General features: G+C 71.5%; 49 protein-coding genes and 2 pseudogenes (1 of these 51 cut by a window edge). 24 read left to right on the forward strand and 27 right to left on the reverse strand.

The genetic code is table 11. From position 1 onward, the window contains the following. Window positions 1–455: 455 nt before the first annotated feature. The 7 genes from AC1DE0_RS10610 to AC1DE0_RS10640 all read right to left on the reverse strand — a co-directional run bounded on the left by AC1DE0_RS10610 (window position 456) and on the right by AC1DE0_RS10640 (window position 8686). A complete protein-coding gene (locus AC1DE0_RS10610) occupies window positions 456–1745 on the reverse strand; it encodes a thymidine phosphorylase (RefSeq protein WP_478100147.1) in 1290 nt (429 codons plus the stop codon). Window positions 1746–1795: 50 nt separating this feature from the next. Further along, entirely contained in the window at window positions 1796–2173 is a 378-nt protein-coding gene (locus AC1DE0_RS10615) for a cytidine deaminase (RefSeq protein ID WP_478100777.1), read from the reverse strand. A gap of 150 nt (window positions 2174–2323) precedes the next feature. Continuing rightward, window positions 2324–3901, reverse strand: coding sequence for an ABC transporter ATP-binding protein (locus AC1DE0_RS10620; RefSeq protein WP_478100149.1), 1578 nt, complete (start codon window positions 3899–3901; stop codon window positions 2324–2326). Then, window positions 3898–4887 (reverse strand): ABC transporter permease, encoded by a 990-nt coding sequence (locus AC1DE0_RS10625; protein WP_478100151.1) that lies wholly within the window; start codon window positions 4885–4887, stop codon window positions 3898–3900. Before AC1DE0_RS10625 ends, AC1DE0_RS10620 begins: the two co-directional genes overlap by 4 nt. A gap of 1 nt (window position 4888) precedes the next feature. Beyond that, window positions 4889–6079 carry an ABC transporter permease gene (locus AC1DE0_RS10630; RefSeq protein ID WP_478100153.1) on the reverse strand — a complete coding sequence of 397 codons (1191 nt, stop codon included), beginning with the start codon at window positions 6077–6079 and terminating at the stop codon, window positions 4889–4891. A 159-nt stretch (window positions 6080–6238) separates the two neighbouring features. After that, the gene (locus tag AC1DE0_RS10635) at window positions 6239–7150 is read right to left on the reverse strand and encodes a BMP family lipoprotein (protein WP_478100155.1); all 912 of its coding nucleotides are present in this window, start codon (window positions 7148–7150) and stop codon (window positions 6239–6241) included. A gap of 276 nt (window positions 7151–7426) precedes the next feature. Then, window positions 7427–8686, reverse strand: coding sequence for an amidohydrolase (locus AC1DE0_RS10640; RefSeq protein WP_478100157.1), 1260 nt, complete (start codon window positions 8684–8686; stop codon window positions 7427–7429). Between the two features lie 66 nt (window positions 8687–8752). On the opposite strand from AC1DE0_RS10640, the gene AC1DE0_RS10645 reads away from it, so the two are divergent. The 6 genes and pseudogenes from AC1DE0_RS10645 (at window position 8753) to AC1DE0_RS10670 (ending at window position 15092) form a co-directional block, all read left to right on the forward strand. After that, entirely contained in the window at window positions 8753–9469 is a 717-nt protein-coding gene (locus AC1DE0_RS10645; protein WP_478100159.1) for a (2Fe-2S)-binding protein, read from the forward strand. Between the two features lie 27 nt (window positions 9470–9496). After that, a complete protein-coding gene (locus AC1DE0_RS10650; RefSeq protein WP_478100161.1) occupies window positions 9497–10459 on the forward strand; it encodes a pseudouridine-5'-phosphate glycosidase in 963 nt (320 codons plus the stop codon). Then, window positions 10456–11358 (forward strand): carbohydrate kinase family protein, encoded by a 903-nt coding sequence (locus AC1DE0_RS10655; RefSeq protein WP_478100163.1) that lies wholly within the window; start codon window positions 10456–10458, stop codon window positions 11356–11358. The genes AC1DE0_RS10650 and AC1DE0_RS10655 overlap by 4 nt, the downstream gene beginning before the upstream one ends. Before the next feature lie 46 nt (window positions 11359–11404). After that, window positions 11405–12320: pseudogene (locus AC1DE0_RS10660) on the forward strand (IS5 family transposase). Between the two features lie 196 nt (window positions 12321–12516). Then, window positions 12517–14457 (forward strand): thiamine pyrophosphate-binding protein, encoded by a 1941-nt coding sequence (locus AC1DE0_RS10665; protein ID WP_478100165.1) that lies wholly within the window; start codon window positions 12517–12519, stop codon window positions 14455–14457. Then, window positions 14454–15092: a hypothetical protein gene (locus tag AC1DE0_RS10670; protein ID WP_478100167.1), complete on the forward strand. Its 639-nt coding sequence runs from the start codon at window positions 14454–14456 to the stop codon at window positions 15090–15092. The genes AC1DE0_RS10665 and AC1DE0_RS10670 overlap by 4 nt, the downstream gene beginning before the upstream one ends. 44 nt (window positions 15093–15136) lie before the next feature. Here AC1DE0_RS10670 and AC1DE0_RS10675 read toward each other — a convergent pair whose 3' ends face one another. Together AC1DE0_RS10675 and AC1DE0_RS10680 are read right to left on the reverse strand one after the other, a co-directional pair. Beyond that, window positions 15137–16729, reverse strand: coding sequence for an acyl-CoA mutase large subunit family protein (locus tag AC1DE0_RS10675; RefSeq protein WP_478100169.1), 1593 nt, complete (start codon window positions 16727–16729; stop codon window positions 15137–15139). Window positions 16730–16993: 264 nt separating this feature from the next. Further along, window positions 16994–17509: a GbsR/MarR family transcriptional regulator gene (locus AC1DE0_RS10680; RefSeq protein WP_478100173.1), complete on the reverse strand. Its 516-nt coding sequence runs from the start codon at window positions 17507–17509 to the stop codon at window positions 16994–16996. 118 nt (window positions 17510–17627) lie between these two features. On the opposite strand from AC1DE0_RS10680, the gene AC1DE0_RS10685 reads away from it, so the two are divergent. From AC1DE0_RS10685 to AC1DE0_RS10700, 4 genes are all read left to right on the forward strand, one after another. Next, window positions 17628–18596, forward strand: coding sequence for an ABC transporter ATP-binding protein (locus AC1DE0_RS10685; protein WP_478100175.1), 969 nt, complete (start codon window positions 17628–17630; stop codon window positions 18594–18596). After that, window positions 18593–20194 carry an ABC transporter permease gene (locus tag AC1DE0_RS10690; RefSeq protein ID WP_478100177.1) on the forward strand — a complete coding sequence of 534 codons (1602 nt, stop codon included), beginning with the start codon at window positions 18593–18595 and terminating at the stop codon, window positions 20192–20194. Before AC1DE0_RS10685 ends, AC1DE0_RS10690 begins: the two co-directional genes overlap by 4 nt. Window positions 20195–20296: 102 nt before the next feature. Then, window positions 20297–21385, forward strand: a complete 1089-nt coding sequence (locus tag AC1DE0_RS10695; protein WP_478100179.1) for a mannose-1-phosphate guanylyltransferase — start codon at window positions 20297–20299, stop codon at window positions 21383–21385. Window positions 21386–21456: 71 nt separating this feature from the next. Continuing rightward, window positions 21457–22260: a GNAT family N-acetyltransferase gene (locus tag AC1DE0_RS10700; protein WP_478100181.1), complete on the forward strand. Its 804-nt coding sequence runs from the start codon at window positions 21457–21459 to the stop codon at window positions 22258–22260. A gap of 49 nt (window positions 22261–22309) precedes the next feature. Here the strand turns inward: AC1DE0_RS10700 and AC1DE0_RS10705 are convergent, their stop codons facing one another. After that, window positions 22310–23278 (reverse strand): SDR family NAD(P)-dependent oxidoreductase, encoded by a 969-nt coding sequence (locus AC1DE0_RS10705; RefSeq protein ID WP_478100183.1) that lies wholly within the window; start codon window positions 23276–23278, stop codon window positions 22310–22312. Between the two features lie 106 nt (window positions 23279–23384). On the opposite strand from AC1DE0_RS10705, the gene AC1DE0_RS10710 reads away from it, so the two are divergent. The 8 genes from AC1DE0_RS10710 to AC1DE0_RS10745 all read left to right on the forward strand — a co-directional run bounded on the left by AC1DE0_RS10710 (window position 23385) and on the right by AC1DE0_RS10745 (window position 33565). After that, complete coding sequence (locus tag AC1DE0_RS10710; RefSeq protein WP_478100185.1) at window positions 23385–24581, forward strand: glycosyltransferase family 4 protein; 1197 nt, start codon at window positions 23385–23387, stop codon at window positions 24579–24581. Window positions 24582–24669: 88 nt separating this feature from the next. Then, window positions 24670–25515, forward strand: coding sequence for a hypothetical protein (locus AC1DE0_RS10715; RefSeq protein ID WP_478100187.1), 846 nt, complete (start codon window positions 24670–24672; stop codon window positions 25513–25515). Then, window positions 25515–27446: a fumarate reductase/succinate dehydrogenase flavoprotein subunit gene (locus tag AC1DE0_RS10720; protein ID WP_478100189.1), complete on the forward strand. Its 1932-nt coding sequence runs from the start codon at window positions 25515–25517 to the stop codon at window positions 27444–27446. Before AC1DE0_RS10715 ends, AC1DE0_RS10720 begins: the two co-directional genes overlap by 1 nt. After that, on the forward strand, window positions 27443–28198 hold the full coding sequence (locus AC1DE0_RS10725; RefSeq protein ID WP_478100191.1) for a succinate dehydrogenase/fumarate reductase iron-sulfur subunit: 756 nt from the start codon (window positions 27443–27445) through the stop codon (window positions 28196–28198). Before AC1DE0_RS10720 ends, AC1DE0_RS10725 begins: the two co-directional genes overlap by 4 nt. Window positions 28199–28523: 325 nt before the next feature. Next, window positions 28524–29177 carry a succinate dehydrogenase cytochrome b subunit gene (locus AC1DE0_RS10730; RefSeq protein WP_478100193.1) on the forward strand — a complete coding sequence of 218 codons (654 nt, stop codon included), beginning with the start codon at window positions 28524–28526 and terminating at the stop codon, window positions 29175–29177. Window positions 29178–29180: 3 nt separating this feature from the next. Then, entirely contained in the window at window positions 29181–31202 is a 2022-nt protein-coding gene (locus tag AC1DE0_RS10735; RefSeq protein WP_478100195.1) for a fumarate reductase/succinate dehydrogenase flavoprotein subunit, read from the forward strand. An 11-nt stretch (window positions 31203–31213) separates the two neighbouring features. Beyond that, window positions 31214–31960: a succinate dehydrogenase/fumarate reductase iron-sulfur subunit gene (locus AC1DE0_RS10740; RefSeq protein WP_478100779.1), complete on the forward strand. Its 747-nt coding sequence runs from the start codon at window positions 31214–31216 to the stop codon at window positions 31958–31960. Window positions 31961–32041: 81 nt separating this feature from the next. Beyond that, window positions 32042–33565, forward strand: coding sequence for a D-alanyl-D-alanine carboxypeptidase family protein (locus AC1DE0_RS10745; RefSeq protein ID WP_478100197.1), 1524 nt, complete (start codon window positions 32042–32044; stop codon window positions 33563–33565). Window positions 33566–33586: 21 nt separating this feature from the next. On the opposite strand, the gene AC1DE0_RS10750 is transcribed toward AC1DE0_RS10745, so the two are convergent. Genes AC1DE0_RS10750 through AC1DE0_RS10760 form a run of 3 tightly spaced genes read right to left on the reverse strand, consistent with a single transcriptional unit; the run spans window position 33587 to window position 36095 of the window. After that, the gene (locus AC1DE0_RS10750; protein WP_478100199.1) at window positions 33587–34429 is read right to left on the reverse strand and encodes a class I SAM-dependent methyltransferase; all 843 of its coding nucleotides are present in this window, start codon (window positions 34427–34429) and stop codon (window positions 33587–33589) included. 46 nt (window positions 34430–34475) lie between these two features. Next, window positions 34476–35561 carry a YihY/virulence factor BrkB family protein gene (locus AC1DE0_RS10755; protein WP_478100201.1) on the reverse strand — a complete coding sequence of 362 codons (1086 nt, stop codon included), beginning with the start codon at window positions 35559–35561 and terminating at the stop codon, window positions 34476–34478. 3 nt (window positions 35562–35564) lie between these two features. Beyond that, window positions 35565–36095, reverse strand: coding sequence for a 2'-5' RNA ligase family protein (locus AC1DE0_RS10760; protein ID WP_478100203.1), 531 nt, complete (start codon window positions 36093–36095; stop codon window positions 35565–35567). 130 nt (window positions 36096–36225) lie between these two features. Here AC1DE0_RS10760 and AC1DE0_RS10765 point away from each other — a divergent pair, with 130 nt between their 5' ends. Then, complete coding sequence (locus tag AC1DE0_RS10765; protein WP_478100205.1) at window positions 36226–37425, forward strand: glycosyltransferase family 4 protein; 1200 nt, start codon at window positions 36226–36228, stop codon at window positions 37423–37425. Between the two features lie 35 nt (window positions 37426–37460). Continuing rightward, window positions 37461–38624: a glycosyltransferase family 4 protein gene (locus AC1DE0_RS10770; RefSeq protein WP_478100207.1), complete on the forward strand. Its 1164-nt coding sequence runs from the start codon at window positions 37461–37463 to the stop codon at window positions 38622–38624. 24 nt (window positions 38625–38648) lie between these two features. Here AC1DE0_RS10770 and trpS read toward each other — a convergent pair whose 3' ends face one another. From trpS to AC1DE0_RS10785, 3 genes and pseudogenes are all read right to left on the reverse strand, one after another. Further along, window positions 38649–39698 carry a tryptophan--tRNA ligase gene (gene trpS, locus AC1DE0_RS10775; RefSeq protein WP_478100209.1) on the reverse strand — a complete coding sequence of 350 codons (1050 nt, stop codon included), beginning with the start codon at window positions 39696–39698 and terminating at the stop codon, window positions 38649–38651. A gap of 34 nt (window positions 39699–39732) precedes the next feature. Beyond that, window positions 39733–40394: pseudogene (locus AC1DE0_RS10780) on the reverse strand (exodeoxyribonuclease III). 115 nt (window positions 40395–40509) lie between these two features. Then, the gene (locus tag AC1DE0_RS10785; RefSeq protein ID WP_478100211.1) at window positions 40510–41016 is read right to left on the reverse strand and encodes a hypothetical protein; all 507 of its coding nucleotides are present in this window, start codon (window positions 41014–41016) and stop codon (window positions 40510–40512) included. Window positions 41017–41268: 252 nt separating this feature from the next. Between AC1DE0_RS10785 and AC1DE0_RS10790 the strand changes: the two genes are divergently transcribed. Beyond that, window positions 41269–42297, forward strand: a complete 1029-nt coding sequence (locus AC1DE0_RS10790) for a MauE/DoxX family redox-associated membrane protein (RefSeq protein ID WP_478100213.1) — start codon at window positions 41269–41271, stop codon at window positions 42295–42297. Here AC1DE0_RS10790 and AC1DE0_RS10795 read toward each other — a convergent pair. Genes AC1DE0_RS10795 through AC1DE0_RS10825 form a run of 7 tightly spaced genes read right to left on the reverse strand, consistent with a single transcriptional unit; the run spans window position 42268 to window position 50040 of the window. Further along, complete coding sequence (locus AC1DE0_RS10795; RefSeq protein WP_478100215.1) at window positions 42268–42546, reverse strand: hypothetical protein; 279 nt, start codon at window positions 42544–42546, stop codon at window positions 42268–42270. The two genes, AC1DE0_RS10790 and AC1DE0_RS10795, sit on opposite strands and share 30 nt — an antisense overlap. Then, window positions 42543–43298 (reverse strand): hypothetical protein, encoded by a 756-nt coding sequence (locus AC1DE0_RS10800; protein WP_478100217.1) that lies wholly within the window; start codon window positions 43296–43298, stop codon window positions 42543–42545. The genes AC1DE0_RS10795 and AC1DE0_RS10800 overlap by 4 nt, the downstream gene beginning before the upstream one ends. Further along, window positions 43295–44452 carry a glycosyltransferase gene (locus AC1DE0_RS10805; RefSeq protein WP_478100219.1) on the reverse strand — a complete coding sequence of 386 codons (1158 nt, stop codon included), beginning with the start codon at window positions 44450–44452 and terminating at the stop codon, window positions 43295–43297. Before AC1DE0_RS10805 ends, AC1DE0_RS10800 begins: the two co-directional genes overlap by 4 nt. Window position 44453: 1 nt before the next feature. Further along, window positions 44454–45473, reverse strand: a complete 1020-nt coding sequence (locus AC1DE0_RS10810) for a glycosyltransferase family 4 protein (protein WP_478100221.1) — start codon at window positions 45471–45473, stop codon at window positions 44454–44456. Next, window positions 45470–46624 (reverse strand): glycosyltransferase family 4 protein, encoded by a 1155-nt coding sequence (locus AC1DE0_RS10815; protein ID WP_478100223.1) that lies wholly within the window; start codon window positions 46622–46624, stop codon window positions 45470–45472. Before AC1DE0_RS10815 ends, AC1DE0_RS10810 begins: the two co-directional genes overlap by 4 nt. Further along, complete coding sequence (locus AC1DE0_RS10820) at window positions 46621–47976, reverse strand: O-antigen ligase family protein (protein WP_478100225.1); 1356 nt, start codon at window positions 47974–47976, stop codon at window positions 46621–46623. Before AC1DE0_RS10820 ends, AC1DE0_RS10815 begins: the two co-directional genes overlap by 4 nt. A gap of 30 nt (window positions 47977–48006) precedes the next feature. Beyond that, window positions 48007–50040 (reverse strand): glycosyltransferase, encoded by a 2034-nt coding sequence (locus AC1DE0_RS10825; RefSeq protein WP_478100228.1) that lies wholly within the window; start codon window positions 50038–50040, stop codon window positions 48007–48009. A gap of 110 nt (window positions 50041–50150) precedes the next feature. On the opposite strand from AC1DE0_RS10825, the gene AC1DE0_RS10830 reads away from it, so the two are divergent. Beyond that, window positions 50151–51563 (forward strand): tyrosine-protein kinase domain-containing protein, encoded by a 1413-nt coding sequence (locus AC1DE0_RS10830; protein ID WP_478100230.1) that lies wholly within the window; start codon window positions 50151–50153, stop codon window positions 51561–51563. A gap of 39 nt (window positions 51564–51602) precedes the next feature. Here the strand turns inward: AC1DE0_RS10830 and AC1DE0_RS10835 are convergent, their stop codons facing one another. Further along, window positions 51603–51911, reverse strand: coding sequence for a PqqD family peptide modification chaperone (locus tag AC1DE0_RS10835; RefSeq protein ID WP_478100232.1), 309 nt, complete (start codon window positions 51909–51911; stop codon window positions 51603–51605). Beyond that, window positions 51908–52798 (reverse strand): nucleotidyltransferase family protein, encoded by an 891-nt coding sequence (locus AC1DE0_RS10840; protein ID WP_478100236.1) that lies wholly within the window; start codon window positions 52796–52798, stop codon window positions 51908–51910. The genes AC1DE0_RS10835 and AC1DE0_RS10840 overlap by 4 nt, the downstream gene beginning before the upstream one ends. A gap of 66 nt (window positions 52799–52864) precedes the next feature. Between AC1DE0_RS10840 and AC1DE0_RS10845 the strand changes: the two genes are divergently transcribed. After that, a complete protein-coding gene (locus AC1DE0_RS10845) occupies window positions 52865–53509 on the forward strand; it encodes a phosphatase PAP2 family protein (RefSeq protein WP_478100240.1) in 645 nt (214 codons plus the stop codon). 2 nt (window positions 53510–53511) lie between these two features. Here the strand turns inward: AC1DE0_RS10845 and AC1DE0_RS10850 are convergent, their stop codons facing one another. Continuing rightward, window positions 53512–54573: a glycosyltransferase family 4 protein gene (locus tag AC1DE0_RS10850; RefSeq protein WP_478100243.1), complete on the reverse strand. Its 1062-nt coding sequence runs from the start codon at window positions 54571–54573 to the stop codon at window positions 53512–53514. Window positions 54574–54677: 104 nt separating this feature from the next. Here AC1DE0_RS10850 and AC1DE0_RS10855 point away from each other — a divergent pair, with 104 nt between their 5' ends. Next, window positions 54678–55871, forward strand: coding sequence for a glycosyltransferase family 4 protein (locus tag AC1DE0_RS10855; RefSeq protein WP_478100245.1), 1194 nt, complete (start codon window positions 54678–54680; stop codon window positions 55869–55871). Here the strand turns inward: AC1DE0_RS10855 and AC1DE0_RS10860 are convergent. Then, a protein-coding gene (locus tag AC1DE0_RS10860) for a lipopolysaccharide biosynthesis protein (protein ID WP_478100247.1) crosses the window boundary here: on the reverse strand, window positions 55837–57232 show its 3' portion. It continues 176 nt past the right edge of the window; the window shows 1396 of its 1572 coding nt (coding positions 177–1572); its start codon lies beyond the right edge, outside the window — the gene reads right to left on this strand; the stop codon is at window positions 55837–55839. The genes AC1DE0_RS10855 and AC1DE0_RS10860 overlap by 35 nt on opposite strands.

Raw genomic sequence — 57232 nt, forward strand, 5'->3', positions numbered from 1 at the left:
AGAGCCTCCGGGGCAACCCTTCAAACTTACCCGCCTCACACTTGGGAGTCAAACCCGCGAACCAGCCTTCAGACCGTCCAGATTCAACCCGCTTGGTGCCAGCGGCTCCTACCCTCCAAAGCCTACCGGATCAACCAGTGTGCTTCGGACCGCTCCGCGCCGGTCCCGATGGCTCGGGGGCGGCTCGGAGCACCCGGTTCGGAGAGCCGATCACTCGGTCTCGCTCCGGGGCCGTCCGAAACCTTACCGGATCAACCGGAGTGCCTCAGACCATGCTCTCCAGCCCCGGGACCGGCCAACTTCGCTAGGTGATCTCTCACCGCCGCGGTGGCGTCCGTTCCTCCCTGTCGGGCTGACGAAGAGAACATTACATGGGCCTCCCGGGATCTCATAATCGGCCCGGTGGAGGCCCTCCCCGAGTGGCTGCGTAAGACTCTGACCTGCGAGAACGTCGCTCAGGACACGCGATCGATGACGATCGGCGGCAGGTCGGGCCGTGAGCCCTCCGGGGCGATGGTGAACCCAACCTCGAGCGCTTCCAGCGCACGGGCGAAGCGCTCCGGCTCGTCGGTGTGCAGCGTCATGAGCGGCTCGCCGCCACGGACCGTCGCTCCGGGCTTGTGGTGCAGCTCGACACCGGCACCGGCCTGGACCGGGTCCTCCTTGCGGGCCCGTCCCGCACCGAGGCGCCAGGCCGCGACACCCACGGCCAACGCGTCGAGCTTCACCAGCACGCCGTCGGCCGGGGCCAGGACGTGGTGCGTCTCCTTGGCGGTCGGCAGCTCGGCGTCGGGGTCTCCCCCCTGCGCCCGGATCATCCGGCGCCAGGCGTCCATGGCCCGACCGTCGGCCAGGACGTCGGCAGGGTCGACGTCGTCCTTGCCGGCGCCGGCCACCATCTCGCGAGCGAGGGCGATGGTCAGCTCCACGACGTCGCCGGGTCCGCCGCCGGCCAGCACCTCGACCGACTCGCGCACCTCGAGGGCGTTGCCGGCCGTGAGCCCGAGCGGGGTCTCCATGTTCGTGAGCAGCGCGATGGTGTGCACGCCGGCATCCTTGCCGAGACGCACCATCGTCTCGGCCAGCTCACGGGCTTGGCCGAGCTCCTTCATGAACGCCCCGGAGCCGACCTTGACGTCGAGCACGAGCGAGCCGGTGCCCTCGGCGATCTTCTTGCTCATGATCGAGGTGGCGATGAGCGGCACGCAGGACACGGTGCCCGTGACGTCGCGCAACGCGTACAGCTTCTTGTCGGCGGGGGCGAGACCGGACCCGGCGGCACAGATGACGGCCCCGACGTCCTCGAGCTGGTGCATCATCTGCTCGTTCGTCAGGTCGGCACGCCAGCCCGGGATCGCCTCGAGCTTGTCGAGCGTGCCGCCGGTGTGGCCGAGCCCGCGCCCTGAGAGCTGCGGGACGGCGACACCGCACGCCGCCACGATGGGCGCCAACGGGAGGGTGATCTTGTCGCCCACTCCCCCGGTCGAGTGCTTGTCGCTGGTCGGGCGCGAGAGGCCCGAGAAGTCGAGCCGTTCGCCCGAGCGGATCATGGCGTCGGCCCACCGCGCGATCTCGCGGGGGGTCATGCCATTGAGGTAGATCGCCATCGCGAGGGCCGACATCTGCTCCTCGGCGACGACGCCTCGGGTGTAGGCGTCGATGACCCAGTCGATCTGGCCATCGGACAGCTCGGCCCGGTCACGCTTGGCGGAAATGACGTCTACGGCATCGAAGGCTTCGCTCACCGGACCATCATGTCCCAGGGCAGGCGTCGCCGGGCCACCGACGGGAGCGTTCAGCCCTGGGCGTGGCGCAGGTTCTCGGGACCGAACGCCTGGGGCAGCACCGCCGACATCGGGAGCACTCCCTCGGGGGTCATGAGCAGGCAGCCGGGGCCGCCGTTCTCCCACAGCAGCTGCCGGCACCGGCCGCACGGCATGAGCGCCTGGCCGTCGCCGCCCACGCAGTAGACGGCCGTGAGCAGCCCGCCGCCGGTGGCGTGCAGCTCGGAGACCATGCCGCACTCGGCGCAGAGCGTCACTCCGTAGGCGGCGTTCTCGACGTTGCAGCCGGCGACGACGCGACCGTCGTCGACGAGGCCCGCCACCCCGACCCGGAAACGCGAGTACGGGGCGTACGCGCGCTCCATGAGCTCGACCGCGCGCAGGCGCAGGGCCTCCCAGTCGACGTTCGCGCCGGAGTCGTCTGCGGGCCCGACCGAAGCGGCCCCGGCCGTATGCCGCCCAGCGGGCTCGGCGGCATACGGCTCGGTGGCGTGTGCTTCGGTGGCGCCCGGGACGGCTCCCTCGGACACGGGTGACACCTAGTGGTCACCCGCCATGAGCCGGCCGATCTCGGTGCGGTCGGCGTGGCCGCCGGGCATCTCGGCGACGACCTTGCCGCCGTGGATGACGGCGATGCGGTCGGCGAGCGAGAGCACCTCGTCGAGCTCGGCCGAGACGAGCAGCACCGCGGCGCCCTCGTCGCGGGCCGCGACGATGCGGCGGTGGATGAACTCGATGGAGCCGACGTCGACACCACGCGTGGGCTGGGCGGCCATGAGCAGCTTGGGCCCGAAGCTCATCTCGCGCGCGACGACGACCTTCTGCTTGTTGCCGCCGGAGAGCGACCCCGCAGGGGCACTCACGCCGGCGGCACGGATGTCGAACTCCTGGAAGAGTCCCTCGGCGTTCTTGCGCACCTCGTCGAAGTCGCGCACGAAGCCGTTGGCGAACGGCTTCTCGGAGAACCGGTTGAGCACGAGGTTGTCGGCGAGCGAGTAGGAGGCGACGAGGCCGTGCCGCTCGCGGTCCTCGGGGATGTGGCCGACGCCGGCGACGTGGGTGTCGCGCGGGTTGGCCTTGGTGATGTCCTTGCCGAGCAGGTTGATGCTGCCGGACTGCGGCGGCCGCATGCCGGCGATGGCCTCGACGAGCTCGCGCTGGCCGTTGCCCTCGACACCGGCCACACCGACGATCTCGCCGGCCCGGACGTCGAGGGTGAAGCCGTCGACGGCCCGCAGGTTCCGGTCGTCGAGCACGACGAGATCCTTGATCGACAGGACGTCGGCGCCGGGGGTCGCCTCGTCCTTGTCGACGCGCAGCACGACGTCGCGGCCGACCATCATCGTGGCGAGACCGCGGGCGTCGGTGTCGGCCGTGGCGACCTCACCGACGACGGCGCCCTGGCGCAGCACGTAGACCCGGTCGGCCGCGGCGAGCACCTCGCGCAGCTTGTGCGTGATGAAGACGATGGACGTGCCGCTGGCGGCGAGGTCCTTCATGACGGACAGGAGCTCGTCGGTCTCCTGGGGCGTGAGGACGGCCGTCGGCTCGTCGAGGATGAGCAGGTCGACGCGCCGTGAGAGCGCCTTGAGGATCTCGACGCGCTGCTGGGTGCCGACGGGGAGGTCCTCGATCTCGACGTCGGGGTCGACCTTGAGACCGTGCTTGGCCGACAGCTCGCGCACGAGCTTGCGGGCTCCGTCGATGTCGAGGACGCCGCGGCTCGTCGTCTCGTGGCCGAGGATCATGTTCTCGGCCACCGTCATGACGGGCACCAGCTGGAAGTGCTGGTGGACCATGCCGATGCCGCGACGGATGGCGTCGCGGGGGTCCTTGACCGGGGAGGCGTCACCCTTGATCGTGATCGTGCCCTCGTCGGGCTTGACCAGGCCGAAGATCTGCTTGACCAGCGTCGACTTGCCGGCGCCGTTCTCGCCGAGGAGGGCGACGATCTCGCCGCGCCGGACGTGCAGGCTGATGTCGCGGTTGGCGCGCACCGTGCCGTAGGACTTCGACAGCCCGGCGATGTCGAGCAGTCGCTCGGCCTCCCTGTCGGCGGACGGCTGCGTGGACGACTGGGCCGATGGCTGGACCGTTGCGGTCGGCTGCTCGCTCACGAACCCTCTCCCTTCACGAACGGCTGCCCGACGGCTCCCGGCGCCCGGACGCGGCCGGCGGCGACCGCCAGCACGACCAGGGTCAGCAGGTAGGGCAGCAGGGTGATGAACTGCTGCGGGATGTTGATGACGCCCTGCAGCTGCGACGCGAGCGCGTTGGTGAAGCCGAAGAACAGCGCGGCCGCGAAGACGCGCAGCGGTCGCCAGCCACCGAAGATGAGGATGGCGAGGGCGAGGAAGCCTCGGCCGGCGGTCATGCCGCGCTCGAAGCCGGCCGTCGCCTCCATCGAGAGGAACGCGCCGGCGGCACCGGCGAAGATGCCACCGATCGTGACGTTGACCAGACGCATGCGGATGACGTCGATGCCTGCGGTGTCGGCGGCCGAGGGGTACTCGCCGATGGACCGGGTGCGCAGGCCCCAGCGGGTGCGGAACAGCGCGAAGTGCACCACCGGCACGGCGAGGAGCGCGAACATCGCGATCGGGCCGGTCTGGAAGAACACGTCACCGATGAGCGGGATCTGCGACAGCACCGGGATGTCCCACTGCGGCATGTTCGACGAGAGCACCTTGCCGGGGCGGTAGAAGAAGGACGTCAGGCCGGTCGCGACGATGTTGATGACGACACCGGCGATGATCTGGTCCATCAGACCCTTGACCGTGGTCAGCGCCAGGAACGCACCCATCGCGATGCCCGCGACCATGCCGACGAGCACACCCACGATGAGCGAGCCGCTGGCGGCCGCGGAGAAGAACGCCGCGAAGGCGGCGACGAGCATCTGGCCCTCGATGCCGATGTTGACCACGCCCGACCGCTCGCCGACGACACCCGTGAGGGCGCCGAGCACGAGGGGCACCGCGAAGAACCACGCCCCCTTGAACATGGAGGTCGCGACGTTGTCGTTGATCGCGTAGAAGACGTAGGCGGCGACCAGCAGCACGACGGTCGAGCCGACCGCGACCTGGTTGCGCTTGACCCATTCCATGTCAGGACCCCCAGCTGCTCGCGAGAGCGGAGGACTTGGCGGTGTACCTGCGGAAGATCAGCTTGGCGATGATCGGCAGCGACACGAGCAGCAGCGTGATCGCCAGCAGCATGTCGACGATCTCGGGCTGGATGCCCGTGTTGAACATGAGGTTGGACGAGCCCGCGCGCAGCGCGCCGACGAGCAGCGCCGCCGGGATGGTGCCGAGCGGGTTGGACCGGGCCAGCAACGCGATCGTGATGCCGTCGAAGCCGAGGGAGCCCGCGATGCCGTCCTGGTAGCGGTAGGGGTCGATCTCGAGGTACTCGACCGAGCCCGCGAGACCGGCGAGGCCACCGGCGATCGCCATCGCGAGGACGATCATGCCGCTCAGCTTGATGCCGGCGTACGAGGCGGCGTGGCGGTTGCGGCCGATGGTCTCGAACTGGAACCCGAGGGTCGTCCGGCGCAGCATCCACGCGACGGCGAGGGCCAGCACCAGCGCGATCGGCAGGCCGATCGGCACGACACCCAACGGCACGAAGCGCGAGCCCTCGGGCGCGGGGAAGGAGGCCGGGTAGGCCGAGGAAGGGTCTTTCATCGGGCCGTTGACGAGGTAGTCGATGAGGCCCGCGGCGATCGAGTTCAGCATGATCGTCGAGATCACCTCGTGGACACCGCGCGTGGCCTTGAGGGCGCCGGCGATCGAGGCCCACATCGCACCGGCGAGGATGCCGCACACCATCGCGATGATCGCGACGACGACGCCGGGCGCGTCGCGCACGATGTGCGCGGAGGCCGCGGCCGCGATGGCGCCGGCCATGAGCTGGCCCTGCGCGCCGATGTTGAACAGACCGACGCGAAGCGGGATGACGACGGCGAGGCCACAGAGGATCAGCGGCACCATCTTCTCGAAGGTGCCCTGGAGGCCGTCGGCCGTCAGGAAGGAGTAGGTGAAGAGCGTCTGGTACGCGTAGAGGGGGCTGACGCCCTGGGCTCGGATCAGCACGGCACCGATAACCAGGGCCGCGACCACGGCCACGAGCGGCACGATGATCGACTGCTCGCGCACGAGCACCCCGAGCACTCCTGTGGGTGGCGGGGGCGCCCCGCGCTCGGGCACGACCGGGGGCGGCGTCGCCTCGGCGGTCGGCTGGGTGGTCACGGCGCCGGCGTTGTCGGCGCCTGACGGCTCATCTCTCGAATCGGCCATCTCGGACCTCTCGACTCCTTGTGTGGACCAGTTTTCGGTACTGCGCGCCGCTCTCCGGCGCAGAACGACGTCGAGCGGGTGCCCCTGTGGAGCACCCGCTCGACGTTCGTCATGACGGGACTCTAGTGCCGACCCCGTCGGGGGTCATGCGCCTTCGGTTCAGCCTGCCTTGTAGCCGGTTGCCTGCGAGCCGTCCTCGAGCTTCTTCACGACGTCGGCGACCTTGGTCTTCACGTCGGCCGGGACCTTGCTGTCGAAGTCGTGGAACGGTGCGATGCCGGCGGTGCCGAAGAAGTTGCCCGGCTTGATCGTGTTGCCCTTGATCGCCTTGAGCAGCTCGCCGATGCCGTCCTTCTCGTGCTTCTCGGCCGAGGTGATGAGGCACGGGTGCGCGGCCGGCAGGGTGTCCCACTGGTCGAGGTCGACACCGATGCAGAAGACCTTGTCGCCCGCACCGTTGGTCTTCGCGGCCTCCTGGAGAGCACCGTTGCCGGTGCCGCCACCGGCGCCGAAGATGAAGTCGGCGCCCTGCGCCAGCATCTTCTTGGCCTCGCCGGCGCCCCACACGGGGTCGTTGAAGGCGGTCTGGCCGGCCGGGTGGTAGACCTTCGAGACCGCGACGGACGGGTTGGCGGCCTTGGCGCCGTTCTCGTAGCCGGCGGCGTACGCCTGGGTCGGCGGGATCTCCTGGCCGAGGACGACGCCGATCTTGTTCGACTTCGTCATGAGACCGGCGAGGTAACCGGCGGCGTAGCCGGCCTGGTCCTCGTGGAAGATCAGGCCCGTGACGTTCGGGACGACCGGGTCGGCCTGGAACTGGTCGAAGCCGATGAACTTCGTGTTGGGGTACTGCTTGCCGGCGGCGCGCGTCGCGTCACCCATGAGGAAGCCGACCGTGACGATGACGTCGTACTTCGCGTCGGTGAACTGCTTGATGTTCTTCGCGTAGTCCTTGGGGTCGGTCGTCTCGACGAACTTCGTCTGCGCACCCAGCTCGCCCTTGACCTGCTCGACACCCTCCCAGGCAGCCTGGTTGAAGCCCTTGTCGTCGACCTTGCCGACGTCGGTCACGAGGCCAACGCAGAACACCGAAGCGCTCGAGCAGTCGCCCGAGGCGGCGGTGTTGGTGCCCCCGCCGCCGGAGCCGGTGGACGGGCCCGTGGACCCACCACAGCCAGCGAGTGCGGCGACCAGTCCGGTCGCGACAACCGCACTCAACTTCACATGTGAACGCAAGGCGCTCTCCTTCAGTCCGTCGGGCCGACGACGACATCGGCCCAGATAGCACGGAACTGTAGACCCCGTCACGACAAGATCTGAGCGCCTCGGAGCAAGTCGCAGGAAGTGTTATCGATCCGCGACCGCACTCAGCGGAGTAACGCCGCCGAGGGCGGGCGTGCCCGCCAGCTGGGCCGCCGCGGAGAAGACGACGCCGGCCAGCGTGCGGGCTCCGACGACGATCGCTCCCTCGTCGATGACGAGGTCGCCCCGGTGCAGGTCGTAGGTCGGGCCGCCCGGCGTGCGGGTGCCCAGGCGGGCCATCGCGCCGGGCACGTGGGTGAGGTACCAGGCGAAGTCCTCGCCGCCGAGGGACTGGGGCGTCGGCGCCACGAACGCGCCGGTGCCGGTCACCGCCGCGGTGAGCGCGTCGATGCAGCCGGCGTCGTTGACGACGGGCGGCACGCCCTTGGTGATCGTCACGTCGGCCTGGACGGCGTACGGCTTGACGACCTCGTGCACGACGGCCTCGAGCAGCCGCTCGACGCCCTCCCAGATGCCGGCGTCGAGCATGCGCAGCGTGCCGCCCACCTTCCCCGAGGAGGGGATGACGTTGTGCGCGCCGCCCGAGTGGATCGAGCCCCAGACGAGAGCAGCCCCAGCGCGGGGGTCGAGACGGCGCGACAGCACGGCCGGCACGTCGGTGACGACCTTGGCGAGGGCGTAGGTGAGGTCCTGCGTCAGGTGCGGCCGCGACGTGTGGCCGCCGCGCCCCGAGAGGGTCACCTCGACCTGGTCGGCGGCCGCGGTGATGGCGCCCACCCGCAGGCCGACCTGTCCGGCGTCGAGGTTGGGGTCGCAGTGCAGCGCGAAGATGCGGTCGACACCGACGAGGCCGTCCTGGGCGACGACGTCCTCGGCGCCACCGGGCATGAGCTCCTCGGCGGGCTGGAAGATGAGGCGCGCGCCGATGCCGGCGTCGACGAGGCGGTCCTCGGTGGCCTTGAGCGCGAGAGCCGCGCCGAGCAGGGCGCTCGTGTGCACGTCGTGGCCGCAGGAGTGGCTGACGCCGTCGGTCTGCGAGGCGAACTCCAGGCCGGTCTGCTCGCGGATCGGCAGGGCGTCGAGGTCGGCCCGCAGCGCGATGCGGCGCACCGGCTCCGGCGCGCCGAGGTCGGCGACGAGCCCGGTGCCACGCAGCCGGCGCACGCTGATGCCGACGCGCTCGAGGCGCTCGGCGACGACGGCCGTGGTGCGCACCTCGCCGCGTCCGAGCTCGGGGTGGGTGTGCAGGTCGCGACGGATCGTGACGAGCTCCTGGGCATGCTGCTGGACGGTTCGGGCGACGGCCTCGAAGGGCAGCGAGAGGGAGCGGTCGGTCACGAGCACGGGATTCTAGCGAGAGGATGGGCGAGGTCCCCGCCGAGAGGGGTCGACACGAGGCGGGAGGGGCGCGTGGAGGCTGGTGCGGAGGCGGGTGCGGACCGTGGTCCCGCGCGCGAAGACGTCGACCGCCCGCTCGGGGCCGACGCGGTGCGACACGTCGTCGCCCAGGTCGACAGCGCGCTGCCCTTCATGACCGCCACCTGCGCCGGCTCCCCCGCCACGGTGTGGTTCGCCGACGTGATCGCCCACGTGCGCGCGGGATCGGATCCGCTGCTGCCGTGGCGTGACGCGTTGGGTGCCCAGATGTCGCAGCGGCACGCCGTGGCCGTGCGTCCGCACGTGCCCGCGGCCTTCGTGCTGCAGTGGTGGTGCGAGGTCGCGGCGACCCCGATCGCGTATGCCGCCGCGCTGGGGCCGTGGGTCCTCGCACCGTCGCCCGCCGGGCTGGGTCTCGAGCTCGCGGCGGGGCTCAACCCCCACCGGATCGTCGTGGACCCGGGGCGGGCCTCGCTCGTCGCAGAGCCCGACCCAGCGCGGCGTCTGGAACGCGGCCACACGGCATACCTGGGCCTCGTCTCAGAGGTCGTGGCGGCGTACGCCCCCGAGGTGCGGATGGGCTCGCGACAGCGGTGGGGGGTCGTGTCGGACATGTGGGACACGGCGGTGCGGCTGGCCCACGGCGCGGCCGGAGAGGACGTCGGACCGGCGTCGACGAGGGTGTCGTGCTGCTTCATCTACGCGCTGCCCGGGATGCGCGAGTGCGCCTCCTGCCCCCGCAGCGCGTGACGCGCCCGCAGAACTAGGGTGGCCGCCATGTCTGCGCGCCTCCCCTCGTCAGAGCTCGTCGTCGTGCACGAGGACGTGCGCGACGCCCTGGACACCGGCGTCGGGGTCGTCGCCCTCGAGTCGACGATCCTCGCCCACGGGCTCCCCCACCCCGACAACATCGAGATCGCCGGGCAGATCGAGGACGCGGTGCGCGCCGGCGGCTCGGTGCCCGCGACGATCGCCGTGCTCGACGGCGTGGTGCACGTCGGCCTCGGTGCCCCCCAGGTCGAGCGCGTCTGCACCGACCCCGACATCGCGAAGCTGTCGGTACGCGACGTGGGCGTCGCTGCGGCACTGGGGCGTTCGGGCGCGACGACCGTGGCGTCGACCTCCGCGCTGGCGCACCTCGCCGGCATCCGCGTCTTCGCGACCGGCGGCCTGGGCGGCGTGCACCGCGGCGCCGCCGAGACGTTCGACGTCTCGGCCGACCTCGGCGTCATCGCCTCGACACCGGTGCTGGTCGTGTGTGCGGGGGTGAAGTCGATCCTCGACGTGGCCGCCACCCTCGAGACCCTCGAGACGCTGTCGGTGCCGGTGCTCGGCTACCGCACCGACGCCTTCCCGGGCTTCTACCTCTCGGACTCGGGGCAGCCGGTGCCGTGGCGGGTGGAGTCCGCGGAGGAGGCGGCACGCGTCGTCGTCGCTCGCGACCGGCTGAGCACCGACGCTGCAGGGGTCGTGCTCGCCAACCCGCTGCCGGCGGACCGACAGGTCGACCGGGAGCTGCACGACCGCCTCGTCACCGAGGGTCTCGCGCTGCTCGAGCGCGAGGGCGTGCACGGCAAGGACGTGACGCCGCGCCTGCTCGAGTTCTTCCACGACAACTCGGGTGGCGAGTCGCTGCGGGCCAACGTCGAGCTCGTGCTGGCCAACGCGCGGCTCGCCGGCGAGGTCGCCGCTGAGGTCGCGCGGCTGTCGCACGACGGTGAAATGGCTTGGCAGGCATGAGCGCTCGTCCCGTTGTCGTTGTCGGGGACGTGGGGCTCGACGTCATCACCCGACCCTCCGGCGACATCCAGTGGCACTCGGACACACCGTCGTCTGTTGCGCTCGTGCCCGGGGGCGCTGGCGGCAACTCGGCCTCGTGGCTCGCCGGGCTCGGGGCGTCGGTGACGCTGGTCGCGCGAATCGGCTCGGACGCGGCGGGATCCACGTGCCGGCACGAGCTGGAGGCGGCCGGGGTGACGTGCGCCTTCGCCGTCGACCCGGCCCTGCCGACGTGCATGGTCGTGATCCTGCTCGACGCCCACGGCGACCGCACGATGTTCCCCGACCGCGGGGCCAACAAGGCGTTCTCGGTCGACGACGTCGACCTTGCCGGGCTCGGGCTCGGGCCCGGGCTCGGGACTGGTCTCACGGCCGCGACGCGGCCGCACCTGCACCTGAGCGGCTACGTGCTCTTCGACGCCGGGTCGCGGGCCGCCGGGCTCGAGTCGCTGCGGCAGGCCCGCGCCCTCGGCTGGTCGACGTCGGTCGACCCGCAGTCGCCGGCGCTCATCGAGCGCGAAAGCGCCGAGAGGTTCCTGTCGTGGGTGGCGGGCGTCGACCTGCTGCTGCCCAACGAGAACGAGGTCGCGGCGCTCGGTGGCATGCGCACCATCCTCGAGCACACGGACGAGGTGGTCGCCACCTACGGGGCGGCCGGGGCCAGGTGGGTCGGGCGCGGCGTCGACGAGAGCGCCGAGGCGCCGCTCGTCGAGAACGTCGACGCCACCGGATGCGGTGATGCCTTCAACGCCGGGCTGCTCTCCGCGTGGCTGCGCGGCGACGACCGTGCCTCCGCGTTGCGGGCAGGGGTTGCGGCCGGCAGTGCCGCGGCAGCGCGCGTCGGCGCCCGACCCAGCTAGGGCGTGTCTCCTGAATGTGGGCACGTTCGGCTGACATGGTTGATGCATGTCGCGTTCTGCCGTGCTGACCGATGCTCAGTGGGAGCTGATCGAACCGTTGATGCCGTCCTCGGATGGCAAGCGCGGCAACCGATTTCGTGACCACCGCACGATCGTGGAGGCCGTGGTGTACCGGTTCCGGACCGGGATCGCGTGGCGTGACCTGCCGGAGCGGTTCGGGCCCTGGCAGACGGTCTGGAAACGCCACCGCCGGTTCTCGGGGGACGGCACATGGGACCGGATCCACACCGCGCTGCTCGCGCACGCCGACGCGGTTGGGGAGATCGACTGGAACGTGAGCGTGGACTCCACGATCAACCGGGCCCACCAGCACGGCACGAACCTGACCCGCGTGACCCCGGCCATCGGGAGCACAGGGGGCTCTGTCGAATCACATGAATCTGCTGCTCGAGCCGGCTGACCACGCGGTCGGCCGCTCCCGTGGCGGACTGAGCACGAAGATCCACCACCTCTGCGACGGCAAAGGCCGCCCGCTCGTGCTGCTCCTGGGCCCCGGTCAAGCGAACGACTCGCCCATGTTTCCGAACCTGCTCAATGCGATTCGGGTGCCGCGCCTCGGCCCGGGACGGCCGCGGACCCGGCCCGACGCGGTGCTGGGCGACAAGGCGTACTCCTCGCGTGGCAACCGGGCTCTGCTTCGCTCGCGCGGCATCACGGCGGTCATCGCCGAACCGTCCGACCAGGTCGGGAACCGCAAACGCAAAGGATCCAAGGGCGGCCGGCCTCCGGGCTTCGACGCCGAGGCGTACAAGGGCCGCAACGTCATCGAGCGCTCCTTCAACGTCCTCAAGCAGTGGCGCGGCCTGGCCACCAGGTACGACAAGCTCGCCCTGACCTACCGCGGCGGAGTCGTCCTCGGCGCGATTGTCACCTGGCTACGCGAACTGGGAGACACGCCCTAGACGGCATACGCCCTCGGGCTGTTCGACGGACCGCTACGAACAACGCCTGTCGCGGCGGCGTCACGCTCGGACGAGGAGCTCGTGGCGGTCCGTCGACCGGGCGCACGGCATATGCCTGCAGCGCCGACGTGCGGTCCCTACGATCGGGAGAGGTGGTGGCGCCCGCGGCCCCGACGGCGGGCCGCGAGGAGGCCTCATGTCAGGCGAGTGGCACCGGATCGACGACGGCGACCTGCCCGGCGAGGGCCGGGTCCGAAGCGTGGTGGTCGACGGTCGCAGCGTCGCGCTGAGCCGGTGCGGCGACCGGCTCGGCGCGCTCGAGAACCGGTGCCCACACCAGGGCGGCCCGCTCGGCGAGGGCTCGATCGAGAAGGGCTGGCTGCGCTGCCCCTGGCACGGCTACGACTACGACCCGATCACCGGCACCCCGCCCGAGGGCTTCGCGGACGCCCCCCGCGCCCACCCGGTCGAGGTCCGGGAGGACGGCACGTGGGTGCAGCTGCCCGAGATCGAGCCGCACCGTCGCACCGTCTCGGACGTGCTCGTCGAGACCCTGGTCAACTTCGGGGTGAGGCACGTCTTCGGCATGGTCGGGCACTCGAACCTCGGGTTCGCCGACGCCATGAGGCGGGCCGAGGAGCGCGGCGAGCTGACCTACATCGGGATCCGGCACGAGGGCGCAGCTGCGTTCGCGGCCAGCGCGTACGGCAAGCTGACCGGTCGGCCGGCTGCCTGCTTCGCGATCGCCGGACCCGGGTCGACGAACCTGCTCACCGGGCTCTACGACGCGCGGCTCGACGGGTCACCGGTGGTCGCCGTCTCGGGCCAGGTGCCGAGCTCGGTCCTCGGGCGGGGCGCCTTCCAGGACGTCGACCTCTCGGCCGTGTTCGCCGACGTGACCCTGTCGACCACGACCCTGCACGCCGGAAGCAACCACGCCGAGCTCGCCGCGGTCGCGGTCAAACGCGCCGTCGACGGCCGGGGCGTCGCCCACCTGGTCCTGCCCGACGAGGTGCAGGTGCTGCCGTCCGATGCTGCCGCCGCGGTTCCGGACGGACGCGTCGCACCGAGGCTGTCCCGCGGGGACGAGGGTGCGCTGGCCCGAGCGGCGGCCCGCATCGCGCAGGCCGTCCGCCCGGTCGTGGTCGTCGGGCACGGCGCACGGGGCGCCCGGGCGGAGGTGGTCGAGCTGGCCGAGCGGCTGGGCGCCCCCGTGCTGACCACCTTCAAGGCCAAGGGGCTGGTCCCCGACACGCATCCGCTCGGCGCCGGCGTGCTGGGACGCAGCGGTACGCCGGTCGCGAGCTGGCTGATGAACGAGGCCGACCTGCTCGTCGTCGTCGGGGCGTCCTTCTCGAACCACACCGGCATCGCCGCCTACAAGGACATCGTGCAGATCGACGACGAGCCCTCGGCGATCGGTCGCTTCGACCCGGTGCACGACCACGTGCTCGCCGACGCGGCGCTCGGCCTGCGTGGCCTCCTCGGGCTGCTGGAGGAGGCGCGCGACGGCGTGCGCGCGGCGGACCAACGCGGCGACGTGGCTGCCCGTTGGGAGATCTGGCGCGCCGAGAAGGCCCGACGAGCGGCCGACGACCGCGGCCACGGCGTCTCGGCCGCCGCCGTCTTCGACGCCCTGTCGCGACACGGGCCGGAGGACGCCGTCGTGGCCGTCGACGTCGGCAACCACGCGTACTCCCTCGGGCGCTATCTCGAGTCGAAGGGACAGCCGGTGCTCATGTCGGGCTACCTGGGCTCGATCGGCTTCGGCTACCCGGCTGCACTTGGGGCGTGGGCGGCCGATCCGAGCCGCCCGGTGGTCGCCGTCACCGGCGACGGCGGGTTCGGGCAGTACGCCATGGAGCTGACGACCGCGGTCAAGTACGGCATCCCGGTCAAGCACGTCCTTCTCGACAACCACGTGCTCGGGAAGATCGGCAAGGAGCAGGTCGCCGAGCGCTTCCCGGTCTGGCACACCTCCCTGCACAACCCCGACTGGGCCGGCTTCGCGGCCCTGTGCGGCGCGGTCGGGCTCGCCGTCGACCGCGCCGACCAGCTCGACGCCGCGATGCGTGAGCTCTTCGACACCTCTGGACCGGCCATGCTGGCCGTCGAGCAGGACGTGGAGCTGCTGTGACGGCCGGGGGCGCCAGCCTGGCGACGACCGTCCGGGCGCTGCACGTCGTGGCCGAGCTCGTGCTGGCCGGGCCCCAGTTCCGGACGAGCGGGTCGATCGAGCTCGGCGTGCGGCCGGGCGGCTTCGGGACGACGGCGACCCCTGACCTGTGGGTCGAGGGGGCCGAGCTCGTGTCGGACTCCGGGCGCTGGCCGATACGGGCGACGACCGCTGCCGCACTCGCGGCCGCCGCCGAAGTCGAGGTGGGCGAACCCGCCGGGCTCTACGGCGACGGTTCGCACGGGTCGGCGGACGAGACGCTGGACGCCGACCCGACCGACGCGCAGTGGGTGGCGGAGTGCTACGCCCGGGGTGACGCGGCGTTGCGGGCTTTCGCGCCGCAGGTGCGCCCGGTGCTGTGGCCCGAGCACTTCGACATCGGGATCACGGTCGGCGACGTCGCCTACGGGGTCTCCCCCGGCGACGGTCACGTGACCGAGCCGTACGCGTACGTCAGCGTCCGCCCCGTCCCCGTCGGGCCGTTCTGGAACGTTTCCTTCGGGTCGGCACGGCCCATGGGTACCCTTCACGACGCGGCCGCGGTCCGCGCGTACTTCGCGGAGGGGACGCGTCTGCTTGCAGGCGACGTGAGCTGACGCGCACCGCGCCGGTGGCGGGCTGGTGGCCGAGCTGCCTTCTGTCAGAAGGTCTCTCGTGGCTGGTAGGTGCCCCAGACCTCGCGCAGGGCATGGGCGACCTCGCCGCCGGTGGCGCGGGCGGCGAGGGCATCCTTCATCGGGTAGAGGACGTTGTCGGTGCCGCGGGCGGCGTCCTTGAGCCTGGCGAGGGCGGCGTCGACAGCTGCCTGGTCGCGGTCGGCGCGCAGGGCCTCGAGCCGGGCGCGCTGGTCGGCCTCGATGGTGGGGTCGACACGCAACGGCTCGTACTTGTCCTCGACGTCGACGGTGTACTTGTTGACGCCGACGACGGTGCGTTCGCCGCCGTCGATCTCGAGCTGGACGCGGTAGGCGGAGCGCTCGATCTCGGACTTCTGGAAGCCCTGCTCGATCGCCGCGACCGCGCCGCCCTTGTCCTCGACGGCCTGGATCAGGGCGACGGCGGCCGCCTCGATCTCGTCGGTCATGGACTCGACGACGTACGAACCGGCAAACGGGTCAACGGTTTTGGTCACATCGGTCTCGTAGGCGATGACCTGCTGGGTGCGCAGCGCGAGCCGGGCGGCCTTCTCCGTGGGCAGCGCGATCGCCTCGTCGAAGGAGTTGGTGTGCAGCGACTGGGTGCCACCGAGGACCGCGCCGAGCCCCTGCAGGGCGACGCGGACGAGGTTGACCTCGGGCTGCTGCGCCGTCAGCTGCACGCCGGCGGTCTGGGTGTGGAAGCGCAGCATCATCGACTTCGGGTTCTGCGCGCCGAAGTCCTCCTTCATGATGCGGGCCCAGATGCGCCGGGCCGCACGGAACTTCGCGACCTCCTCGAGCAGCGTCGTGCGGGCCACGAAGAAGAACGACAGGCGTGGGGCGAAGTCGTCGACGGCCAGACCCGCGGCCTGCGCGGCGCGGACGTACTCCATCGCGTTGGCGAGGGTGAACGCGATCTCCTGCACGGGCGTCGCCCCGGCCTCGGCCATGTGGTAGCCGCTGATGGAGATGGTGTTCCAGCGGGGCATCTCCTTGTGGCAGTAGGCGAACACGTCGGCGATGAGGCGCAGCGACTCACGCGGCGGGTAGATGTAGGTGCCGCGGGCGATGTACTCCTTGAGCACGTCGTTCTGGATCGTGCCGGTCAGCTTGTCGCTGGCGACGCCCTGGCCCTCGGCGACGAGCTGGTAGAGCAGCAGCAGCGTCGAGCCGGGGGCGTTGATCGTCATCGAGGTCGAGATCTTGTCGAGCGGCAGCCCGTCGAAGAGGGTGCGCATGTCGTCGAGGCTGTCGATCGCGACGCCGACCTTGCCGACCTCGCCGTGCGCGATCGGCTCGTCGGAGTCGTATCCCATCTGGGTCGGCAGGTCGAAGGCGACCGAGAGGCCACCCGTGCCGGCCTTGACCAGCTGGTGGTAGCGCTCATTGCTCTCCTTCGCCGTGCCGAAACCGGCGTACTGGCGCATCGTCCACGGCCGCCCGGTGTACATCGACGGGTAGACGCCGCGGGTGAACGGGTAGCTGCCGGGGGCGCCCAGCTTGGCCTCGGGGTCGAAGCCGGCGAGCGCCGAGGCGTCGTAGACGGGCTCGATGGGCAGGTCGGACTCGGAGCGCGCGCCAGTGCTGTCAGCCATGGTGCCGAGCGTATCGGCGCCCGGGCGGCGGTCCGGCGCTCCCGTGACGAACGTCGCCGATCTCACGCCCACGAGGGCGTATGCCGTCGCGCAGGCACCCGGGGCCTCCCTCGCCGGCCGGCGAGGCGGCGGCATACGTTGGCCTCTCGACGTGCGGGAGGGGGCGAACTTTGGCCACTCGACGTGCGGGAGGCGGCGAAACTTGGCCTCTCGACGGTTGAGAGGCGGCGAAACTTGGCCTCTCGACGGTTGAGGTGGTGCAGGTCAGGCGTCGTCGTCGGGCCAGCCGCGGGTGATCGTCGCCTTGTGCTCGTCCCACTCGCCCTCGAGCGCGCCGAGCCGGTCACCGAGGAACTCGAGGAAGGCGACCGAGAGCTGGAGCCGACGCCCGGCCGGTGTCGCGAGGCCACCGACGGCGGGCACGCCGGCCCGCAGGCTCGTCTCGATCTGGGCGAGCACGCGGTCGCGCGAGAGCATGGCGCCGTGCCAGGCGTCGGCCTGCACCACGTAGACGTCGCGGCGTGAGCCCCGCTCGCGCTCCTTGCCGATCATGTAGGTCTGGGTCAGGTAGCGGACCGCCCCGGAGATCGCGGCAGGGCTGACGTCGAGGGCATCGGTGAGCTCGGCGGCGGTCATCCGGCCGTCCTCGTCGGCGAGGAGCTGGGCGAAGACCCGGGCCGCGAGACGGGGCATGCCGGCGTCGGTCAGCGTGTCGCCCAAGCGCTCGACGTACGTCGACACGGCTCGGTCGTCGCGGGTCGCCTGTCGCGCCTTCGTCATCAGCCCCTTCACCACCTCTCCCCGTCGCTGCACACTGGGTCCCAGTCACTCCCTGTGGAGACCATACCCATCCGTCACAACATTCAGTAAATCGTGAATGTTGTGTATTGTCGATGGCATGAGCTCAGCGATCCAGGTCCACGACCTGCGCAAGACCTTCGGCCACACGGTCGCCCTCGACGGGCTCGACCTCGAGGTGTCCACCGGCGAGATCCACGGCTTCCTCGGCCCGAACGGCGCCGGCAAGTCCACGACGATCCGCATCCTGCTCGGCCTGCTCCGCTCAGACGGTGGCACCGCGACGCTGCTCGGCGGCGACCCGTGGCGCGAGGTCGAGACCCTGCACCGGCGGCTCGCCTACGTGCCGGGCGACGTCGCCCTCTGGCCCAACCTCACCGGCGGCGAGGTGATCGACCTGCTCGGCAAGCTGCGCGGCGGCCTCAACGAGCAGCGACGCGCCGAGCTGCTCGAGCGCTTCTCGCTCGACCCGACGAAGAAGGGACGTTCGTACTCCAAGGGCAACCGCCAGAAGGTCGCACTGGTCGCCGCGCTCTCGTCGGACGTCGAGCTGCTCATCCTCGACGAGCCCACCTCCGGCCTCGACCCGCTCATGGAGGCCGCCTTCAAGGACGCGGCCCACGAGCGCCGCCAGCAGGGCGCGACGATCCTGCTGTCGAGCCACATCCTCAGCGAGGTCGAGTCGCTGTGCGACCGGGTGAGCATCATCCGAGAAGGGCGCAACGTCGAGTCCGGCACGCTCGAGCAGCTGCGCAGCCTCTCGCGGACCACCGTCGACGCCACACTGTCGCGGCCCATCAGCACGGAGCAGCTGCGCGCGGTGCCCGGTCTGGCCGACGTCTCGGTCACCGACCACCACGTCGTCTGCGCCGTGGAGACGCAGCACCTCGGCGACCTGCTCGTGCTGCTGGGGCAGCACGGCATCCTGACGCTGACGAGCGCGCCCCCGACGCTCGAGGAGCTGTTCATGGACCAATACCGCACGAAACCGGCTGCGGCGCAGGACAGTTYGAACCCCACAGACGCCGCGACCAGCGCGCCGGCCGAGCTGAGGAGCACGAGGCGATGAGCACGTTCGCCGGCACCGGGTCGTTGGTGCGCCTCGCTTCGCGGCGCGACCGAGTGCTCATCCCCGTGAGCGTCCTCGCGCTGGTGGCCTTCGCGGCCGGGTCGGCCCAGGCGACGATCGGCCTCTACCCGAGCCTCGCGAGCGCCCTGGAGATCATCCGCCCGCTCGTCGACAACCCGGCCGTCGTCGCGCTCTACGGCCCGATGACGAGCCTCACGCTGGACTCGTTCGCCGTCTTCAAGACCGTGCTGCTCGGCGGCGTCTTCGTGTGCCTGCTCGCCTACATCGTCGTGCGCCGCCACACGCGGACCGAGGAGGAGTCGGGCCGTCTCGAGCTGCTCGGTGCCGGCGCTATCGAGCGCCGCACGCCGCTGACCGCAGCCATCCTGCTCGGCACCACCACGGTCGTCGCCACCGCGGCGCTCACTGCCGGGTCGCTGGCCGCCGTCGGTCTCGACGGGCGCGGCTCGGTCGCCTTCGGTGTCTGCTGGCTCGTCATGGGCCTCTCGTGGGTCGGGATCACGGCCGTCGCTGCCCAGCTGACCGAGACCACGCGCGGCACGGCGGCGATCTCGCTCGGCGCCCTCGGGGCCGCGTTCCTGCTGCGCGCCCTCGGCGACACCGCCGACAGCGACAACCCGGCACGGTTCCTGACGTGGCTCTCGCCCCTCGGGTGGGGCCAGAAGACGTCTCCCTACGGCGAGAACCAGCTGTGGCCGTTCTGGATCGGGCTCGCCGCGTTCGCCCTGCTCGTCGCGCTGGCCTACCGGCTGCAGGAGCGGCGCGACCTCGGCGCGGGCCTGCTGCCGAGCCGACCCGGCCCGTCCCGCACCTCGATGCGCACCGTCGGCGCCCTCACGACGAGGCTGGCCCGCGGGACCCTGATCGGCTGGGCCGTCAGCGCGCTCGTGATCGGGGCGGTGGTCGGCTCGATCGCGTCCAACCTCGAGTCGCTGACCTCCTCCGACACCACCATGGAGCTGCTGCGCAAGCTGTCGGGGGCTGGCGGCCAGGTCGCCCTCATCGACACCTTCTTCACCACCGAGCTGCACATCATCGCGTTCGCCGTGACGGCGATGGGGATCTCCCTCGTGACCCGGCTGCGCACCGAGGAGACCTCGCTACGGGCCGAGGTGCTGCTCACCACGACCTCCCGCATCAGGTGGGCGGTCTCCCACCTCGTCCTCGCGTTCGTCTCCACCGCCGTCGTCATGGCGCTCGTCGGCCTCGTCGCGGCCGTCGCGGACGGTGAGCGTTCAGGCGGAGTCGGGGCGTCGGTCGGCCGGCTCGTCCCGGCGGCGCTCGTCACCGTGCCCGCCATCTGGGTGACCGTGGCCGTGGCACTCCTGCTGGTCGGCTGGGTGCCCCGGCTGACCGGACTCGCCTGGGCCGCCCTCATCACCTTCCTGCTCCTCAGCGAGCTCGTCCCCGTGCTCGGCCTGCCCGCCTGGATGATGAACCTCTCCCCCTTCGGCCACGTGCCCTCGATGCCTGCCGAGGACGGCCGGGTCCTGCCGCTCGTCCTGCTCACCGTGGTGGCGGCCGCCGTGGCTGCGGCAGGCCTGGTGGGCGTGCGCCGGCGCGACATCATCGCCTGACGGCGTACGGCCGGGGCGTATGCCGTCACGCGCGGACCCATGCCCCCGGCCAGTCGTGGCTGTTCCACCGGACGGCGGGCCACCCATCTGTACCGTGTGCGCATGACCGCCATCCCCGGGCTCTGGGCCGTGATCCCCGCTGGGGGGTCCGGCACCCGGCTCTGGCCGATCTCGCGCCGCCACTCCCCCAAGTTCTTGCACGACCTGACCGGCTCCGGCCAGTCGCTGCTGCGTGAGACCTGGGACCGGCTCTCCCCGCTCGTCGGTGACCGGATCCTCGTGGTGACGGGCGCCGCCCACGAGGACGCCGTCCGCCGCCAGCTTCCGATGCTCGGCTACGACGCGGTCGTGGCCGAGCCCTCCCCGCGCGACTCGATGCCCGCCATCGGGCTCGCGGCCGCGATCCTCGAGCGCCGCGACCCGGAGGCAGTGCTCGGCTCCTTCGCCGCCGACCACGTCGTCACGGACACCGAGGCGTTCCACAGCGCCGTCTCCGAGGCCGCCGGGCTGGCCCGGCGCGGAGAGCTCGTGACCATCGGCGTCGAGCCGACCGAGCCCTCGACGGCGTTCGGCTACATCAAGGTCGGGGACGCTCTCGGGGTCGACGACGCCCCGAGCGCACGGCGCGTCGAGGAGTTCGTCGAGAAGCCCGACCGCGAGACGGCCGCGAGTTATCTCGAGACCGGCGAATACCGTTGGAACGCAGGCATGTTCGTGGTCGGCGCCACCACGCTGCTCGAGCTGCTCGCCGTGAACCACGCCGACATGGTCGACAGCCTTCGCATCATCGCGGCCGACCCGCGACGCATGCGTGACCTCTGGCCGTCGCTGCAGAAGATCGCGATCGACCACGCCGTGGCCGAACCCGCCGCGGCGGCCGGGCGGGTGGCCGTCGTGCCCGCGTCCTTCGGCTGGGACGACGTCGGCGACTTCGCCTCGCTGACCCGGCTGGTCACCGAGTCCCCCGCTCTCCCGGGCATCACCGCGATCGGACCCGAGGACGACATCATCGCGATCGACTCGACGGCGATGGTGGCCACCGGCGGCCGGCTCGTGGCCCTCATCGGTGTCGACGACCTCGTCGTCGTCGACACCCAGGACGCGCTGCTCATCACCCGCCCCGACCGGGCGCAGGACGTCAAGAAGGTCGTGGAGATGCTGACGGCGCAGAACCGCACCGAGCTCACCTGACCACTGCCTCCCGTCGCAAGGATCTCGGCATTCGCATACCGCGCCTGGCCGGGCGGGTCGACAGTGGAGCCATGACCTCGATGCTGCCCGAGGAGGGCGAGTACCTCACGACCGGCTGGGAGGTCGACCTGCCGGCCGCGGACTCCCTTGTGCGACAAGGCGTTCTCGCGCACGTGTCGTGGGCGCGAGCCTTGACGACGGCGGCCCGCGGGGACTTCGCGGAGGGCCACGGATGGTGCGCCGGTCGGGGCGGTGGGGCGAGCGCCCTGCTCAACTGGGCGATCGTGACGAGGCCGCCGCGCAGCTGGGCGTCGACCATGGGAGCCCTCTCGGCGGCATACCCGGACGACGTCTCGGCGATCGTGATCAGTCCGTTCCCGGCGCCCGACCTCACGGCGCACGGCTTCGAGCTCGTCGGCCACCCGCCCCTGATGTTCCGGCCGACGTCGGGGAGCGGCACCGCACCGGCCTCGTCGGTCGAGGTGCGGCAGGCGACCACGCCAGGCGAGCTCCAGGACGCGGAACGCGTTCTCGTGGAGGGCTATCCGATGCCAGACATGGCCGACCTGCCTCCGGGCGACTTCTACCGTTCCGACGTCGTCGACGCCTTGACACGCGTCTTCGTCGGTTACCTGAACGGCGATCCGGTGGCCACGTCGGCGGCTCACTCGGCTGCCGGGGTGACGGTCGTCGAGAACGTCGCGGTGCTCGCGAGCGCCCGTGGGCGGGGCGCCGGGGCGGCGCTCACGTGGGCGGCGACGACGACGTGGCCCGAGCAGGGCGCCGTGCTCATCGCCAGCGACGACGGGCAGCCCGTCTACGAACGTCTCGGCTTCCTGCGGGTCGAGCGGTGGACCTGCTGGCTGCGCTCCTGAGAGCACTGACCCTCACGTGGTCTCCCCGGACGTATGCCGCCGAGCCGGGTCACGAGCCAGCCAGCGCCTCTCGGGTCGCCTCGGCCACGAACTGCCTGAACTGCTCGACCTGCTCGTGCGTCTCGACCCCCACCGGCGCGTAGTGCGTCGAGCGGCGCCGACGGTCGTGCCAGAAGCCGCCGGTGCCGATCGGGTCGGACGTGGCCACGAGCCACACGGCGGTGTCGGCCCCGGAGTCGGCATCGCGCAGGAGCGGGCCCGTGAGCGCGGCGAAGCGCGGCAGCGACTCCGTGACTCCCGGGGTGGCGGCCCACCCGGGATGCATCGAGTGGACTCGGATCCCGTCCGCCGCAAGGTCGCTCGCCCACAGCCCGGTGAGCACCAGCTGCATCCGCTTGGTGCGGGCGTAGGCGGTCACCCCGGAGTACTCGCCACCCGCGTACTCGGGGTCGGCAGCGTCGAGCCGCTGCCCGTAGGCGCCACCCGACGTCACGACGACGACGCGACCGTCGGCCAGGGCCGGGCGCAGCGCCTGGGTCAGCACGTGCGGGCCCAGCACGTGGGTCGCGAGCGCCAGCTCGTGCCCCTCGGAGGTCGTCGTGCGTCGGGGTGGCATGACCCCGGCGTTGTGGACGACGGCGTGGAGCCGGGGCACCTCTGCCATCAGGGCACGGGCGAACTGCGCCGTGCCGGCGAGGTCGCTCACGTCGGCGACGTGCACGGCCACTTCGGCGAGCGGCTCCTGGTCGAGCAGCGACGCCCGTGCCGAGCCGAGGCGCCCGGCGTCACGGCCGGTGAGGTGGACGGTCGCGCCGAGGTGAGCCAGACCGCGCGCTGCGGCGAGACCGAGCCCACCGCTGGCGCCGGTGACGAGGACGTGACGCCCGACGAGCGCGCCCGGGGCCGGATCGTCGGGCCACCAGGCGCGGCGCACCGCGGGCCCGATCTTCGTGTAGCCGAGCACCAGGGACTTGTCCATCAGCCAGTCGGCCGCCGCCGCTGCACCATCGAGCACCATGCGCCAACCCTAGGCGCCCGTCGGTGCACGAGTCCGTCACCGGCACGTCACCGGACACACCCCGGCGCGTCGCCCGGGCAGCGCCCGGGATCGTCACCGTGGACACGTGCGAGTCGCCATCGTCACCGAGTCGTTCCTGCCGAGCGTCAACGGCGTCACCACGAGCGTGTGCCGGGTCATCGAGCAGCTCCGCGCCCGTGGGGACGACGTGGTCGTCGTCGCGCCGCGCTCCCGGGCCGCCGCACCAGGGCGGTACGGCGGTGCCGCGGTGCACCGCGTCGCCTCGCTGCCCGTGCGCCAGTTCGACGTCGGGCTGCCGACACCCGAGATCGAGCGGGTGCTCGAGGACTTCGCTCCCGACGTCGTCCACGTCGCGAGCCCCTTCGTGCTCGGGGCGCGTGGCCTGGCGGCAGCGCGGGGCCTCGGCCTGCCGACCGTCGCCGTCTTCCAGACCGACATGCCCGCGTACGTGCGCCAGCACACTCCCGGCGCTGCGGGCGCCGCGGCCGCGGCGACGACCTGGCGCTGGATCCGGCGGATCCACTCGTGGGCCGACCTCACGCTCGCGCCGTCGTCGGCCGCGCTCGCCGACCTGAAGGCCCACACCGTGCCACGCACCGCGCTCTGGGGTCGCGGCGTCGACGCCGCGCTGTTCAACCCGGCCTGGCGGAAAGACGCCCTGGCCAAGGCGCTCCGACGCGAGCTGGCCCCCGGCGGAGAGCGCCTCCTCGGCTACGTCGGTCGGCTCGCCCCGGAGAAGGAGGTCGAGCGGCTCGCCGACCTCGCCGACCTCCCCGGCACCCGGCTCGTCGTCGTCGGCGACGGGCCGTCGCGCGACGCCGTCGGCGCTGCGCTCGCCGAAGCCGTCGCCACCTCCCCCGGTCGGCCGAACCGGGCGCCGGTCTTCCTCGGGTCGCGCCACGGCGACGACCTCGCTCGCGCGTACGCATGTCTCGACGTCTTCGTGCACACCGGCACCGCAGAGACCTTCGGCCAGACCATCCAGGAGGCCGGCGCCAGTGGGCTTCCCGTCGTGGCGCCTCGGGCGGGCGGCCCCGTCGACCTCGTCACCGACGGCGTCAACGGCTACCTCTTCGATCCCGACGAGCCGGGAGCCCTGCGGCGTCAGGTGTCCCGGGTGCTCGAGTCAGCCGACCACGCCGCGGAGCTGGGCCGACGCGGGCACGAGCTCGTGCGCCACAGGTCGTGGGCGCGGGTCGTCGAGGGGCTGGTCGGGCACTACGACGACGCGATCGCAGCCCGCACCGTCCGTCGGGCCGGGGTCGAGACGCCCGCTGCCTGAGGGGCGCCGGGCGAGTCACCCCATCTGTGACGCACGTGACACTAGAGTGTGCGAACGCGCCCAACCAACGACGGTGGAGGTTCGCACGATGAGTGGTACGACGCTCGACCCGGGATCCCGGTCAGGTGGGTCCATGGCCCGAGGCGTCGGCTCGCCGGGTCGGGCGCAGATCCCGTGGCGCACCCTGAGGGGCGACCGCTGGTGGCTCGCGCCGGCGGTGACGTTCACGCTCATCGTCATCTGGCTGCTGTACGCGCTCGTGCGCACCTCGATGCAGCGCTACTACTACGTCCCGGAGTTCCACTACCTCACGCCGTTCTACTCACCGTGCGTGACGGCCTCGTGCCACCCCGACGCGCGCCACCTGGGCACGTGGCTCGGTGAGATGCCACCGCTCGTGCCGTACGCGTTCTTCCTCCTGCCGATCCTGCTCGGCTTCCGGCTCACCTGCTACTACTACCGCAAGGCCTACTACCGGGCGTTCTGGCTGTCGCCGCCCGCCTGCGCCGTGGCCGAGCCGCACGCGAAGTACAGCGGAGAGACCCGCTTCCCGCTCATCCTCCAGAACGCGCACCGCTACTTCTTCTACGCCGCCGTCCTGGTGTCGGCGATGAACACCCTCGACGCCTTCGACGGATTCCACGGCAAGGACGGCGGGGTCGGCGTCGGGCTCGGCACCATCGTCATGCTGGCCAACGCGGCGTTCCTCTGGCTCTACACCGCGTCGTGCCACTCGTGCCGCCATCTCATCGGCGGCCGGCTCAAGCACTTCTCCAAGCACCCGCTGCGCTACCGAGCCTGGACCATCGTGTCGCGGCTCAACACCCGGCACATGCAGCTGGCGTGGACCACGCTCGGCACCCTGATGGTCACCGATCTCTACATCGCCCTGGTCGCCTCCGGGGCCCTCACCGATCTGAGGTTCTACAACTGATGGCAGCGGAGCTCGAGACCCACGACTACGACGTCCTCATCGTCGGCGCCGGCGGGGCAGGCCTCCGGGCCGCCATCGCCGCCCGCGAGGCCGGACTGCGCACCGCGATCATCTGCAAGTCCCTCTTCGGCAAGGCGCACACCGTCATGGCCGAGGGTGGCATCGCCGCGAGCATGGGCAACGTCAACAGCCACGACAGCTGGCAGGTGCACTTCCGCGACACGATGCGCGGCGGCAAGTTCCTCAACTCGTGGCGGATGGCCGAGCTGCACGCCAAGGAGGCCCCCGACCGCGTCTGGGAGCTCGAGACGTACGGCGCCCTCTTCGACCGCACACCCGACGGGCGGATCAGCCAGCGCAACTTCGGCGGGCACGAGTACCCGCGTCTCGCCCACGTCGGCGACCGCACCGGCCTCGAGCTGATCCGCACCATGCAGCAGAAGATCGTCTCCCTGCAGCAGGACGACGAGCGTGAGTCCGGTGACCCCGAGGCGAGGCTCAAGGTGTTCGCCGAGGTCACGATCACCGACCTGCTCCAGGACGAGAGCGGCGCCATCGCCGGTGCCTTCGGCTACTTCCGCGAGTCGGGGCGCTTCGTCCGGTTCAACGCTCCCGCAGTGGTGCTCGCCACCGGCGGCATCGGCAAGTCGTTCAAGGTGACGTCCAACTCGTGGGAGTACACCGGCGACGGTCACGCCCTCGCCCTGCGCGCCGGGTCGACCCTCGTCAACATGGAGTTCATCCAGTTCCACCCGACCGGCATGGTGTGGCCGCCCTCGGTCAAGGGCATCCTCGTCACCGAGTCGGTGCGCGGCGACGGCGGCGTGCTCAAGAACTCCGAGGGCAAGCGCTTCATGTTCGACTACGTTCCCGACGTCTTCCGCGGGCAGTACGCCCAGACCGAGGACGAGGGCGACCGCTGGTACACCGACCCCGACAACAACAAGCGCCCGCCCGAGCTGCTCCCCCGCGACGAGGTGGCGCGCGCCATCAACTCCGAGGTCAAGGCCGGCCGCGGGTCGCCGCACGGCGGGGTCTTCCTCGACATCGCGTCGCGCCGCAGCCCCGAGGAGATCCTCAAGAAGCTCCCGTCGATGCACCACCAGTTCAAGGAGCTCGCCGACGTCGACATCACCGAGGAGGCGATGGAGGTCGGCCCGACGTGCCACTACGTCATGGGCGGTGTCGAGGTCGACCCCGACACCGCCGCTGCGGCAAGGGTGCCCGGGCTCTTCGCCGCCGGCGAGGTGTCCGGGGGCATGCACGGTTCGAACCGACTCGGCGGCAACTCGCTGTCCGACCTGCTCGTCTTCGGCGCCCGTGCGGGAGCCGGCGCGGCGGCATACGTGAGCGCTCTCGGCGACGCCCGACCCGTGGCACCGCAAGCGACCCTCGACGCCGCGGCCACGACGGCCCTGGCGCCGTTCGAGGAGGAGGGCGGCGAGAACCCCTACACCCTCCACCAGGAGATGCAGCAGACGATGAACGACCTCGTCGGCATCATCCGCAAGGCCGAGGAGATCGAGGCCGCGCTCACCAAGCTCGAGGAGCTCAAGCAGCGCGCCCAGCACCTGACCGTCGAAGGGCACCGACAGTTCAACCCGGGCTGGCACCTCGCCCTCGACCTGCGCAACATGCTCGCCGTCAGCGAGTGCGTCGCCCGAGCAGCCTTGCTGCGTCAGGAGTCTCGCGGTGGGCACACCCGCGACGACTACCCGAAGATGGACGCCCACTGGCGCGGCCGCAACCTCATCTGCTCGACCGAGGGTGACGGCATACGCGTGGAGGAGCAGCCGATGCCGACGATGCGCGGCGACCTGCTCGACCTCTTCGAGCGCGACGAGCTGGCGAAGTACCTCACGCCCGACGAGCTCGCCGGCGTCGGCGCAACCGGAGACACGACCGCCACGGCCGACGGGAGCGGGTCATGAGCTACGACGCGAAGTTCCGGGTGTGGCGCGGCGACGCCGACGGGGGTGACCTCGTCGACTACACCGTCGAGGTCAACGAGGGCGAGGTCGTGCTCGACATCATCCACCGGCTCCAGGCCACCCAGTCCGGCGACCTCGCCGTGCGGTGGAACTGCAAGGCCGGCAAGTGCGGGTCGTGCAGCGCGGAGGTCAACGGCATACCCCGGCTCATGTGCATGACGCGCATGTCGACGTTCACCGAGGCCGAGACGGTGACCGTCACGCCGCTGCGGGCCTTCCCGGTGATCCGCGATCTCGTCACCGATGTGTCCTTCAACTACGAGAAGGCCCGCCAGATCCCGGCGTTCGCCCCGCCCGAGGGGGTCGCGCCGGGCGACTACCGGATGCAGCAGGTCGACGTCGAGCGCTCGCAGGAGTTCCGCAAGTGCATCGAGTGCTTCCTCTGCCAGAACACCTGCCACGTGGTGCGCGACCACGAGGAGAACAAGGAGGCGTTCGCCGGCCCCCGCTTCCTCATCCGCGCCGCCGAGCTCGACATGCACCCGCTCGACGCCCGCGACGACCGCGCCGACTTCGCCCGTGACGAGCAGGGCATCGGGATGTGCAACATCACCAAGTGCTGCACCGAAGTCTGCCCCGAGCACATCAAGATCACCGACAACGCGATCATCCCGATGAAGGAGCGCGTCGTCGGCAAGCGCTACGACCCGCTCGTCTGGCTCGGCAACAAGATCGGCCGCCGTAAGGACTGAGCCGTCGGCCCCGTCGGGAAGTGGGCACTCGACGAGACCAGCCCGTCGGGAACTGGGCACTCGACCAGACCTTCCAGTCGAGTGCGCAGTTCCCGACGCCGTACGCCCGTAGGGAAGTGGGCACTCGATGAGATGGGGCGTCGGGAAGTGGGCACTCGATGGGGACCGTCGGGGGGCGCAGTGGAAATAGTCACACTCGCCCTGTACCGAAGAGTAGGCGTCAGAGCGCGTGCTGCCGCGGGGATAGGGTGCCTCCGTGGCGACAAACACTCTCCCGGCGACGGGATCGAACAGACCTGCATCGGCTCGACGGACCACCGTCTTCATGAAGATGCTGATGGCGGTCTCGGGCGCGCTCTTCGTGTTCTACGTGCTCGCGCACATGTACGGGAACCTGAAGATCTTCGCCGGGGTCGAGGCGTTCGACGAGTACGCGCACCACCTGCGCACGATGTTCACGCCGATCCTGCCGTTCGGTGGGTTCCTGTGGCTCTTCCGCGCCCTGCTCGTCGTCGCGATCGTCACGCACATCTGGGCCGCGTTCTACCTGTGGAGCCGCGCCCGCGGAGCCCGCACCACGCGCTACGTCGCCAAGGAGGCGGCCAAGGCGACGGTGAAGAGCACGGCGATGCGCTGGGGCGGCGTCGCGATCCTGCTCTTCCTCGTCTGGCACCTGCTGCAGTTCACGATCGTGAAGTTCAACGTTGGCCCGGACGCCGCGGGCGACAGCCCGGGCAAGCTCGTCATCAGCTCCTTCCAGGTGTGGTGGGTCGTGCTCATCTACGTCCTGGCCCTCGCCGCCCTCGGCATGCACCTGTGGCACGGTGTCTGGAGCGCCACGCAGACCCTCGGCTGGGCCGGAAACGCCCGGGCCCGCAAGCGCGCCAAGCTGATCGCCCTGGTCATCGCGCTCGTCACGTCCGTCGGCTTCGCCCTGCCGCCGCTCGCCATCCTGTTCGGAATCGTCAAGGGGAACTGACCGATGACTGACACCAACGCAGCCACCACCGGCGGCGCGGCCACGCAGGCTGCCCCCAACGCCGGCATCGTCCACGGCCTCTACACCGAGGGCAAGGCGATCCGCGACACGAAGGCACCCACCGGCCCGATCCAGGACAAGTGGAGCACCCGCAAGTTCGAGTCCGGCCTCGTCAACCCGGCCAACCGCCGCAAGCTGTCGGTCATCATCGTCGGCACCGGTCTCGCCGGTGGCGCGGCCGCCGCGACGCTGGGCGAGGCCGGCTACCAGGTGAAGTCCTTCTGCTACCAGGACTCCCCGCGCCGTGCGCACTCGATCGCCGCGCAGGGCGGCATCAACGCCGCCAAGAACTACAAGGAGGACGGCGACTCCACGTACCGCCTCTTCTACGACACGGTGAAGGGCGGCGACTACCGCTCGCGCGAGTCGAACGTCTACCGCCTGGCCGAGGTCAGCACGAACATCATCGACCAGTGCGTGGCCCAGGGTGTCCCGTTCGCGCGCGAGTACGGCGGCCTGCTCGACAACCGCTCGTTCGGCGGCGTCCAGGTCTCGCGCACCTTCTACGCACGCGGCCAGACCGGCCAACAGCTGCTCATCGGCGCCTACCAGGCCCTCGAGCGGCAGGTCGCGGCCGGCACCGTGACGATGTACAACCGTCACGAGATGCTCGAGGTCATCGTCGCCGACGGCAAGGCCCGCGGCATCATCGCGCGTGACCTCGTCACCGGTGAGGTCGAGACGCACCTGGCCGACGCGGTCGTGCTCGCGAGCGGCGGCTACGGCAACGTCTTCTTCCTGTCCACCAACGCGATGGGCTCCAACGTCACGGCGACGTGGCGCGCCCACCGCAAGGGCGCGTACTTCGCGAACCCCTGCTACACGCAGATCCACCCCACGTGCATCCCCGTGTCGGGCGACCACCAGAGCAAGCTGACGCTCATGTCCGAGTCGCTGCGCAACGACGGCCGCATCTGGGTGCCGAAGAAGGCCGAGGACTGCGAGAAGGACCCGCGCGAGATCCCCGAGGAGGACCGCGACTACTACCTGGAGCGGATCTACCCGAGCTTCGGCAACCTCGTGCCCCGCGACATCGCGAGCCGCCAGGCCAAGAACGTCTGCGACGAGGGTCGCGGCGTCGGCCCGAAGGTCGGCGACTTCCGCCGCGGCGTCTACCTCGACTTCACCGACGCGCTCAAGCGGATGAGCGAGGATGCCGTCGCGGAGAAGTACGGCAACCTGCTCGACATGTACCAGCGGATCACGGGTGAGAACCCCTACCAGGTGCCGATGCGCATCTACCCCGCCGTGCACTACACGATGGGTGGTCTGTGGGTCGACTACGACCTGCAGAGCTCGATCCCCGGGCTCTTCGTCTCCGGCGAGGCCAACTTCAGCGACCACGGCGCCAACCGTCTCGGCGCCTCGGCCCTCATGCAGGGCCTCGCCGACGGCTACTTCGTGCTTCCGCACACGATCCGTGACTACCTCGCCAAGGGCCCGTTCGAGAAGCTGCCCGACTCGCACCCCGACGTCGTCGAGGCGAAGGCCTCCGTCGACGCCCGCGTGCAGAAGCTGCTGTCGATCAACGGCGACCGCTCGGTCGACTCCTTCCACAAGGAGCTCGGCCACATCATGTGGGAGTACTGCGGCATGGAGCGTTCCGAGGAGGGGCTGCTCAAGGGCATCGACCTCATCCGCGGCCTGCGCGACGAGTTCTGGCGCAACGTCAAGGTGCTCGGCGCCGCCGACACCCTCAACCAGAGCCTCGAGAAGGCCGGCCGCGTCGCCGACTTCCTCGAGCTCGGCGAGCTCATGTGCATCGACGCGCTGCACCGCCGCGAGTCGTGCGGCGGTCACTTCCGCGCCGAGAGCCAGACCGAGGACGGCGAGGCGATGCGTCACGACGACGAGTTCGCCTACGTCGCCGCGTGGGAGTTCGGCGGTGACGGCGGCACGGCCGTGCTGCACAAGGAAGACCTGGTCTACGAAGCCATCGAGATGAAGCAGCGGAGCTACAAGTGAGCGACACCGGGATGAACCTCACCCTCAAGATCTGGCGTCAGGCCAGCGCGAGCGCCCGCGGCGGGATGGTGACCTACAAGGTCTCCGACATCTCCCCCGACATGTCGTTCCTCGAGATGCTCGACGTGCTCAACGAGCAGCTCAACGCCCGCGGCGAGGAGCCGATCGCGTTCGACTCCGACTGCCGTGAGGGCATCTGCGGCATGTGCGGCCTGATGATCTCGGGCAAGGCGCACGGCCCCGAGGTGACGACGACGTGCCAGCTGCACATGCGCAGCTTCTCCGACGGCGACGAGATCACCATCGAGCCGTGGCGCGCCGATGCGTTCCCCGTCATCAAGGACCTCGTCGTCGACCGCGGCAGCTTCGACCGCATCATCCAGGCGGGCGGCTTCATCAGCGCCAACACCGGTGCGGCTCCCGAGGCCCACTCGGTCCCCGTGCCGAAGCCGAAGGCCGACCGCGCGTTCATGGCGGCCGCCTGCATCGGCTGTGGTGCCTGCGTCGCAGCGTGCCCGAACGCGTCCGGCATGCTCTTCATGGGTGCCAAGATCACGCACCTCGGCGAGCTGCCGCAGGGCCAGCCCGAGCGTGACGCCCGCGTCATCAGCATGGTCGAGCAGCACGACCACGAGGGCTTCGGCGGCTGCACGAACATCGGCGAGTGCTCGCTGGCGTGCCCGAAGGAGATCCCGATGGACGTCATCAACCAGCTCAACCGCGACCTGCGCCACGCCCTGACGCGCCACGGCGACTGACGCTCGCGTCGGCTCCGGTCGACACTCCGCAGCACTGACAGCCCGCCCCGGACCATTGGGGCGGGTTAGTCTTTGCCGGCGATGACGCCCAGAGACCGTGCCCGACGTCGCCCGTGGACGACCTGCGTCGCGGGTGGGGCACTCAGTGCGCTCGGACTGACGCTCGCCGTGACCACTCCGTATGCCGTCTCACCCGCCTCCGCGTCGCCCCTCCCCGGGGGCCCGCAGGCCGTTGTCGAGGCCGGACCACGGGCCCTCCCGCAGGCCGGCCCGACGTGTGCGCCGTGGCAGACGAGCACCACCGTGCCGCCCGGCATCGTGCTCACACCCCGCGTCTTCCCGGGCGACGAGCGAGGAACCCCCATCGCGACGCCGGCCATGCCGAAGCCGGCGAAGGCGACCACGAAGCCGGCCAAGCCGGTTACTCCGGCCAAGCCGCGGGTCGTGTGCCGCAACGCCGCTCCGACCCCGTTCCCCCATGCGGCCTGGGAGCCGGACACGGTCGTCGGTGGTTCTCGGCTCGCCGACACGGGTGTCGTCGTCGACCGTCCGGCATCCGTCGTCGCACCACCGGAGGTCTACGACGTCTCCTACGTGCTGGCCGACCTCGACTCCGGCGAGATCCTCGCAGCGAAGTCGCCGCACGCGTGGCTCCGCCCGGCGAGCACGCTCAAGACGCTCACCGCCCTGACGCTCCTGCCGAGGCTCGACCCGAGGCGCGTGGTCGTCGCCGACCAGGCTGCGCAGGACGCCGAGGGCTCACGCGTCGGCATCCTGGCCGGCAACCGCTACCCGGTCGCGAACCTCGTCGACGCGATGCTGATGTTCTCGGCGAACGACGCCGTCTACGCCCTCGCCGAGGCTGCGGGCGGCTACCAGCACACGGTCGAGCTGATGAACGCCGAGGCGGCCGAGATCGGCGCCCATGACACCCTGACCGTCGACCCGAGCGGCCTCGACGAGGGCGACCAGCACTCCAGCGCCTACGACCTCGCGCTGATCGGCCGCAACGCGATGCGGCTTCCCGAGTTCCGGGCCGCCATCACCAAGCGCGACTCCGTCTTCCCCGGCGGCAAGGACAAGTACGGCAAGGTCTGGCCGGCCTTCCACGTCTACAACATCAACGAGCTGCTCAAGCACTACCCCGGCGCCATCGGCATCAAGCCCGGCCGCACCGACCGCGCCCAGCACACCTTCATCGGCGCGGCGACGCGCGGTGGTCGCACGCTCGTCGTCGCGCAGATGGGCAGCGTCACCGGCTCGTGGAAGCCGACCGCGGCGCTGCTCGACTGGGGCTTCGCGAACGCCGACCGGGTGACGCCGGTCGGGCGGCTGGTCGAGCCGGGCGAGGCCGCTGCGCCAGTGCCGGCTGCCACCGTGCCCGCCCTCCCGACCGACGGTGCCGGTGCCGGTGCCGGGGGCGCGGGCGGGGGGCAGGGTGTGTCTGGAGGGTCTGGCACCCCTGCACGGCTGGCGGCTCCTGCCACCCGCGAGACGGCATACGACCGCGTGGTGTCGCTCGTCGTGGTGGGCGCGGCAGGCCTCGTCGTCACGACCGCCGCGATCCTGCTCATCGTCATGCTGCGCCGACGCCGGCACGGTTGAGGCCGGTCGCCGAGCCCTGCGTCAGACCGGCCGAGCCACGGTGCGCAGGTAGCCGCCGAGCCCCGACGATCCGAGGGCAAAGCGCCCTGCGTGGGCCGCCGCTTCGCGGACGCGGCCCTTCCTCACGGCGTCGCGAGCGAGCTCGGCCGAGTGCGGGTAGGGCGTCGAGCTGCGAACCACGTCCCAGCCGGTGTGGCGCAGGGCGGCGGCGAGACTGCGCTTGCTGAAGAAGTTGATGTGCTCCGGCGGGCGGAACTGGGCCCAGTCGGAGCCGCGCACGATCCGGCCGGCGCTGTTCCACTGCGGGATCTCGATGACGAGGACGCCGTCGGTGTCGACGACCCGGCAGGCGTCGACGAGCGCAGCGAGCGGGTCGATCAGGTGCTCGAGCACGTGGTACATGCTGATCACCCCGAACGGGCCTGACGCGTCGGCGATGGTGGTCACGGTCGCGAGACCCTTGGACTCGGCGGTCGCCCGCGCCGTGTCGCCGACCTCGCAGGCCACCGCGTCCCAGCCGTCCTGCTCGGCGCGCAGGGCGAACTCCCCTGTCGCTGCTCCGACGTCGAGGATGCGGCGGAGCGGCACGTCGGTGACTTCCGGGGCCCAGACCTGCAGCTCGTCCCAGGCGCGAACCGCCTGCACGCCCGCCCAGCTGGCGCCGTCGTAGTCGCCGTAGCCGAACCCCGTGTCGGCCGAGAAGTAGGAGGCGCCGTAGAAGTCGGCCAGGTCCTGCTCGGTCGGGCGCGGCAGCACGGATGCGGTGCCGCATCGTCTGCAGAGCACCACTCGGTAGGGCCGGTCGGAGGTCTTGGCGAGCCGCGTCTTGCGCACATCGCCCTGGCACAAGGGGCAGGCATCCACCAGCGCATCGTATGGACTCAGCGGAGCCGTGTGGCGGGAATGCGCTTCACCGCCGGAGCGCGCCTCGAATCCCCCTGGCCCCCAAGGTCGTCGCGATGCCGACGAGAACGCCTGCCGCGATGCTCACCCGGTCGGTGGCTCGTGTGGCCGGCGCGGCGGCCGGCGACAGGGTCGCGGTCGCGGCCCCGTCGCGAGACGTCGGCTGGGAACGGGCATCGACGGCGGCCGGCTCGGGTGCGGAAGGGGCCGCCTTCGCGGCGTCGTCGGCGAGGTGCGCGATGTCCACCTGGTTGGCGGCCCACGCGGCCGACAGGAGCACGACCTTGGACATGAGGTTGAGCCAGAAGAGCAACCCGACCGCGACCGCGACCGCCGCGAGGAGCGGGTTGGCGCTGGCTCGGCCGATGAGGAAGCCACCGAAGAGCTTCAGCACGGTGAGGATCACGGCACCGACGAGTGCGCCCTGCCGCACGTTGTGCATCGGCAGCGGCACACCGGACAGCAGCCGGAGCAGCACGACGAGGATGAGGAAGTCGAAGGCGACACCCACGAGCAGCCCCAACCCGCCGATGAGCGGCCCGTTGCCCGCGAGGCCGACCCAGCCGGCGACGCGCTCGGCGAGGCCGCCGATCACGCTGGTGAGGATCGCAGAGACGGCGATGGCCAGTCCGAGGGTCACGAGCACGAAGAGATCGCGGGCCTTCGTGCGCACCATGTTTCCCGCGGCCGCCTCCAGGCCGAAGATGCCGCGTATGCCGGTGCGCAGCGCCCCGACCCAGCCCAGCCCGGCGAGCAGCAGCGTCACGAACGACACGACCCCGGTGACCGTCAGGGTGAGGCTTGCCGGGGCGGTAACGCTGATGATGCCGTCAGGGTGGCTCGCGGTCTTGACCATGCCGGGCAGCACGCTGTCGAGGGACGTGGCGATCGTGTCGACGAGGTCGGGCCGCCCCTGCAGCACGAAGCCGAAGATCGCGAACGCCAGGGCGAGCGCGGGAAAGATGGAGAAGAAGGCGAAGTAGCCGACGCCGGCGGCGAGGAGGTCCCCGTTCGAGGCCCCGTATCGCTGCCAGGCCGCGTACGCGTGGGTGGCCTTGAGCCGGTCGATGATCCGCTTCAACCACGCCGGCACGGGTCAGCCTCCTGTGAGCTCGAAGGTGTGGACGGGACGCCACACCTCGTCCGTACCCTGTTCGTAGAGATGGAAGGCATCGACCGTGAAGGTGATCGAGTAGTCGGCCAGCTCCTCGAAGGCCCGGTCGAGAGCCTCGGGCGCGACGTTGTGGGCCACCGTGACGTGCGGGTGGTAGTAGAAGTCGAGGTCACGACTCACGGGTCCGGAGCGCAGCGACACCTCAAGTGACTCGCAGTTCGACACGCCCCGCGCGACCTGGATGAACACGACGTCGGAGAGCGGTCGGAACGTCCCCGTGCCGCGCAGCACGACGTCGAAGGGCTCGTGCGCGGCGGCCACCACGGCGCAGTGACGGCGGAAGGCGGCGTACGCCTCCTCGTCGGCCTCGGTGGGAGGCAGCAAGGTGATGTGGGCGGGGATCTGCCGCGCCTGGGGGTCGCCGAACTCGGCCCGGCGGTTCTGCAGGTAGTCGCCGTGCGGGGTCGGGATCGGGATGGAGACACCGATCGTCGTGGGGCGCGCAACACTCACGACCCCGACCGTACCGAACTCGCACGGGGGCCGAGCGGCGCGGGTCCTGTGGTTTGGTCGCGAGGGTGGGCGCAGCCCGGATTCAGCGGAGTTCCGGACCCCGACTCGACCCGCGGATACGCTGACGCCGATGCCCTCGCTGCCCCACCTCGCGCACGTCCCGATGCCGCTGGCCGGCGACGGGAGCTCGGTCGCGCACGTCGTGCGAGCCCTCACCCGAGAGCACGCCATGGTCGGCGGGCGCTCGACCGTCATCACCTCGCACAACCGGGTCGCGACCTTCCCCCACGCCGAGACGGTGCCGGTCGACTACACCCGCAACTGTCCCCGCACGCACTTCACGCCCGCCGAGTACCGCGCGGACTGGGCCATGGGCGCGCTTCTGCGCGAACGCCCCCACGCGGCACGGCTGTTCGAGCCCGCAGCCGAGGCCCTCGCCGACGTCAGGCCGGACTGGGTGTTGCTGCACGAGGGCCACTACGCCGTCACCGCCCTGCCGCTGCTGCGCCGCGCGCTGCCCGCGACGACGCGGATCGCCCTGCACGTGCACAACGCGATCTCGGCCTCGGTGCTGCAGCCCGAGCTCAGCCACCTGCTGCGCAGCGCCGACCTCGTGATCGGCGTCAGCAGCTTCATGGCCGAGGGTGTCCGACGCAGGGCCTGGGTCGATGCCCGCAAGATCGCCTGGGTGCACAACGGAGCCGACACCGACCGCTTCCACCCGGTTGTCGAGGCAGAGACGGACGACGCCGTTCGCGCACACTCTCCGGGCGCGCGCCTGCGGCTCCTCTACGTCGGGCAGGTCGCGCCGCACAAGGGCGTCGACCTGCTGCTGCAGGCGCTCGGGGCCATGGGGCGGCACGCCACCCGCTTCGAGACCCGCGTCGTCGGCAGCTCCGAGCTGCGCGACACCGACGGGCGGTCGCCCTTCGAGGACCACCTCCGTGGGCTGGCCGCGCGAGTGGCCGGCCCGGTGACGTTCGAGCCCTACCAGGCCCAGGAGGAGGTCGCGCGCCTCTACCGGTGGGCCGATGTCGTCGCCGTGCCGTCGCTGGCCGAGCCCTTCGGCATGGTGCCCCTCGAGGCGATGGCGTCAGGCGCATACGTGCTGGCCAACGATGCCGGGGCCCTCCCCGAGGTGCTCGGCACCGCGGGACGGCTCGTGCCACCCACGGTCGCGGGCTGGGTCGACGCGCTCACGACGCTCGAACGCGCCGACGTCGTCGCCGGTGGCAGGGCGGCCGTGGACCGGGCGCGCGACTTCACCTGGGCCAGGAGCCACCGGTCGCTGCTGGCGACGCTTGGCACGCGTAGCGCCGGTGCGGCATGACGGCTGGTCGGCCGGATCGGCTTCGCGTGCTGCTCATGAGCGCTGTGTCGGCCCGGGACCCGCACTCGGGGGACGTCACGTACACCGAGCAGCTCTTGTCCAACCCGCCCCCCGGTGTCGAGTACACGACCTACGACAGGGCTGCACAGGATGGCACCCTGCGAGAGGTCGGCTCTCGGAGCGACCTGACGGCTGCCCTCAACCGACGCCGACCAGGTCCCGTGCTGCGCGGACTGGGCGCCGGCGCGCTGCGGAGGGTCGAGTCGAGGGTCCGGTCAACAGGTCAGGTCTTTCGCGAGCCCATCCGGGTCGTGGAGGCCGACGCCGACGCGTTCGACCTCGTTCATGTCCACGTCTTCAACACCAGGTTCGTCGGCGCCTCACCACCGGTGGTGATGAGCGCTGCCGGCCCACTCGAGTGGGTGTATGCCGACGCGTGGGGGTGGTCGCCTGAGCGGGTGAAACGCGCGAACCGGCTCGACGCCGGACTCGCCACGGCCCTGGATGCGACGTTGCACGCCCGACGTCTCGGTCGAGCCCGTCGCTTCGTGGCCTTCTCGGAGCACCTGCGCTCCTGGATGGTCGACCACGGCGTGGACGGCACACGCATCGACGTCGTGCCCAACTACGTCGAACCGCCGACGACGGGTGACCCCACGAAGTCTCCTGTACGTACGCCGCGGCGGCTGGGGTTCGTCGCCAAGGACTTCGCCGCCAAGGGCGGCCCCGAGGCCTTGGCTGCCTTCGAGGTCCTGCGTCGGGAACGGCCGGACCTCGAGCTGGTCGTCGTCGGCAGCGAGCGGCCCCCGGGACTGTGCGTGCCGGAGGCTGTGGAGTGGCGGCCTTTCGTCCCTCGCGACGAGCTGCTCACGACGGTGCTGCCGGGCATCGACGTGCTGCTGCACCCGTCGCACTTCGACGGGCTGCCCTATGCCCCGATGGAGGCGCTGGCCCTCGGGATCCCGCTCGTCGTCTCCGACTACCGCGCGCTCCCGGAACTCGTGCGGGACGGCGCCGGCCGCGTGTGCCGGGTGGGAGACGTCGCCGGTCTGGTCGATGCCACGCGTGCCCTGCTCGCGCCCGAGGCGAACGCTCGAGCCCGAACCTGCGCATCGCGCCTGTTCACGGCGGCCTACTCCTCAGAGACCCAGGCGCCGCAGCTCAGGCGTGCCTACGACCGAGCCCTGGGCCGGCCCTAGGCGGGACGCCGTGGCCGCGCGGGATCAGGGCCGCTGCGACGACGGCAGGAGGCCGACCTTGTCGTAGACGCGGCGGACGGTCGCCTCGGCCACCTCGCGGGCCTTCTCGGCGCCGTGGGCCAGGATGCGGTCGAGCTCGGCCCGGTCGCCCATCAGCTCGAGCGTGCGGGTGCGGAACGGGGTGACCGCCTCGACGACGACCTCGGCGACGTCCTTCTTGAGGTCGCCGTAGCCCTTGCCGTCGTACTGCTCCTCGAGGATCGCGATCGGCGTGCCCGAGAGGGCGGAGTGGATCGAGAGCAGGTTGGAGATGCCGGGCTTGTTGTCCTCGTCGAAACGGATCTCGCGCTCGGCGTCGGTCACGGCGGAGCGGATCTTCTTGGCGATGCGCGCCGGCTCGTCGAGCAGGCTGACGAGGCCGGCGTCGGATGCCGCCGACTTGCTCATCTTCGCGGTCGGCTCCTGGAGGTCCTGGATCTTGGCCGTGGCCTTCATGATGTGCGGCTCGGGCACGACGAGGGTGTCGCCGAAGCGCTGGTTGAAGCGTCCGGCCAGGTCGCGCGAGAGCTCGAGGTGCTGGCGCTGGTCCTCGCCGACCGGCACGACGTTGGCGTCGTAGATGAGGATGTCGGCGGCCTGGAGCACGGGGTAGGCGAAGAGGCCGACGTTGGTGTTGGTGCCCTTCGCCGACTTGTCCTTGAACTGGGTCATGCGGCTGGCCTCGCCGAAGCCGGTCAGCGTGCCGAGCACCCAGTAGAGCTCGGTGTGCTGGGCGATGTGGCTCTGGACGAAGAGCGTCGAGCGCGCGGGGTCGACGCCGCCGGCGATGAACTGGGCGGCCGTGATGCGGGTGCGCTCACGCAGCACCTCGGGGTCGGGCGCGACGGTCAGGGCGTGGAGGTCGGCGACGAAGTAGAACGCGTCGTGGGTCTCCTGCAGCCGCACCCACTCGACCAGCGCACCGATGTAGTTGCCGAGGTGGAGCGAGTCGCTCGTCGGCTGCATGCCCGAGAGGCTGCGAGGCGTGGTGGTCGGGAGGGAGGACGTCGAGGACATGGCTGCATTCTGGCCCATCGCGTCGTCACTGCCCCAACCGACCTCGCCGCCGTCAGGCGATGGCGTGGCCGTCGAGAGCGGTGAGGTCGTAGTCGGCGACCACCGGCGCGTGGTCGCTCCACCGCTCGGCATACGTCGCTGCGCGGTCCACGTATGCGTTGCGTGCCGTCGCGGCGAGACGCCGGCTTGCGAGCTGGTAGTCGATGCGCCAGCCGGCGTCGTTGTCGAACGCCTTGCCGCGCCACGACCACCAGGAGTACGGGCCGGCGACCTCGCCAGCGTAGCGCCGCTGCACGTCGACCCAGGCGTCACCCTCGAACCAGCGGTCGAGGTAGGCGCGCTCCTCTGGCAGGAAACCGCTCTTCTTCAGGTTGCCCTTCCAGTTCTTGAGGTCGGCCTCGCGGTGCGCGATGTTGAGGTCGCCGGTGACCACCATGGCCTCGCCGGCCGCTGCCGCCCGGTCGAGCCGGCGGGTGATGGCGTCGAGGAACGCGTACTTCACGACCTGTCGGTCGGTGTCGGCCTCGCCGGTGTGGACGTACGCCGACGCGACCGTGAGCGCGCCCGCTTCGGTGTCGATTTCCCGAGCTCGACGTCGTCAGCCCGGACCTCCTGCAGCGTCAGCACGTCAGGCTGCGCCTGCACGAGCCACTGCACCATGCCGCGCCGGGCAGCCGCCCGAATGCCGTTGACGTTGACCGTGATGACGCGCATGCCCCGATTGTGCGGGGAGCCGAGTGAGTCCATTCAGCCGGGTCCAACTGGTCCGTATCCGCGCACGCGAGAGATGCGCCCTCAGCTGGTGGGGCGCACCTCTCGGCACGTGGCCTCAGGGGCCGGAGTTCTTGTGCGGCGGGTCCTCGTCGGGCTGGCCGATCTGCTTGCAGGGCGGCAGGCTCGAGTCCGCAATCGTCCCGCCGGCGATGGAGCCGGTCAGGGTGCTGCCTCCGAAGGGGTAGCTGAAGTTGAGTACGGCAGAACCGTTGGCGCTGTTCGAGAACTCCCCGGCGTCGACGTACATGCACCGGGTCGACGATGCGTTCACCACGAACGAGGTCGCGAAGGCGTTGCTGATGGAGACCCTCCCCTGCAACGACTCGGTGTTGATGACCATCTGGCCCAAGGTCACGGTGATGGGCGCCAACGTGGTGTTCTTGAAGCAGAAGACCGCGTGGTAATACTTCGGGTTTCCCGGGTGCTTGCAGAAAGTGCCCGGCGTGAACGACGGGATGATGGGCGCGGACGCGGCGGCGGTCGGGGCAGCCGCAGCCACCATCACCGCCGGCGTCGCCCACGCAGCGCCCTTGACGACCGCGCGACGGCGGACTCTGGGCACAGCACTGCTATCGGTTTGAGTCATGTGGTCCCCCCACGGAAGTGTGTCTCAGTACCCCCCGAGACTCTCGAACTGTATCGCCCAGAAACGGCCGCGAACGGGGGAATCCCCCTGTCAATCAACAGGACTGGACAAAAGCGACGTCCTTGCGTCCGGACATGTCACGCCATGTCCGAAAGGTTCCGAGGCCTTGGGAGGGCTGCTGTGTTTCGATCTCAGGTCCTGAACCCGACGCCTCGTTAGACTCACGCTGTGCCGGATGCCCCCGTCGTCGTCGTCCCAGCACTTCTCGCGGGCGTCCTGCTCCTCAGCGGGATCGGCAAGCTCGCCGACCGCGAGCCGTTGACGGCCTGGCGCGACCTCGGTGTCCCCGAGGCACTCCAGAGGCGAGGTCTGGCAGTCGCGCACCCCTTCGTCGAGAGCCTCCTCGCAGTGGCCTTGGTGTTGACCGGCGGTTCGGCGCACGTCGTGGCCGCCGCGCTCGTGCTGGCGCTCATGCTGGCGTATGCCGCCCTGGTGGCCGTCGCGCTGCGCCGCCCCGACCCCGTCGAGTGCAGCTGCTTCGGTGCCCGCCGAGCGGCCCCGGTGACCCGGACCACCCTGTGGCGCAACGTGTGGCTCAGCGCGCTGGCCGTGGCCGCCCTGGCTGTCTCCGTCGTCGACGACCGTTCACCCGTGGTCGCGACGTCGGCGACAGGTGCGTGGTGGTGGGTGCTCGGTGCTGCGGCCGCGGTCGTGACGACGGTGCTCGTCCTCCCCGAGCGCACCGAGAGCGAGGACGTTCCGGCGGGCCGTGCGCCGGCGGCAGGCGAAGCGGCTGACGACCTCGACTACCTCCGCACGCGGACGCCCGACGTGCCGGTGACGTTGGCGGACGGCAGCGTGGCCACCCTGCGCGAGCTGAGCTCCGAGCGCGCGCTGCTGCTGCTCGAGGTCTCCGACTCGTGCGGAGGCTGCGTCGAGGTGATCCGCTCGATCCCTGCGTGGCGTGAGGAGCTGCCCGAGGTCGACGTGCGCGTGCTCGTCACCATGCCGCCGGGCGACACCAGCCTTGCCTCGACCGACGAGCCGCAGTCGTTGCACGACAGCCCGTTCCACGTCTCGCGCTCGTTCGGCTACGGCATGACCCCCACCGCGGTGCTGCTCGGCGCCGATGGTCTCCTGGCCGGCGGCCCGGTCGTCGGCGACGCAGCCATCCGCGAGTTCATCGCGGAGATCGACGCGGAGCTGCACGGCGCACCCGACGAGACGTCACCCGTCCACGCGCACGAGGCCGGCTGACGCCAGCTGGGCGACCAGGGCCGCAACCTCTTCGGCAGGGTCTGGGCCTGCTGAGCCGAAACGGGCCACGAGCTCGTCGGTCAGACGACTCAGCGGCACCCCGGAGACGGCGATCTCGCGTACGGCCTGGCCGAGGACGGAGAGGCGCAGCACCTGGTGCTGGCCGGCCGACGCGACGAGGACCACGGCGCCGTCGTCGCCCACCAACACGTCGGCGACCTCGCTCGCCGTCACCACTGGGTCGGTCATCGCGACCTCCCGAGGACTTCGGCCACGAGTGGTTCGAGCTGCGTCGCCTCGGCGAAGTGGACCACGCGGAGGCCGCCGCCCATCTCGACCACGTCGGCCAGGCGGCGTAGCGGGCTCTCGAGGCCAGCGAGCGACGACGACTCGGGCGCGATCATGGCGAGCGCGTCGAGAAGCGGCACGTCCACCACGTCGATCGGTGAGCCGGGGGCGAGGTCCCTTCGCAGGGCGACGATGCCGGCGAGCCACGGCTCGGAGCAGGCTGCGGCGAGACCCAGGGCTCCCGGCGACGTCTCGTCCTTGAGCCCGCCCTCGGGTCGCCGGATCGACAGCGGCTTGGGGTAGCTGACGATCGCGCCGTCGGACGCGACGGCAACGGTCTCGTCGGACAGGTAGCCGCGCCCGGGGCCCAGCGTCGTCGTGACGGTGGTCTTGCCCGTGCCGCCCGGCGCGACGTAGGCGATGGACGCGCCCGTGACGGGATGGCTGAGGCCACCCGCGTGCAACATGACGTCGCGGCCCGCACGAGCGCCGATCGCGGCCAGGGTCACGGACTGGGTGAGCAGCTGCAGGCTGCGCGCGACGGAGTCGGGAGAGCCGTCGTGGTCCGGCACACGGACGTCGGCATCGGGCTCCTGGCCGCCGGCCAGGCACAGGTGCCACGCCCGCTCGATCGCCGGCACCAGCTCAGGGTCGTCGACGCCGATGCGCACCACCACGTCGAGGGCCCGCACCGTGACGGTCCGGCCTCTCACGGCTCGTCCCCGCTCGAAAGTGTGGCCAGGACCTCGGCCATCTGGTCCACACGCCGTGACCAGTCGATGGCGGCGAGACGCTCCCCTGCCGTGCGGATCTCGCGGCTCGCGCCCGGTGCCTGGCTCTTGCCCAGCAGGGCGGTCACGGCGGCGGGAAATGCAGACCGGTCGACGACGGTGACCTGCTCGTCACCTGCGTCACGGAAGCCGGCCACGGGTGTCGTGACCACCGGGCGACCCGCAGCCTGGTACTCGTAGAGCTTGATCGGGTCGAGGCTGTCGGTGAACGGCGTCACGACGTGAGGGACCACCAGCGCGTCGGCGTGCTGCAGGTAGGCCGGCACGTGCTCGCTCGGACGCGGTCCGAGCAGCACCACTCCGGCGTCGACGAGCCGCGCGTGCTGGGCCGCCGACAGGGCATCCGGGCCGACGAGGACGAGATGGCCCTTCCCGTCGACGGCCTGTGCCGTCTCGGTGCACAGGTCAAGGTCGAGCCGGTCGTCGTGCAGGGTCCCGACGTAGACCGCAACCGGCCCCTGCGGAAGGTCGGCAGGTCGGTCGTGAGTCACCGCGTATGCCGCCGTGTCGACCCCGTTGGGCACGAGGGTCACCGGTCGGTCGGCTCCCTTGCTCAGCGCGAGGGCCGGCGAGCAGACGACGACAGCGTCGCACCGTCGCAGCAGGACGGTCTCCTCGGCCCTGATGCGCTGGCTCTCGGCCGGAGCCCGCTCGGCGAGGGTCCAGTCGTCGGTGACGTCGTAGAGCGCGGGCCACGACGTGGCCTCGAGGATGAGCGAGCCCCTGGGGTCGTTGATCCAGAGCAGCGGATCAGTCATCGCCAGGGACCGAGCCGCCTTGAGCACCTGGCGCGCCCACTTCTCGTCGATGCGCTTGTCGACACGTCGGGGAAGCCACTTGGTCGGTTCGAAGAGCCAGAGCGCGCGGGCCGGGACGCCGTCGACGGCCGGGACCGGACGGAGCCCCCGACCGAGGCGCGGCTCGCCCTCGCCGAGCGCGGCGTGCAGGGGGTCGGAGGCCGGTTCGACGAACAGGACCCGGAGGGAGGGGTCGCGGCGCAGGAGTCCGGCGACGAGGTGCTGGTTGCGGCGCCAGACGCCGTCCCAGGCCTCGAGCGAGGTCACGACGAGGTCCATGTCAGACCACCGCTGCGTAGACGTCGGCGGTGGCCCGCGCCTGGTGCGCCGGCGTGAAGCACGTGCGCTGGGCACGTTGCAGCCGGGAGCCGTACGCGTCACGACGGCCCGCGTCCGACGCCAGACGCGCGAGCAGCTCGGCGGCACGCACGACGTCTCCCGGCGGGTGCAGCGCGGCATCGACGACGCTGCCGACCGTCTCGAGGTGTCCGCCGGCAGCCACGGCGACCACCGGCAGCGCCGACGCCATCGACTCGAGGACGGTGAGCCCGAGGCCCTCGATCGAGCACGGCGCGAGGAGCAGGGATGCACGCTCCATCAGCGCGGCCACGTCGCTGCGGTGCCCCAGGAAGCGGGTGGACCCGCTGATGCCCAGCTCGTCAGCGAGCGTGCAGAGCCGGGACCGCTCGGATCCGTCGCCCGCGACCTCGAGTCGCCAACCCTTGTCGGCGACGCCCGCCCGCGCGAAGGCCCGGAGGGCAAGGTCGCTCGCCTTCTCCGGCTCGAGGCGCTGGGCCAGCAGGACGATGCGCTCTCGCTCGGCGGCGGGGCGTGTCGTCGTCGTCGACTCCACACCGGGGTGGATGACGACGCTGTCGCCCGCGATCGCCCGTGAGACGTAGTGGCTGATCGCGATCTGCGCAGAGACGCGCCGGGCCGCACCGTCGCCAGCCAGTGTCGACACGGGGTTGCTGCCGCGGTCACGGGCGAAGTGCCGCGTCACCACGAGTGGCGTCGCCACGCCGAACAGGGCTGTGGCGCAGGCGATCTCAGCGGCTGTCATGTGGGCGTGCACGACGTCCGAGCTGGGCGCCCACCTGCGGACCGCGGCCAGAACCTGTGTCACGGTGCCGGCCGGCAGGGTGCGCACGCCGGGGCCGACGGCGGACGCCATGCGGGACGGGTCGCCGCCCACGACCACGACCTCGTCCCCCGCGTCGGCCTGCGCCCGAGCGAGCCGTGCGACATGGCTCTCGACGCCGGCGAAGGCATCGGAGCGCACAGCGTGCAGGACCCTCACCGGCTGCCTCCGCTCTCGACGGAGTCCCTCTGCCGCGCATGGGCTTCGGTCAGGACCTCGAGATAGCGGCGCGCCACCTCGGGCCAGGCATGGGCCTCCGCGCTGGCTCGGGCGGCAGGTCGGGAGACCTCGCTGTCGAGGTCGAGCGCTCGACGCAGGCCCGCTGCCAGGTCGTCCAGCGTGCCGTCGACGACCGCGCCGTTGAGGCCCTCCGTGACGACGTCGGGGACGCAACCCGTCCGGGTCGCGACGACGGGGACCCCGCAGGCGAGCGCCTCCAGCACTACGAGGCCGTAGGACTCGTAGGCGCTCGGCATCGCGAGCACGTCGGCCGCGTGCAGCCACGGCCGTGGGTCGGCATGGGCACCCGCGAACCGGAGCCGGTCGCCGAGTCGGTGCGCCGGCGCCCGGGAGGCCTCCGCCGCAACGAGTTCGGGCGTTCCCCCGACGACGACGAGCTGCACCTCCGGACCCAGGAGGCCGATGGCGTCCAGCAGGACCGGCAGGCCCTTGCGTCCGAACTCGTTGCCGATGAAGAGCACCATGCGGTCCGCCTCACCGAGCCCGAGCCGCTCGCGGGCCTCCTCGCGCTCCGCGGCGGTGGGCGGCCGGAACATCTCCACGTCGACCCCGTTGCCGATCACGACGGTGGGCAGGGACAGGCCCGGATAGGTCTCGCGCAACAGCCGCTCCTCATCGCTCACCAGGTTGACCACGAGGTGGTGGTCGCCTCGTCCCGAGTAGCGCCAACGGTCGCGCGTCGTGGTGAACAGGTGGAGCGGGTTGCGCAGCATGCGGAGCCAGTAGCGGCCCCGGGCCCGCATCGCTGCCTGGACGATGCCGTGGTTGACGTAGACGTCGCCGGCGAGGGCGTCGTTGTGGCAGACGGACAGCTGGTCGGGGTGGTCGCGAAGGTAGCTGCGGGCCCGGCGGGTGCCCACGGTGGAGAACCAGACGACCCGGGCGAGCAGGGACAGCCGGCCCGCCACTCCCCCGCTCGCGGTGGGCAGCCACGCACCCCCGGCCTCGTCGAGGGTGAAGCGACGCACGTCGACTCCTGCTCGGAGCCACTCCTGCTCGAGGTGGAAGGCCACCGCACCCACCCCGGTGCCCGGGCCGATCTCCGGGGTGATCTGGACGATGGTGGTCACGCGGCGGTCACCGACGCAGGTTGCACGCGGTCCGCCGACGCAGGCGTCGGACCGTGCTCGACCGACCTCTCAGCGTGCCACTTGGCACCGAGACAGATCCCGAGCACGACGAACGGCAGGGACCCCATGACGGCCGCCCAGAAGAGGTCGAACTGGCCCTGGACCAGCCGCGAGGCCAGGACGGCCACGGCCAGCGACCCGAACACGGGATCGAGGCGCCAGGCGACCCGCACCGCGACGAACATGAGCACCACGAAGGCGGTCAGGCCCACGACCCCGGCAGAGGTGAGGACCTCGATCTCGGCGTTGGGCGGTTGGAAGGAGAACGGGAACCGGTCGGTGTACCACCACCGCAGGCCCACCCCGAACCATGGATCGGCCTGCCAGACGGTCATGGAGTCCTGGAACCAGGTGAGCCGCTGCAGCACGGAGTTGAAGCGGTTGTCGGACTGGAGCTGGTCCTGGACGAGGTTGGTGACGAAGAGGACGAACGGGCCGAAGAGGAGGAGCAACAGCTTGGGCCGTCGACGCTCGCCGTCGGAGCGGAGCACCAGCAGGAAGACACCCGCGACCACGCCGAGCACGGCCTGACGTGACTGGGTGAAGAGGACGGCCACGAAGGTGAGGGCCATGAGCAGGTAGGACGACCGCCTGGACAGGCCCACCCAGCTGGGCCGGGCACAGGCGACCACGGTGCCGAGCCCGCAGACGGTTCCCGCGAAGTTCTTGTGCATGGAGAAGGGGAACGACGGATAGATCGGCTGGAAGTCGCCGTGGGAGAACTGCAGCACGCCCTCGACGACCGTGATGACGGCCAGCACGCCGATCGTGGCCAGCAGCAGGCGGATCCCGGTGCGCGCGTGGCCGTTGGCGCCGACCGCCCAGCCGACCAGGAGTGACCCGGAGACGAGCATCCACGTGTGAGCCCACTCGACGGCGTTGGCGGCATACGGGTTGTTCACCACGGTCGCGAGGGTCGCGAACTGGTAGCCGGCCGAGGCCCACAGCACGGCCCGCAGCCCCGGCGAGAAGGGGCGTCTGGCCAAGAAGAGCGCCGGCAGGGTGGCCGCGGCCAGGGCGAAGTCCGAGAGCGAGAGGTCGACACCACCGCCTCCGACGCGCAGCACGACGAGGAGCAGCGGGAGCACGGCGAGCGGGAGGAGGCCGGGCTGGACGGCGGTCACGCCCACAGCGAGCACCGCGACGGCGATGACGGCAGCGCTGACGGGCTGGGTGACGGCAAGGCGGCCGACGAGGAGCAGCAGGACGAGGCCGCCGGCCACCAGCACGGCGCGGACGAGGGCATCCCTCGTCACCCGCTCGCGCAGGCGGTGCTGCACGGCCCCCGTCATGGCGTGCCTCTCGTCATGGCGTGCCTCTCGTCATCGCGTGCCTGCCGGCTCGGACGCCGTCGAGGCCGTAGGTCGCGTCGCGTCGGCGGGGCGCCTCGAGTCTGCCGGGCGCACCTCGCTCGCGGCCGGACCACGGAGGTAGAGGCGCACCCGGTATCGCGCTGCCCGGCCCCGCTCCCCGCCGAGCACCGCACGCACCGCCGAGCCGGCGACCTGTCCCGCCCGGGCCACCTGCCATCCGGCTGCTCCGAAGTGCTTGCGGAGGTAGATCTCCTGGGCCGCGTGGAAGTGACCCTCCCGTCGTGTCGGGTCGGTGCTCGTCGCCGCGCCGATGTGCATGGCGTGCGCCTCGGGCACGAGGGCGTGCCTCCACCCGAGCCGGGTGGCGCGGTAGGCCCAGTCGGTCTCCTCGGCGTAGAGGAAGAAGCGCTCGTCATCAAAGACCCCGACGTGCTCGATCGCCTCGCGACGCAGCAGCAGCACCGAGCCGATGACGTAGCTCGACCGGCGCCGAGCACCGAGGCCGACCGCGTCGACCCACGTCGCCAGCGGTGACGGGAAGGGCCACTCGACCCGGGAGGAATCGCCGTCCGAGTCGACCTGCGACGGGCCGACGCTCGCCAGGTCCGGTGCGGCCAGCAGCGTCGTGCGCAGCCTCTCGACGTTCTCGGGGCTCACGACGGCGTCGGGGTTGACGAGCAGCACGTCGGCCCGCGGGTCGACCCACCGGAGCCCCTCGTTGACGCCGGCGCCGAACCCACCGTTGCGCGCGGGGTCGACGTAACGGGCTCCGGCCCGCTCCGCGACCTCACGCACGGCGGCCGACGAGGAGTTGTCGACGACCGTGACAGGGAGGTCGGCCAGCGGCGCCAGCGCGCCGGCCAGCAGCTCGGGCTGGCCGTACGCGACGACGACGACCTCGAGGGGGCGCTCGCGGGTGCCGGGCACAGCCGAGAGGCTGTCCCAGGTCTTCGTCGCGGCGCGGTACATGGCGTCGTGCGCAGTCGCCACGACGTCCCAGGAGGTCGCAGCCGCGCGGGCCAGCCCCGCCTCGCGGAGGCGGAGCGCCACGTCAGGGTCGCGCACGACCTCGGCGACGGCCTTGGCGAGCGCTGCCTCGTCGCCCTCCGCGACCACGAGCGCCGCGTCTCCGACCACGTCGGGCAGGGCACCGCTGTCACTGACGACGACCGGGATGCCGCAGGCCATCGCCTCCACCGCGACCCTGCCGAACTGCTCGACCCACGAGGGCGTCGTCAGCGACGGGACGGCGAGCACGTCGAGGGAACGGTAGAAGTCGGGCAGCCGCTCGGGCTCCAGCGAGCCGAGGAACTCGACGCGGTCGGCCACTCCGAGCGCCGCCGCGAGGTCCTCGAGCCGGCGGCGGTCGGGTCCGTCACCCGCGAGGCGACAACGCAGGTCGCCATCGAGGGCGAGCGCCCGAAGCAGCACGTCGACGCCCTTGGCGTGGTCGAGCCGACCGGCGAACCCGACGACGGGCGCATCGTCCGGCGAGCCGGCATACGGGGTGCTCGAAGAGGTGAACAGGCTGAGGTCGGTGCCGAGGTCGACGGTGCGGGCGCGGCCCGGGAACCCCTTGCGCTCGACGATGCGCCCCGCAGCGTCGTTGCAGACGTTGACGCCGCTGGCGTGGCGCAGGGCTGCGCGCTCGAGCCAGCGGAACGGCAGGGGGTGGCGCTTGTCGAGGTTCTGGGCGGAGTAGAGCAGGTAGGGAGCCCGCTGGCGGCGGAGCCAGCGCAGGGCCAGCACTTCGGCGGTCGACAGGGCGTACGGCTCCTCGTGGATATCGATGACATCGACGGGTCGACCCAGGGCACGCCACAGGGGTCGAGGGTCGTAGACGAAGAGCGCAGGGTGAGTGCCGAAAGTCCTTGCGGCGCAGACGTCTTCGCCGCCCCTGGGCTCGAGGCGCACCCGGCGCCCGCCCTCCGACCACGACGCGGCCGACACCAGGTCGACCCGGTGGCCCGCACGGCGCAGCGCACGCTCCCTCTCACGCCACGCGTCGACAACCGCGCTGTGGCACACCCGCAGAGCCCACATGAGCTCCCACCCCGCTCCCAGTCCCCCGGCCGATGCCTCGTACTCGGCACAACCCTTTGGATGATATGGGAGGATGCGCCTACGTACCGTCGAGTTGGCCGGGGGGGTCAGTGACGTTTCGAGAGTTCCTCAGCGTGCTGGGCGCTCGGTGGCGGATCATCGCGCTGAGCCTGCTCGTCGTGGTTGCCGCGACGGCTGTCCAGACGATGCTCACGCCTGCCGTCTACACGTCGAGCGCCAAGATCTACCTGCGCGCGACGCAGCCGCCCAGTGTCGGCACGAACAACCAGGTCACCACGTATGCCGTGTCCGCAGCCGACCTCGCGACCTACCTCGACGTGCTGACCTCACCGTCGGTCATGGACCCCCTGCGCGCCCGGCTCGGGCTCGACCCGAACGCTCCGCTGTCGGTGTCGGGCGAGGTGTCGCAGACCTCCAACATGATGACCATCACCGCCACGGGCGGCGACCCCCAGCTCGTGGCGCGCGTCGCCACCGAGGCGGGTCCGGTGCTGGCCGACGTGGCCAAGAAGTTCTCGCCGCTGCTCGCCTCGAACGGGCAGTCGGTCGAGGCCGACACCATCGTGCCGGCCTCGGTGCCGGGCGAGCCCACCTCGCCCAACGCCAAGCGCAACCTCGCGCTGGGCGGGCTGCTCGGCCTCGCCCTAGGCATCGGCCTCGCGCTGCTGCGCCACACCCTCGACACGAAGGTGCGCACGGCTGACGACATCAAGGCCGTGTCCAGCCGACCGATCCTCGGCGACCTGCCGGTCGTGAAGTCGGTGAAGGACGGCCTGCTCTCGCTCGAGAGCGACCCGCACGGCCGTCACGCCGAGTCGATCCGGCGGCTGCGCACCAACATCCTCTTCGTCGACGTCACGACCGGCGGCCACTCGTTCGTCGTGACGTCGTCGGTCCCGGGCGAGGGCAAGACGACGACCACGATCAACCTGGCGCTGGCCATGGCCGACGCCTCGTCCAAGGTGCTGCTCATCGACGGCGACCTGCGCAAGCCCGCGGTCGCGCGCACCATGGGGCTCGACGGATCCTTCGGTCTCACAACGCTGCTGCTGGGCCAGGCCGCCCCCGAGGACGTCATCCAGCGCTGGCGTGAGACGTCCCTGTACGTGCTGCCGGCAGGCCCCGTGCCACCCAACCCGAGTGAGCTGCTGGGCTCCGAGCCGATGGAGGCGCTCTTCGGCAAGCTGTCGCACGACTACGACTTCATCCTCGTCGACAGCCCGCCGGTGGTCCCCGTCGTCGACGCAGTGCTCATCAACAAGCTGACCCACGGGCTCATCATGGTCGTCTCCGCCGAGCGCACGAAGAAGCGTGACCTCGCCAGCGCCGTGCAGTCGCTCGAGACGGTCGACGCCCCGGTGGCCGGCTTCGCGCTCAACATGGTGTCGGCGAGCTCGTCGGTCGCCCACCGCTACGGCTACTACGGCCAGGGCTCCGAGGGCGAGCGCAAGCCCAGCCGACGCGAACGCCGACGCAGCCACCGCGAGAGCCGGCACGCCTGACGGGTGTCGCGACGGGCGCGCCTCGCCGGTCCCTGACGTTCAGGCGCGTCGAGACTCCTCGTCGGGCAGCCCCTCACCCGTCTCGCGCTGCAGCAGCCCGCGCTCGCACAGGTCGTCGACGAACGACTCGACGTCGGCCGCGATGTCTGCCTCCACCTGGCCGACCGCACCGGCGACCCGGGCAACCCATCCGGCAGCCGACTCGCCCGTGGCCTCGCTCCAGATGACGGCGGCCGCGCCCTCGAGGACGACGAGCGGCCCCGCGGGCAGGCTTGCCACGTAGACGGTCTGGCCGTCGTCGCCGACAGTGACACCGGCGTCGTCGGACACGCGGAAGGCGGCGGTCACCGGCCGGCCCCAGCGCGACGTCCCAGGACCTCACGCACGCCCCGCGCCGGGCGGCCGAAGAACTCGGCGACGACCTCGCGCCTTGTGACGGGTCGACCGCGCACCAGGGTCAGGTGCTCGACGTTGACCAGCACCGAGCGAGCCGCCACGACGGCCGAGGCACGCAGGCCGCGCGCTGCCCGCACCCGGGCGCGCCACTCCTCCCAGCGGGTGCCGCCGCGCGAGGCCACGCGCCAGAGGTCGTATGCCGGGTCGTGACGGTGGTCGTCGAGGGTGCCGGTGATGACGGAGAAGCCGAGCCCGGCGTCCAGGCGCTCGACCCAGTCGAGGATGCGCTTCCGCTGGTCGTCGTCGGCGGTGGTCCAGACCGACTCGATGTCGTGCAGGCCCTTCGGGTCGCCGCCACCCCGGGCGGCATGCAGCAGCAGGAGCACCGCCTGGGCGTCCCGCGGGGGCACCGCGCACTCGAGGCCGCCGAGCACCGTGGTGTGCCGCTGCGCCCACAGGGTCTCGAAGGCCTCCCCCGGCGTCGGCCCGACCCCGGGGTAGATGCGATGCAGGTCGAGCAGCCCGAAGTCCCTGTGGCGCAAGGTCGCCGAGTGCTCGAACGACGAGCCGTAGGCGAACGAGTTGATGAGCTCCCAGTCGTGGCGGCGCAGCTCGTCGAGCAGCGCCCCGACGTGGTCGGGACGAGCGAGCACGTCTGCGTCGGAGTAGCCGCGGCCCGGCACGAGAGTCGGCTCGAGGGCGGCGCCCTTGACGTGCAGAAGGTCCAGGCCGAGGCGGTCTGCCACCCACTGCGCGGAGGCATGGGCGAACCCGATGCGGACCTCCAGAGGCACTGTCGCCGGGGCGGCGGAGTCCTCTGTCGTCTCCTGGGCTGCCATCGCGAACCCCTTTAGACTGCAGAGGGACTGGTCGATCGCACCCTAACAGCCCAGGTGGAGGCGCCGATGCTGCGACGTGATCGCCTCCGTTGGGCGTTGGCCGCTGCTGCCAGTGCGTGCGCCTTCGCTGTCACCGGCCTCGTCAGCATCCGAACCGGCTGGGGTGTCGAACTCGACGGGGCCGTCGACTCCTGGGTGCTCAACGAGCTGCCCGAGAGCCTTCGCCTGCTCCTGAGCGATGCGGCCCGCCCGCTCGTCATCGTGCTGCTCACGCCGGTGGTCATCGCCCTGGCCCTGCTGGCGCTGGCGCGGGGAGCCTGGCGTCGTGCCGTCGCAGGCCTGCTCATTCCCGCCGCCGCGACGGCCGCGGCCCTGGGGCTGCCGCTGCAGAACGTGCTCGGGACCGGCACCGACGCCTTTCCCTCACACCACGCGGCGGCCGGCATCGGCCTGCTCGTGGGGCTGGGCGTGGTCTGGCCACGGCCCGTCGGCAGACGCTGGCTCGTCGCCCTCGGAGTGCTCGGCTTCCTGGTCGCCCTCGGCAACGTGTCGTGGCACGCCCACCAGCCTCGCGACGTCGTCGGCAGCGCCCTGGTCGTGGCCTTCGTGGCCGCCTGCACCTTCGCCTTGCTCGGCGGGGACAGCCCGAACCTCGCACCGACCATGGAGGTGCCGAGCCGCAGGATGCCCGAGCGGGAACCCTCGTCCTGACGTCAGGCGGACACCGAGCGCCAGACGCGGGCGTGGCCCTCGGCGCTCGCCTCCCAGGTGAACCGTCGTGCCCGCTCGAGTCCCCGGCGGGCCATCGCCTCGACCGCGGGCCCCCCGGACAGCACGTCGAGCACGCCGTCCGCGAGCGCCGGCCCGGTGGGTTCGACGAGCAGCCCGCCGTCACCGACGACCTCGGGCAGCGAGGAACGGTCGGACGCGACGACGGGCACACCGGTGGCCATGCCCTCCAGGGCCGGCAGGCCGAACCCCTCGACGAGGGAAGGGACGACGACGGCAGAGGCTGCGGCATACAGCCCCGGCAGCAGCTCGTCGGCGACCCGGCCGACGAGACGGACCCCGGGCAGCGACGCGAACAGTTCGCTGCGGCGTGGGTGCGGTGGACCGGCAAGCACGAGCGTCACGTCGGGTCGGGCGGCGTGCACCCGCGGCCACGCCTCGGCCAGGGCCGCGAGGTTCTTGCGCTCGGAGGCGCCGCCGGCGGTGAGGACGTAGGGCCCGGTCACGTCGAGACGGGCCAGCGCGTCGGCGGAGAGCGGGTCGGCGCCGAAGTAGCGCGCCTCGACGCCGTTCGGCACGACGACGGGGTCGGCCAGCCCGAGCAGGTCGACGGCCTCGGCCGCCGTGAAGGCGGACACGCAGACCAGCGCGGCGGCGCGCCTCAGCTCCTCGGCGGCCGCCCTGACCGGAGCGGACTCGTCGGCGTAGCGCCACGCCACGACGTCGTGGAGCGTGACCACCTCGTGCGGCGCCGGCGGCAGCTCGAGGCCCATGCGATGCACGAGCCCGCCCCCGGCGTACGCCAGTCGTCCCGCCGCGGCGCGCGCCCGCGGTGACGCTCCGGCGAGCCAACCCATCGGCAGGCGAAGGCTGCCCGGCAGTGACGAGCGCAGCGACCGTGTCACGACGTGCCGCACGTCCCACCGCTCGCCGGGCCCGGACAGGCCCGCGAGCGCCGCCGGTGCCCGGGAGATGACATGCCGTTCGTACGCCTGAGCACCCATGGGCACAGCGGTGGCCGTCGTCACGATCGAGAGCCGGGGCACGCGGGGTCCTTGCGTCGGAGTTCGGGACGGGGCTGCCCTCGCATCGTAGATTGAGACCGCACGCGTGCCGCCGGACCACGCGCAGACGACGGGGAGGAGTCGCGGTGGGTCGTCGCGTCGCGCTCGTCACGTCGTCGTACCACCCGCACCTCGGCGGGGTGGAGTCGCACGTGCGGCACGTCGCGTGCGAGCTGCGCGCCCTGGGCACCGAGGTCGAGGTCTGGACCGTCGACCGCGGCGACGAGCCGGGCACGAGTCCCGGCGTCACCGAGCTCGACGGCACGGTCGTGCGCCACCTCCCGACGCCGATGCCGGCGCGGTCGGCCGGTGCGCTCGCGAGCTTCGTCGCCGCCGCGCCCCGCGCGTGGCTGTCGTGGCGGACTGCCTTCCGCAGCTTCAGGCCCGAGGTGCTGCACGTGCAGTGCTTCGGACCCAACGGGCCGTATGCCGCCGCGCTGGCCAGGCGCACCGGCACCCCTCTCGTGCTCTCGGCCCACGGCGAGACCTTCATGGACGACCACGACGTCTTCGGCTCCTCCGCCCTCATGCGGGAGTCGCTGCGCCGCACCATCGTGTCAGCGGCGGTCACGACCGGCTGCTCGGAGCAGGTGTTGGACGACCTGCGCGCACGCTTCGGGCTCAGCGGCGGCGTGGTCGTCCCGAACGGCGTCGGTCCGGCCCCGGCCACCCCAGCCGAGGGAGCTGCCCCAGAGGATGCCGGGCTGCCCGACGGACCTGTGGTGTTCGGGGTCGGGCGGCTCGAGACGACCAAGGGCTTCGACCTGCTCGTCGAGGCGGTGGCTGCCCTGGACGCCGACCTCTCACCGATCCTCGTCATCGGCGGCGTCGGCTCCCAACGCGACGCGCTCCGCATTCTCGGCGAGCGGCTGGGACTCGGCGAGCGCCTGCGGCTCGCCGGGCCGCTGGACGAGGCGGGCGTGCACGGCTGGATGACGCGTGCCGACGTGGTCGTCATGCCGAGCCGCCAGGAAGCCTTCGGCATCGTCGCCCTCGAGGCCTGGCGCGCGGGAACGCCTTTGGTGGCAACGTCTTTGGGAGGTCCGGCCTCCTTTGTGACCGACGGCGTGGACGGCATCCTCGTCGACCCGGTCAACACCGCGGCCCTCGCGCACGCCCTCGAGAGGCTGCTGCGTGACCCTTCCCGGCGTGCCGCACTCGGGGCGGCCGGAGCCGAGTCCGCCACGCGCTTCACGTGGGAAGCCGTTGCTCGGGCCTACGTGACCCTGCACGACGTCGCCCTCTCTAGAGCGGCGAGCGGTCCTCCGGACGGGCCGTGAGCAGACCGAGCAGCGGCACGCCGAGACGACGGGCCGGGGCGGGGATCCCCCTCGTGACGGCGTCGGAGTCCGCAGGTGTCAGACCCGACCGTGTCACGCGGAGCACCACCACGTAGAGCACCCCACCGGCCACCGCGGCGCCCACCGCCTCCAGCCACGGGTTGCCCTGCGCGACGTGGGTGGCGAGGAGCAGCAGCCCGGCGAGGACCGCTCCGACGAAGCACGGAAGGGCGTCGCGCAGCGCGAGGCGCACGGTGATGCCCAGTCCTCGCAGCTCGGAACGCGCGAGCAGGAGCAGGCTGGTCATGGACCCGCCGATGTTCGCGATGACGGCACCCCAGATGCCCATCGGAGGGATGAGCGCCACGGCGAGGACGACGTCGACGACGAGCGCCACCGAGGTGGCCTTGAGCATCTCCCCGGCCGAGAGCCGGGCCGAGACGAACGCCACGACCGGGCCGCCCACCGTCACGAAGCCGGCAGCGACGCCGAGCGCGACGACGACCGGTCCGGCCTCGGCGAACTCCTGGCCGTAGAGCACCGGCACGAGCACCGCGAGCGGCACGACGGCGACCGCCTCGACGACGCCGACGACCGTGGCACCGGACCGCATCACGCGCCGGAAGGCGGGACGGACGGCCGGTGCGTCGACCTCGAGCAGGCCGGAGATGGCGGGAACGAGCGGTCCGACGAAGGCCTGGGCCGGCGCGAAGACGTGCCCGGCGAGCCCGAACGCGAGGGCGAAGACTCCGACGGCCGCAGGCGTCGCGAGCCAGTTCATCAGGAAGATCTCGCTGCGCGACATGACGAGGCCACCGATGACGCCGGCCACTCCCACCGGAAGCGCGTAGCGCCAGAACCCGGTCGGCATCCCGACCGGCAGCGCCGGCCTGAGCACCGCGCGCCGGTAGGACGCCGAGATCGGGATCAGACACAGGGCGACGGCCACACCTGTGACGATCAGGCGGGTCGTCCAGACCGCGTCGGGGGTGCGTGCCAGGAGCACGACGGCGACCACTGCGGCCTGGGTCGCCAACGACGTGACGAGGGCGATCTTGGCGCCGTCGGCGGTCTTGTTCTCGATGGCGAGGCACGCGACCGCGCCGTCGAGGGCCGCGGGGAAGACGATGCCGAAGACGACGGCGATGACGAGTGCCCCGGCAGGGACGTCGGCGAAGAGCAGGACGACGACAGAGAGCACCGGCGCCACGATGAGCAGCCGGAAGCCCTGTGACTGCGAAAGGAGCCTGGCCACTGCGTCGGTGCGTCCCGCGGCGTGTGCCTTGGCACCGAACTGCACCACGGCAGAACCGAACCCGGCGGTCAGGACGCGCGCCACGACCTCCATGAGGGCCGTGAGG

This window comes from Terrabacter sp. 05T424 (assembly GCF_056396225.1).

What these genes read in the sequence shown, in the direction of transcription:
- AC1DE0_RS10625 (WP_478100151.1), bottom strand. Translation starts at nt 4,887, where the DNA reads ATGGAATGGGTCAAGCGCAACCAGGTCGCGGTCGGCTCGACCGTCGTG.
- AC1DE0_RS10630 (WP_478100153.1), bottom strand. Translation starts at nt 6,079, where the DNA reads ATGGCCGATTCGAGAGATGAGCCGTCAGGCGCCGACAACGCCGGCGCC.
- AC1DE0_RS10650 (WP_478100161.1), top strand. Translation starts at nt 9,497, where the DNA reads ATGTCTGCGCGCCTCCCCTCGTCAGAGCTCGTCGTCGTGCACGAGGAC.
- AC1DE0_RS10655 (WP_478100163.1), top strand. Translation starts at nt 10,456, where the DNA reads ATGAGCGCTCGTCCCGTTGTCGTTGTCGGGGACGTGGGGCTCGACGTC.
- AC1DE0_RS10665 (WP_478100165.1), top strand. Translation starts at nt 12,517, where the DNA reads ATGTCAGGCGAGTGGCACCGGATCGACGACGGCGACCTGCCCGGCGAG.
- AC1DE0_RS10675 (WP_478100169.1), bottom strand. Translation starts at nt 16,729, where the DNA reads ATGGCTGACAGCACTGGCGCGCGCTCCGAGTCCGACCTGCCCATCGAG.
- AC1DE0_RS10680 (WP_478100173.1), bottom strand. Translation starts at nt 17,509, where the DNA reads ATGACGAAGGCGCGACAGGCGACCCGCGACGACCGAGCCGTGTCGACG.
- AC1DE0_RS10690 (WP_478100177.1), top strand. Translation starts at nt 18,593, where the DNA reads ATGAGCACGTTCGCCGGCACCGGGTCGTTGGTGCGCCTCGCTTCGCGG.
- AC1DE0_RS10695 (WP_478100179.1), top strand. Translation starts at nt 20,297, where the DNA reads ATGACCGCCATCCCCGGGCTCTGGGCCGTGATCCCCGCTGGGGGGTCC.
- AC1DE0_RS10700 (WP_478100181.1), top strand. Translation starts at nt 21,457, where the DNA reads ATGACCTCGATGCTGCCCGAGGAGGGCGAGTACCTCACGACCGGCTGG.
- AC1DE0_RS10705 (WP_478100183.1), bottom strand. Translation starts at nt 23,278, where the DNA reads ATGGTGCTCGATGGTGCAGCGGCGGCGGCCGACTGGCTGATGGACAAG.
- AC1DE0_RS10715 (WP_478100187.1), top strand. Translation starts at nt 24,670, where the DNA reads ATGAGTGGTACGACGCTCGACCCGGGATCCCGGTCAGGTGGGTCCATG.
- AC1DE0_RS10720 (WP_478100189.1), top strand. Translation starts at nt 25,515, where the DNA reads ATGGCAGCGGAGCTCGAGACCCACGACTACGACGTCCTCATCGTCGGC.
- AC1DE0_RS10725 (WP_478100191.1), top strand. Translation starts at nt 27,443, where the DNA reads ATGAGCTACGACGCGAAGTTCCGGGTGTGGCGCGGCGACGCCGACGGG.
- AC1DE0_RS10730 (WP_478100193.1), top strand. Translation starts at nt 28,524, where the DNA reads ATGAAGATGCTGATGGCGGTCTCGGGCGCGCTCTTCGTGTTCTACGTG.
- AC1DE0_RS10735 (WP_478100195.1), top strand. Translation starts at nt 29,181, where the DNA reads ATGACTGACACCAACGCAGCCACCACCGGCGGCGCGGCCACGCAGGCT.
- AC1DE0_RS10740 (WP_478100779.1), top strand. Translation starts at nt 31,214, where the DNA reads ATGAACCTCACCCTCAAGATCTGGCGTCAGGCCAGCGCGAGCGCCCGC.
- AC1DE0_RS10745 (WP_478100197.1), top strand. Translation starts at nt 32,042, where the DNA reads ATGACGCCCAGAGACCGTGCCCGACGTCGCCCGTGGACGACCTGCGTC.
- AC1DE0_RS10765 (WP_478100205.1), top strand. Translation starts at nt 36,226, where the DNA reads ATGCCCTCGCTGCCCCACCTCGCGCACGTCCCGATGCCGCTGGCCGGC.
- AC1DE0_RS10770 (WP_478100207.1), top strand. Translation starts at nt 37,461, where the DNA reads ATGAGCGCTGTGTCGGCCCGGGACCCGCACTCGGGGGACGTCACGTAC.
- trpS (WP_478100209.1), bottom strand. Translation starts at nt 39,698, where the DNA reads ATGGGCCAGAATGCAGCCATGTCCTCGACGTCCTCCCTCCCGACCACC.
- AC1DE0_RS10795 (WP_478100215.1), bottom strand. Translation starts at nt 42,546, where the DNA reads ATGACCGACCCAGTGGTGACGGCGAGCGAGGTCGCCGACGTGTTGGTG.
- AC1DE0_RS10805 (WP_478100219.1), bottom strand. Translation starts at nt 44,452, where the DNA reads ATGGACCTCGTCGTGACCTCGCTCGAGGCCTGGGACGGCGTCTGGCGC.
- AC1DE0_RS10820 (WP_478100225.1), bottom strand. Translation starts at nt 47,976, where the DNA reads ATGACGGGGGCCGTGCAGCACCGCCTGCGCGAGCGGGTGACGAGGGAT.
- AC1DE0_RS10825 (WP_478100228.1), bottom strand. Translation starts at nt 50,040, where the DNA reads ATGTGGGCTCTGCGGGTGTGCCACAGCGCGGTTGTCGACGCGTGGCGT.
- AC1DE0_RS10840 (WP_478100236.1), bottom strand. Translation starts at nt 52,798, where the DNA reads ATGGCAGCCCAGGAGACGACAGAGGACTCCGCCGCCCCGGCGACAGTG.
- AC1DE0_RS10845 (WP_478100240.1), top strand. Translation starts at nt 52,865, where the DNA reads ATGCTGCGACGTGATCGCCTCCGTTGGGCGTTGGCCGCTGCTGCCAGT.